Source organism: Streptomyces sp. 891-h, assembly GCF_022760275.1.
Lineage (GTDB): Bacteria > Actinomycetota > Actinomycetes > Streptomycetales > Streptomycetaceae > Streptomyces > Streptomyces spirodelae.
This window is the reverse complement of record NZ_CP050693.1, coordinates 3,204,641-3,262,311: the sequence shown is the minus strand read 5'-3', so window position 1 is coordinate 3,262,311 and position 57,671 is coordinate 3,204,641. Positions and strand designations below refer to the sequence as shown.

Annotated in this window: 49 protein-coding genes and 2 pseudogenes (2 of these 51 running past the window's edge); 29 read left to right on the top strand and 22 right to left on the bottom strand. The window is 71.8% G+C overall.

Features of this window, described 5'->3' with window-relative positions; all coding sequences use genetic code 11:
- The 7 genes from HC362_RS14110 to HC362_RS14080 all read right to left on the bottom strand — a co-directional run.
- On the bottom strand, positions 1-47 hold the beginning of the coding sequence (locus tag HC362_RS14110) for a hypothetical protein (protein ID WP_243084260.1). It extends 1,429 nt beyond the left edge of the window; only the first 47 of its 1,476 coding nucleotides appear in the window; it begins with the start codon at positions 45-47; its stop codon lies off the left edge, out of view.
- On the bottom strand, positions 47-1,444 hold the full coding sequence (locus tag HC362_RS14105) for an AAA family ATPase (protein WP_243084259.1): 1,398 nt from the start codon (positions 1,442-1,444) through the stop codon (positions 47-49). Before HC362_RS14105 ends, HC362_RS14110 begins: the two co-directional genes overlap by 1 nt.
- Complete coding sequence (locus HC362_RS14100; RefSeq protein ID WP_243084258.1) at positions 1,441-1,932, bottom strand: hypothetical protein; 492 nt, start codon at positions 1,930-1,932, stop codon at positions 1,441-1,443. Before HC362_RS14100 ends, HC362_RS14105 begins: the two co-directional genes overlap by 4 nt.
- A gap of 92 nt (positions 1,933-2,024) precedes the next feature.
- The gene (gene pglW / locus HC362_RS14095) at positions 2,025-6,485 is read right to left on the bottom strand and encodes a BREX system serine/threonine kinase PglW (protein WP_243084257.1); all 4,461 of its coding nucleotides are present in this window, start codon (positions 6,483-6,485) and stop codon (positions 2,025-2,027) included.
- A gap of 511 nt (positions 6,486-6,996) precedes the next feature.
- A complete protein-coding gene (locus HC362_RS14090) occupies positions 6,997-8,367 on the bottom strand; it encodes an SPFH domain-containing protein (protein ID WP_243084256.1) in 1,371 nt (456 codons plus the stop codon).
- Positions 8,364-10,118, bottom strand: a complete 1,755-nt coding sequence (locus tag HC362_RS14085) for an SPFH domain-containing protein (protein ID WP_243084255.1) — start codon at positions 10,116-10,118, stop codon at positions 8,364-8,366. Before HC362_RS14085 ends, HC362_RS14090 begins: the two co-directional genes overlap by 4 nt.
- 297 nt (positions 10,119-10,415) lie before the next feature.
- Positions 10,416-10,907 carry an FBP domain-containing protein gene (locus tag HC362_RS14080; protein WP_243084254.1) on the bottom strand — a complete coding sequence of 164 codons (492 nt, stop codon included), beginning with the start codon at positions 10,905-10,907 and terminating at the stop codon, positions 10,416-10,418.
- A 70-nt stretch (positions 10,908-10,977) separates the two neighbouring features.
- Here HC362_RS14080 and HC362_RS14075 point away from each other — a divergent pair, with 70 nt between their 5' ends.
- From HC362_RS14075 to HC362_RS14045, 7 genes are all read left to right on the top strand, one after another.
- A complete protein-coding gene (locus HC362_RS14075; protein ID WP_243084253.1) occupies positions 10,978-11,547 on the top strand; it encodes a TetR/AcrR family transcriptional regulator in 570 nt (189 codons plus the stop codon).
- Positions 11,548-11,781: 234 nt separating this feature from the next.
- Complete coding sequence (locus HC362_RS14070; RefSeq protein ID WP_243084252.1) at positions 11,782-12,963, top strand: GDSL-type esterase/lipase family protein; 1,182 nt, start codon at positions 11,782-11,784, stop codon at positions 12,961-12,963.
- A 133-nt stretch (positions 12,964-13,096) separates the two neighbouring features.
- Positions 13,097-13,801: a DUF1326 domain-containing protein gene (locus HC362_RS14065; protein ID WP_243084251.1), complete on the top strand. Its 705-nt coding sequence runs from the start codon at positions 13,097-13,099 to the stop codon at positions 13,799-13,801.
- On the top strand, positions 13,798-14,628 hold the full coding sequence (locus HC362_RS14060) for a DUF2182 domain-containing protein (protein ID WP_243084250.1): 831 nt from the start codon (positions 13,798-13,800) through the stop codon (positions 14,626-14,628). Before HC362_RS14065 ends, HC362_RS14060 begins: the two co-directional genes overlap by 4 nt.
- 401 nt (positions 14,629-15,029) lie before the next feature.
- Entirely contained in the window at positions 15,030-16,766 is a 1,737-nt protein-coding gene (locus HC362_RS14055; RefSeq protein WP_243084249.1) for a tannase/feruloyl esterase family alpha/beta hydrolase, read from the top strand.
- 78 nt (positions 16,767-16,844) lie between these two features.
- A complete protein-coding gene (locus HC362_RS14050; protein WP_243084248.1) occupies positions 16,845-18,230 on the top strand; it encodes a hypothetical protein in 1,386 nt (461 codons plus the stop codon).
- A gap of 432 nt (positions 18,231-18,662) precedes the next feature.
- Entirely contained in the window at positions 18,663-19,010 is a 348-nt protein-coding gene (locus HC362_RS14045) for an ANTAR domain-containing protein (RefSeq protein ID WP_243084247.1), read from the top strand.
- Positions 19,011-19,060: 50 nt separating this feature from the next.
- Here HC362_RS14045 and HC362_RS14040 read toward each other — a convergent pair whose 3' ends face one another.
- Positions 19,061-19,657 (bottom strand): hypothetical protein, encoded by a 597-nt coding sequence (locus HC362_RS14040; RefSeq protein ID WP_243084246.1) that lies wholly within the window; start codon positions 19,655-19,657, stop codon positions 19,061-19,063.
- Between the two features lie 444 nt (positions 19,658-20,101).
- Here HC362_RS14040 and HC362_RS14035 point away from each other — a divergent pair, with 444 nt between their 5' ends.
- Positions 20,102-21,007: a SigB/SigF/SigG family RNA polymerase sigma factor gene (locus HC362_RS14035; RefSeq protein ID WP_243084245.1), complete on the top strand. Its 906-nt coding sequence runs from the start codon at positions 20,102-20,104 to the stop codon at positions 21,005-21,007.
- 72 nt (positions 21,008-21,079) lie between these two features.
- Here HC362_RS14035 and HC362_RS14030 read toward each other — a convergent pair whose 3' ends face one another.
- Both HC362_RS14030 and HC362_RS14025 read right to left on the bottom strand, forming a co-directional pair.
- The gene (locus HC362_RS14030; protein WP_243084244.1) at positions 21,080-21,730 is read right to left on the bottom strand and encodes a phosphoribosyltransferase family protein; all 651 of its coding nucleotides are present in this window, start codon (positions 21,728-21,730) and stop codon (positions 21,080-21,082) included.
- Positions 21,731-21,817: 87 nt separating this feature from the next.
- Positions 21,818-22,486, bottom strand: coding sequence for an alpha/beta family hydrolase (locus HC362_RS14025; RefSeq protein WP_243084243.1), 669 nt, complete (start codon positions 22,484-22,486; stop codon positions 21,818-21,820).
- Positions 22,487-22,817: 331 nt separating this feature from the next.
- Here HC362_RS14025 and HC362_RS14020 point away from each other — a divergent pair, with 331 nt between their 5' ends.
- The 4 genes from HC362_RS14020 (at position 22,818) to HC362_RS14005 (ending at position 28,266) form a co-directional block, all read left to right on the top strand.
- Complete coding sequence (locus HC362_RS14020) at positions 22,818-24,362, top strand: citrate:proton symporter (protein WP_243084242.1); 1,545 nt, start codon at positions 22,818-22,820, stop codon at positions 24,360-24,362.
- Positions 24,363-24,490: 128 nt separating this feature from the next.
- Positions 24,491-26,203: a sensor histidine kinase gene (locus tag HC362_RS14015; RefSeq protein ID WP_243084241.1), complete on the top strand. Its 1,713-nt coding sequence runs from the start codon at positions 24,491-24,493 to the stop codon at positions 26,201-26,203.
- Positions 26,204-26,208: 5 nt separating this feature from the next.
- Positions 26,209-26,904, top strand: a complete 696-nt coding sequence (locus HC362_RS14010) for a response regulator (RefSeq protein ID WP_243088576.1) — start codon at positions 26,209-26,211, stop codon at positions 26,902-26,904.
- 402 nt (positions 26,905-27,306) lie between these two features.
- Entirely contained in the window at positions 27,307-28,266 is a 960-nt protein-coding gene (locus tag HC362_RS14005) for an IS481 family transposase (RefSeq protein ID WP_243084240.1), read from the top strand.
- Between the two features lie 449 nt (positions 28,267-28,715).
- On the opposite strand, the gene HC362_RS14000 is transcribed toward HC362_RS14005, so the two are convergent.
- Positions 28,716-30,149: an ANTAR domain-containing protein gene (locus tag HC362_RS14000; RefSeq protein WP_243084239.1), complete on the bottom strand. Its 1,434-nt coding sequence runs from the start codon at positions 30,147-30,149 to the stop codon at positions 28,716-28,718.
- A gap of 167 nt (positions 30,150-30,316) precedes the next feature.
- Here HC362_RS14000 and HC362_RS13995 point away from each other — a divergent pair, with 167 nt between their 5' ends.
- The 3 genes from HC362_RS13995 (at position 30,317) to HC362_RS13985 (ending at position 33,550) form a co-directional block, all read left to right on the top strand.
- Positions 30,317-31,291, top strand: coding sequence for a LysR family transcriptional regulator (locus tag HC362_RS13995; protein WP_243084238.1), 975 nt, complete (start codon positions 30,317-30,319; stop codon positions 31,289-31,291).
- Positions 31,292-31,404: 113 nt separating this feature from the next.
- Positions 31,405-32,805: a carbohydrate-binding protein gene (locus HC362_RS13990; protein ID WP_243084237.1), complete on the top strand. Its 1,401-nt coding sequence runs from the start codon at positions 31,405-31,407 to the stop codon at positions 32,803-32,805.
- Between the two features lie 256 nt (positions 32,806-33,061).
- Positions 33,062-33,550: a MarR family transcriptional regulator gene (locus HC362_RS13985; protein WP_243088575.1), complete on the top strand. Its 489-nt coding sequence runs from the start codon at positions 33,062-33,064 to the stop codon at positions 33,548-33,550.
- A gap of 78 nt (positions 33,551-33,628) precedes the next feature.
- Here HC362_RS13985 and HC362_RS13980 read toward each other — a convergent pair whose 3' ends face one another.
- On the bottom strand, positions 33,629-33,853 hold the full coding sequence (locus HC362_RS13980; protein ID WP_243084236.1) for a DUF2277 domain-containing protein: 225 nt from the start codon (positions 33,851-33,853) through the stop codon (positions 33,629-33,631).
- Between the two features lie 115 nt (positions 33,854-33,968).
- Here HC362_RS13980 and HC362_RS13975 point away from each other — a divergent pair, with 115 nt between their 5' ends.
- A complete protein-coding gene (locus HC362_RS13975) occupies positions 33,969-34,439 on the top strand; it encodes a cyclic nucleotide-binding domain-containing protein (protein WP_243084235.1) in 471 nt (156 codons plus the stop codon).
- A 37-nt stretch (positions 34,440-34,476) separates the two neighbouring features.
- On the opposite strand, the gene HC362_RS13970 is transcribed toward HC362_RS13975, so the two are convergent.
- Complete coding sequence (locus HC362_RS13970; protein WP_243084234.1) at positions 34,477-35,646, bottom strand: rod shape-determining protein; 1,170 nt, start codon at positions 35,644-35,646, stop codon at positions 34,477-34,479.
- 139 nt (positions 35,647-35,785) lie between these two features.
- The gene (locus HC362_RS13965) at positions 35,786-37,747 is read right to left on the bottom strand and encodes an ABC transporter ATP-binding protein (protein ID WP_243084233.1); all 1,962 of its coding nucleotides are present in this window, start codon (positions 37,745-37,747) and stop codon (positions 35,786-35,788) included.
- A 203-nt stretch (positions 37,748-37,950) separates the two neighbouring features.
- Between HC362_RS13965 and HC362_RS13960 the strand changes: the two genes are divergently transcribed.
- Positions 37,951-38,190 carry a DUF397 domain-containing protein gene (locus HC362_RS13960; protein ID WP_243084232.1) on the top strand — a complete coding sequence of 80 codons (240 nt, stop codon included), beginning with the start codon at positions 37,951-37,953 and terminating at the stop codon, positions 38,188-38,190.
- Here HC362_RS13960 and HC362_RS13955 read toward each other — a convergent pair.
- Positions 38,153-38,335, bottom strand: a pseudogene (locus HC362_RS13955) (ATP-binding protein); the annotation flags it as partial. The gene HC362_RS13960 and the pseudogene HC362_RS13955 sit on opposite strands and share 38 nt — an antisense overlap.
- A 276-nt stretch (positions 38,336-38,611) precedes the next feature.
- Positions 38,612-39,040: pseudogene (locus tag HC362_RS13950) on the bottom strand (ATP-binding protein); the annotation flags it as partial.
- A 345-nt stretch (positions 39,041-39,385) separates the two neighbouring features.
- On the opposite strand from HC362_RS13950, the gene HC362_RS13945 reads away from it, so the two are divergent.
- The 6 genes from HC362_RS13945 (at position 39,386) to HC362_RS13920 (ending at position 46,048) form a co-directional block, all read left to right on the top strand.
- Positions 39,386-40,225, top strand: a complete 840-nt coding sequence (locus HC362_RS13945) for a helix-turn-helix transcriptional regulator (RefSeq protein WP_243088573.1) — start codon at positions 39,386-39,388, stop codon at positions 40,223-40,225.
- Positions 40,226-40,281: 56 nt separating this feature from the next.
- Positions 40,282-41,739, top strand: coding sequence for an aldehyde dehydrogenase family protein (locus HC362_RS13940; protein ID WP_243084231.1), 1,458 nt, complete (start codon positions 40,282-40,284; stop codon positions 41,737-41,739).
- A 258-nt stretch (positions 41,740-41,997) separates the two neighbouring features.
- Positions 41,998-42,606 (top strand): DinB family protein, encoded by a 609-nt coding sequence (locus tag HC362_RS13935; protein WP_243084230.1) that lies wholly within the window; start codon positions 41,998-42,000, stop codon positions 42,604-42,606.
- Between the two features lie 91 nt (positions 42,607-42,697).
- Entirely contained in the window at positions 42,698-43,303 is a 606-nt protein-coding gene (locus HC362_RS13930) for a PadR family transcriptional regulator (protein WP_243084229.1), read from the top strand.
- A gap of 119 nt (positions 43,304-43,422) precedes the next feature.
- Positions 43,423-44,190 (top strand): MerR family transcriptional regulator, encoded by a 768-nt coding sequence (locus tag HC362_RS13925; RefSeq protein WP_243084228.1) that lies wholly within the window; start codon positions 43,423-43,425, stop codon positions 44,188-44,190.
- Positions 44,191-44,395: 205 nt separating this feature from the next.
- On the top strand, positions 44,396-46,048 hold the full coding sequence (locus HC362_RS13920) for a threonine/serine exporter family protein (protein WP_243088572.1): 1,653 nt from the start codon (positions 44,396-44,398) through the stop codon (positions 46,046-46,048).
- A gap of 70 nt (positions 46,049-46,118) precedes the next feature.
- Here HC362_RS13920 and HC362_RS13915 read toward each other — a convergent pair whose 3' ends face one another.
- A complete protein-coding gene (locus HC362_RS13915; protein WP_099883295.1) occupies positions 46,119-46,610 on the bottom strand; it encodes an inorganic diphosphatase in 492 nt (163 codons plus the stop codon).
- A gap of 162 nt (positions 46,611-46,772) precedes the next feature.
- Between HC362_RS13915 and dacB the strand changes: the two genes are divergently transcribed.
- The 6 genes from dacB (at position 46,773) to folE (ending at position 54,858) form a co-directional block, all read left to right on the top strand.
- Positions 46,773-48,440 carry a D-alanyl-D-alanine carboxypeptidase/D-alanyl-D-alanine-endopeptidase gene (gene dacB, locus HC362_RS13910; protein WP_243084227.1) on the top strand — a complete coding sequence of 556 codons (1,668 nt, stop codon included), beginning with the start codon at positions 46,773-46,775 and terminating at the stop codon, positions 48,438-48,440.
- Between the two features lie 173 nt (positions 48,441-48,613).
- A complete protein-coding gene (locus HC362_RS13905) occupies positions 48,614-49,756 on the top strand; it encodes a zinc-dependent metalloprotease (protein ID WP_243084226.1) in 1,143 nt (380 codons plus the stop codon).
- Positions 49,757-49,952: 196 nt separating this feature from the next.
- A complete protein-coding gene (gene tilS, locus HC362_RS13900) occupies positions 49,953-51,239 on the top strand; it encodes a tRNA lysidine(34) synthetase TilS (RefSeq protein WP_243084225.1) in 1,287 nt (428 codons plus the stop codon).
- Between the two features lie 110 nt (positions 51,240-51,349).
- Positions 51,350-51,889, top strand: a complete 540-nt coding sequence (gene hpt / locus HC362_RS13895) for a hypoxanthine phosphoribosyltransferase (RefSeq protein ID WP_243088570.1) — start codon at positions 51,350-51,352, stop codon at positions 51,887-51,889.
- A 184-nt stretch (positions 51,890-52,073) separates the two neighbouring features.
- Positions 52,074-54,095, top strand: coding sequence for an ATP-dependent zinc metalloprotease FtsH (gene ftsH, locus HC362_RS13890; RefSeq protein ID WP_209268350.1), 2,022 nt, complete (start codon positions 52,074-52,076; stop codon positions 54,093-54,095).
- Positions 54,096-54,255: 160 nt separating this feature from the next.
- Positions 54,256-54,858 (top strand): GTP cyclohydrolase I FolE, encoded by a 603-nt coding sequence (folE, locus tag HC362_RS13885; protein ID WP_243084224.1) that lies wholly within the window; start codon positions 54,256-54,258, stop codon positions 54,856-54,858.
- A gap of 77 nt (positions 54,859-54,935) precedes the next feature.
- On the opposite strand, the gene HC362_RS13880 is transcribed toward folE, so the two are convergent.
- From HC362_RS13880 to folP, 5 genes are all read right to left on the bottom strand, one after another.
- Positions 54,936-55,424, bottom strand: a complete 489-nt coding sequence (locus HC362_RS13880; protein ID WP_243084223.1) for a DUF3180 domain-containing protein — start codon at positions 55,422-55,424, stop codon at positions 54,936-54,938.
- A 54-nt stretch (positions 55,425-55,478) separates the two neighbouring features.
- A complete protein-coding gene (folK, locus tag HC362_RS13875; RefSeq protein ID WP_243084222.1) occupies positions 55,479-56,075 on the bottom strand; it encodes a 2-amino-4-hydroxy-6-hydroxymethyldihydropteridine diphosphokinase in 597 nt (198 codons plus the stop codon).
- Positions 56,072-56,431 carry a dihydroneopterin aldolase gene (gene folB, locus HC362_RS13870; protein ID WP_243084221.1) on the bottom strand — a complete coding sequence of 120 codons (360 nt, stop codon included), beginning with the start codon at positions 56,429-56,431 and terminating at the stop codon, positions 56,072-56,074. Before folB ends, folK begins: the two co-directional genes overlap by 4 nt.
- A 188-nt stretch (positions 56,432-56,619) precedes the next feature.
- Positions 56,620-57,156, bottom strand: a complete 537-nt coding sequence (locus HC362_RS13865) for a nuclear transport factor 2 family protein (protein WP_243084220.1) — start codon at positions 57,154-57,156, stop codon at positions 56,620-56,622.
- A protein-coding gene (gene folP, locus HC362_RS13860) for a dihydropteroate synthase (protein WP_243088569.1) crosses the window boundary here: on the bottom strand, positions 57,153-57,671 show its 3' portion. 447 nt of this gene lie beyond the right edge of the window; 519 of the gene's 966 nt are visible here — the last part of the coding sequence; its start codon lies off the right edge, out of view; the stop codon is at positions 57,153-57,155. Before folP ends, HC362_RS13865 begins: the two co-directional genes overlap by 4 nt.

Below are 57,671 nucleotides of genomic sequence, written 5' to 3'. Positions count from 1 at the left end.
GACAGCAGGTCCCGGTACTCCTCCGCGGAGAGGGAGACCTCGGTCATCACGTTCCTTCCTGGTCCGCGCGGTCGCCCATGGCTTCCTCGATCAGTGAGGTGACGGTGGGCAGGAAATCACGGTACGCGGCCTGGACGAAGGCGCGGTCCCACCAGTCCGGGGTGTTCAGCGAGTCCATGCCCACCAGCCCTTGGTCGAACAGGATGGGGATGGGCGTGTGCGGGGCCCAGTCGTCGTGCAGGGACGGGGCGAACGGCTCCTCGGGGGAAGGTCCTGCTCCCGGTGCCACCTCGTCGTACAGCACCGAGAAGTGCTCGAACGCATGGGCGCGGAACGTCTCCAGGTAACCCCGCATCGGGTAGTGGACCGAGTCCGGCACCATCGACGCCACCATGTGCAGCTTCTCCCGGATGAGGGGCGCCTGGCCCAAGGACTGCCACGCGGCGAACAGGTCCCCGTAGCCCGCCCAGGTCTGGGTGTTGTCGGCACCGAAGAGCAGTGCCGAATCGCACAGTTGGGAGATCGTGACGGCGGCGATGTCGTGGATGCCGGCGCGACTGTCCAACAGCACGACATCGGGGCGGCGATCGGTGTCGCTGTCGCGTTCCATGGCGTCCTCGCAGGCGCGGACGGCCTGCTCAAGGCGGGTCGCGAAGTCGGTCCCGGGGAGGTCGGAGTAGACGCGGTTCAGCTTGTCGACGTAGGCGTAGGGCACGTCGGTCTCGGTCCGGCCCCGGGCGGGGGCCACCCACAGCTCCCCCCACAGCCCGTCATAGGGGGCGCGGGGTTCGTAAGGAGTGCGGGTCACCAGCTCCAAGCCCTCGGCGTTGTCCACGGCGGCCTCGACGAGGTGGTCCACGATCCCGTGCCGGGGAAGGTTCCGGCCCGCCAGCAGGGGGCCCGCACCGGGCGACTCCAGGTCCAGGTCGACGACCAGGACGGCGTGGCCCCGGTCGGCCAGATACCGGGCGAGCACGGCTGTCGCCGTCGAACGGCCGACGCCGCCCTTGAAGCCGTACAGCGCGGTGCGGTGGGCTCGGGAGCGGGATGCGAGGGAGCCGGCGTCCGGCGTGGTCACCTTCGCCCAGTCCTCGCCGACCACCGTGTTGTCGAGCAAGCGGACCGAGCCTGCGGGGGAGGGCCCGGCGGGGTCGGTCACGGCGCGCGGTGAGTTGAACACCGCGTCGGCGGAGAACATCTGTGAGGCGAGCATCACCGGTTGGTCCGAGTGGTACCGGCCCAGGCGACCGGCGAACTCCGCCTCCCAGGAAGCCCGCAGACGGGCCGCCCCCTCCTTGCCGGTGTCGTCCACGACGAGGGTGAAGCGGCCCAGCACATCCCGGACGAGCACGACGTCGAAGCCCTGACCGGCCACGGAGCGGGCGGACTCGAACGCGTACTCCCGTGCTTCGCTGAAGCGGACGGGGGAGGGCGAGCGCATCATGGGAGCTTTCTGTTGAGCTGGGCCTGCTCGTGCAGGGTGAGTATGTTCTGGGCGGCGGTCCGGCGTCTGGTCACCACGTCCGCCTGAGCGTAACCGCCGTCGTAGTAGCGGAACTTCACGTGCCACCTCCTGAAGACCCGCAGGTCGCCGTCGAGCGCCGCGTGGAGGGAGGCACCTGCACGGCCGTGCGCCAACAATGCGACCTCCTTGACCAGTTCGTTGACGTGACCGAACTCGATCAACTGTCTGTGGTGATCCGGGTCCGGATTCTCGACCCACGGCTTCGAGGACGGTGCGTCCTCGCCGGGCTTGGGGTCCATGGTCACGTCGGTGAACCGCAGCAGCAGGCTCTTCGTCGCACACTCCGCCGCGAACCCGTAGAGGTGGTCCGCAGCAGGGAGGCGTCCGTCGTCGCGGAGGTAGTCGGCGTCCTGAAAATGCCGCCCGGCGGCCGAGGCGAAGTGGTCTTCCTGCTTGAGTTCCGGCACCCGGCGATCGTAGGCCGACTCGCGGACGAAGAGGTGGGGAATTCGGACAGAACCCGCTTACTCGCCAGGGGACTTGGCTGCCAGGGGACTTGTCAGCTCGCAGCCTGGGTCCGGGCCGGTTCCCGTTCCTCGCCCTCCGGGCCGCGTGCTCGCACCCCCTGGCCCTTCAGCTCCTTGAGGAACAGGCCGCCCAGCACCACCCACTCGCTGGCACGGTCGATGATGTCCACCGTGCGGCCGTCCAGCGACGGGGAGACGTGCGGATCCTCCATCGGGGCGAGCAGCCACAGGCCGTGCGGGTGGCCCGCCGGGCGGCGGGCCGCCTCCTGGAGCGTGACCAGGGCCTCGCGGGCGCCGGATGTCCAGTAGCGAGCGGCGAGTGCGGTCTCGTGGGCGAGCAGCACCGTGCGCGGGCCCGCGCTTTCGGCCAGGGCTGTCGCGCGTGCGACGACCCGCTCGGAGGCCACCCGTGCGTACGACGCCAGTCCCGCGCCGATCGTGCCGGAAGCCGTCAGGGTGGCGTCCGCCGTCAGCAGCGCCTGCCAGGGCGCCCCGTGCTCTGCGGCCAACTCCCGCAGGACGGAGAGGAACAGCTCGTCGAAGGAGACCGGCACGACATCGAACCGCTCTGCGAGTCGCTCGGCCACGTACGGCAGTTCGAGTCCCTTGACGGTGATCGCCAGGAAGCCGCCACGCCGGCGGGCTGTCTCCAGGCGGGTGGACATCACCCGGCGCGGGTCCCGGCCCAGCGCGAGGTCGCTCTGCGCTGCCGCGATCAGGGAGCCGGTGCTGGTCAGGTTCGACGCCGACGGTTCGACGTGGGTGCCGGATCCGGATGCCTTGGCGGCGCGTGGGAGGAACTTCTTGCGCTGCTGGTCGTACTCCAGGGGGAAGTCGGCCTGCTTCAGCGCCTCGTCCAGCTCCACGTAGGTGACATCCGCCAGTGCGGACAGGCCGGGGAAGCGTGCGCGGATACGGGCCACCAGGTCCGCGGTGCTGATCCCGGACTCCGCGCGCACCCCGGCCGGGGCCTGCGAGATGCGCAGGGCGCGGTCCAGAGCGAGGCCGAGCGGAAACAGCTCCAGGCGCGGGGAGACGGCGACGCCGGGTGCCATGGCAGCGGCGAGGTCGACGAGCCGGGTGTCGGCCAGCGACTCGGGCGCGGGCACCGCGCGCAGTTCGCGCAGTACCGTCGCCCTGCCCGGCAGCGGCTCGCGGGCCGCCAGTTGTTCCGCCGCCGCCCCGAGGGCCGCCGCGTAGTCGGCCAGTTCGGCGGGCGTCGGGTCGTCGGAGCCGGGCTGGTCCTCCAGGGCCAGTACGACCCGGCCGCCGCGGCGCAGGACGTCGAGCCGGGCAGGGGGTTCGCCGTCGTCGGCGTTCCCGTCCCGCTTGCGGGCTTCGGTGTCGGCCGCCGCCCGCACCACGGCGAGCGCCTGGGCCAGGGCGGCGGCGGGATCGTCGTCACCGGCACCGTGCCGTGCGCGCAGCTCTCCGGCCAGCTCCTCGGCGGTCATGACCCTGCCCTGCTCGGACAGTATGGCCACCAGTTCGTTACGGACGCGCGTCAGCCACGGCAGGGCCGCCCACTGCTCGACCGCGGCCAGTTGGTGCTGCGAGACGGTGGGCTGGCTGATGCCGAGAGCCTGTGCGATGGCGGGCTGCGCCGGCCACGGTTCGAGCGGCGTGCAGCCGGGGAGTTGCAGCGTGGCGCGTACGACGTCGGGACGCGGCCTGGTACGGCGCCTGCCGTCGGCCGGAGTCAGGCGCGCGGCCAGCGTCTCCACCGACTCCAGCTTCTCTTCGGGCGCCTCGTCCGGAATCGTCACCGGCTTGCGGACGGCAGGGCGCTTGCGCAGGGCCTGCGTCCACTGGCGGTGGCGCCGGTTGAGTTCCTTGCGGATCACATTGCCGGCGCCGCGTGCCCGGGAGATCGTGTGCGGGGGGATGTCCAGCAGGGCCTCGACGGTCGAGGCGCCGAGACCGGCGGCCACGGACACAGCGCGCGGCGAGAGTCCCGCTGCGTCCAGCGACGTGTCCAGCGCCGCCGCGGCGGCGGCCTGCTCGCGGGCGTCCTCGATGTCCTCGGCGGTCATGCCGAGGGTGGCGGGTGTGGTGGCCGGACGTGTCGAGTCGGCCTTGCGGAAGATCCGGCGCCACGCCTCCTGCATGTCCCGGAGGCTGTCGTAGCGCTGCTCGACATCGCGGTGCAGCGCCCGTTCGAAGAACTCGGTCAGACCGTCGCTCAGCGCCGCGTCGAACAACTCGCTTGCGACGTACAGCTTCGCATCCAGGACCGTGCGTGGATCGGCCTGGCCGTTGCCCCACACCGGTCGCTCGCCCGAGGCCATCTCGTGGAGGGTGACCGCGGCGGCGTACCACTCGGCGTGGTCGTCGTAGCGTTCGCGCCGGCCGTCGCCCAGGAACGGGTCGAGGTAGGCGCGGGTACCCGCCTGAAGTTCCCGGTCCGGGGCGTCGGTCAGCGAGAAATCGAACAGCATCAGTTGCCAGGAACCGTCGCTGCGCTTGAACAGTCCCAGGTTGTCCGGCTTGATGTCACGATGGCGCACGCCACGGGCGGCCAGGCAGTCGAGGGCGTCGAAGAGGTCGTTGCCGAACCGCTCCAACTGCCCGTAGCCCAGCGCGCCCTCGTTGCGCAGCCGGGACCCGAGGCTGACCGGGTCCCGGTCCGTGGGCGGGCGGAAGCCGCCCGCGTACTCGAGCTCCAGCACGGTCCGGCCGCCGAGTTCGCGCGGTTCGGCCAGCAGCTTCACGATGTGCCCGCCGCCCACCTCCTTCAGCGCCCGGGCCTCCTCGTACAGGCGGGCGTCCTTGTCGTGGTCGAGCGCGACCTTGAAGACGCGGAGGGAGTCCGTGTCGTCGCCGGTCTCGTCCGAGTTGCGGCGCACCAGGAGCGCTCGGGCGGTCGCGCCGGTGCCCAGCACGCGGGCGACTGTCCAGGTGCCGTCCAGCGGCTGGCCGGGCTGGACGGTGAGGGGGTCGGGGACCGCCACACCGGCCGCCTCGGGGGTGGTGGCGTCGGCCTCCGCCTCGTCGAGGAGGCGCAGGAACTCTTCCGCGGACGGAAGCCGGTCCTGGACATCCGCAGCCGTGGCGTGGAAGACGAGACTGTCCAGGGCGGTCGAGACACCGTCGGCCACCGCGTACGGGTGCAGCCCGCCCTCGGAGGCCAGCCGGTCCACGAGGGCGCTGCGCCGGTCGGCCGGGGGGCGCCCGGTGAGCAGCAGGTAGGCGAGGCTGCCGAGCCCGAAGACGTCGAGGTCGACCGGGTCCGCGTGTTCCTGGTCCGTCTCGGGGGCGAGATACACCTGGGCGACATCGGCGATCAGATCGGCGTCGAGGGGTGTGTCCCCGAGAGTGCGGTGCAGGGTGGTCTCGAAGTCGCGTGCGGCTGTCTGCCAGTCGGCGATCCTCAGGACGGGGTCGCTCCCGTCCTCGCGTGCCGAGACGTAGACCGAGCGCGCGGACAGCGCTCGGTGGTAGAGGGAGCGGTCGTGGGCGTAGCGCACCGCTTCGGCGAGCTGGCGTACCAGGTCGAGGCGGGTCTCGGGCGTCAGCCGACCGCCGTAGGCGTCGAGAAAGGCGTCGAGCCGCAGATCGGAAGCGCGGTGGCGGAAGAGGATCGCGGGACCGCCCACGTGCTCGCGGATCTGCACGGCCTGCACGATGCCCCGGTGGTTGATGCCCTGCAGCACCTGATACTCGCGGCGGGCCGCCCGGTCCACCGCTTGGCGCTGATCGGGGGAGGGGGCTTCGCCGGCCAGGTAGATCCGTACCCGGCCGCTCTCCTTGGCCAGGCCGTCCTCCCGCTCGGCCAGCCGGTCCTCCCAGCCGGGGCCCGCGTCCAGGGCACGCGGCTCCAGGCGCCAGCCGTCCCCGAACCGCAGGTGAGCCGTGGAGTGGCTGATACCGATGCGCTTCATCAGCTCCTCGAGGAGCTGGCTGTCCTGCGGGGTGACGCGGTGGCTCTCACGCTCGGGCGGCAGGTTCAGCAGTCCGTCCCAGATGCCGGGCAGCCCGCTGTTGCTGTCGTTGCGCCCGAACACCGAGGTCCGCTGGAACTCGTCGAGCGCGCTCACAAGATCCGGGTCGTGCAGAAAGACCGCGGGCTTGATGAAAGGCACCCGCCGGGGGTTGACGCCCATGCCGCGGGCGGCCCGCTCAAGCTGGCCCTTGAGCTCCTTGGCCTTGAGGTTGGTCAGATGGAGGGGGTTCTTGAGGGTGCGGACCCGGTCGGCGTGGAACTGCCAGGTGTCGCCGTGGTTCACCACCCGGCCGGGGTGGCCCTTCAGCTCCAGCAGATACAGCCCGCCAGGCACGGCGATCAGCAGGTCGCACTCGCTGACACGGCCGGAGGCACCCGTGAACTGGAACGTCGCCCACGCCCGGTACGGCTCGGCGTCCGGCAACAACCGCCGTACGTGATCAAGACCCTCCTGCTCCCACTTGTAACCGGAGCGTCGCGGCTGGAACCAGCGCGTGCGGCGAGGGGGAGGGCCGGGCTTCGGCGCGGATGGCCGCGCGGCAGATGTCACCGGGACCTCCTGGAGCTGATCGGCGTGGTAAGGGCAGGAGCAGGGCTGGTACTCAGCGGCACCCACAGAGTGAGGAGGACAGGCACCCTGTCTCCTGGCGGATCTGCTCGCATGTGACTGCCGGGATCGCTCTGGCTCTGTGGAGGCATCTTAGTCGGTAGCCGTAGTCCAACGCTGCTGTCCACAGATGTGCCCGAGCTCATAGATGGTGCCGGCTGCTCCCACCTCTGGCGCCCCGGTGCCTGCTCCGGCCAGGGACCGGGCACGAGCGCGGTGAGGGGCTGTCGGGGCTTGCCCCGGCAGGGACACCCCGCAGCGACCGGCTTGACCACGAGGCCGTCCCGGACCCCGCGGTTCGTGGTGTGGACGGTATGGGCGCTTGGGGCAGAGCGAGGCTGTGGCGGGCCAGTGATGTGGACCTGTCGCCCGTTCGCGCACCGTTGCGTACAAGGTGGAGGACCCGGCATCCGGCCTTGCCCCCAGCCTTCGCGGCTGGGGGCAGGGCCGGGTGTCAGGAGCGTCGGTTGTCGGTGGTTTGTTCCAGGGCGGCCTGCAGGGAGGCGGCGGGGTCCGTGTCGGAGGTACGGGGGCGGGGGGTCTGGCCGTTGCGGGTGGGGGGTAGGGAGGCCGTGCCGGGGAGGAGTTGGGCGGCCAGCAGGGTGGAGAGGGCCGAGGTGTCGGTGCCCGTGTTGGCGTCGGTCCGCAGGACGACGGGGCGGGGGGCACGGCCGGCGAGGGACGCGCCCACCTCCAGGCGGCGCCGGGCCAGTTCGTACTGGAGGACGGCGCGGTTGTCGCGGTAGGCCTGGGCCAGCCGGCGCTGGGCGCGGGCCTCGTTCTCGGCGGCGATCAGTCCGCTGCGGCCGCGGGTCTCTATCTCGAACCGGACCTTCTGGGCCTGGGTCTCCTGCTCCTCCAGCAGTTGGGCGACCTGTTCGCGGGCCTTGTTGAGGGCCGCCTTGACCTCGACGAGACGCGCGTCCCGCACCTTCTTCGCCCGCTCGATGTCCATCTGGAGGCTGTCGATACGGCGCTTGCGGGTCAGGCCCCACTCCTGCTCGTAGGCCGTGTACTCCTTGGCGACGCGCTCCCGGGTGGCCAGGTGCTGCTGGTACTGGGCCGGCAGCTGGACGTCGGGGATGTTGGCGCCGGTGATGCGTACGCCGTAGCGGGAGAGCTGGCGGTTGAGCAGGTCCTGCATGTCGGCGACGTCGGAGCCGCGCAGGTCGTAGGCGCGCTCGGTGCGCACCCGGCGGCCGCGCTGGCGGATGGCGTCCTGGACGGCGCTGGAGAGGACGAGGTCGAAGTTGCCCGCGCCGATGGTGCGGACGAACAGCACCGCGTCGGTGATGCGGAACTTCATGAAGAAGTCGATGGCCCGCAGCGGCACGTTCTCCTGCGTCGGGCAGGCGACGACAGGGGCCGAGTAGGGGATCTCGGTGGCGGTGTCCACCACGAAGTCGACGCGGGACCAGGGGTGCCACAGGTAGTGCCGGCCCGGGTCCAGGGTGCCCGCGATGGCGCCGTAGCGGGTGAGGATGCCGGTGGTGCCCTGCTCGATCTCGACGATCGAGGAGCGCCACCACCACAGCGCGCCCGCGACGAGGAAGAGCAGGCCGAGGACGTAGCTGGTGCCGGCGAAGGCGCTCCAGGCCGCGCCGGTGGCCCCGCCGTCGTCCCGGACCGTCGCCATGACGCCCGCGGTCACCGCCAGCAGCCCCAGCCAGAACGGGACCAGCCACCAGACGCGGCGGCGGTGCCGCGGGATGATCACCGGCACGAGGGTGCCGGCCTCACCGCCGCGCAGCAGATGGGGGATGTCGCTCCACTGGGCGACCTCCTCCGTGATGACGGACCTGTGGTTCGTGCGTGCGCTGCTCACTGACCGGCCTCCCCGTCGACCTGGTTGTTGTGCGTGTGGCGGCCGGGCTCCGTGTGGGGGCCGGGTTCGTCGTGCCCGGGCGCGGGCTGTTCGGCCGGGGCCGGTGCGCCTGTTGAGGTGGGTGCGTCTGCTGAGGCGGGTGTGCCGGCCGGGACGGTCGGTTGTTCCGCTTCACGCAGCGCGCTGATCTCCGCCTCCCGCTCCGCGATCCTGGCCGAGACCTCGGCGAGCCGCTCCCGTACCGCTGCCACGTCCTGCGCGGAGAACAGCTCGGTGTCGCGTTCGCCCACCAGTTCCCTGGCCAGGGCGAGGAAGTCGACACCGGCGGCGGCGCTGTTGCCGGCGCCGTCCCCGCCGCCGACCCGGACCAGGCGCGGCAGATGGTCGGCGACCTGCTCCAGGGTGTCGAGCACCTGCTGCTCGTAGCGGTACTCCAGGATCTCGGGCGCTTCGGCCGCGGTCACCGCGCGGATGTCCAGCGCCTGCGCCTCCAGCAGCGCCGCGTTGGCCTTCGCCTCCGACTCGGCCTGGACGTAGCGCTGGCGGGCCAGGGCCTCGGCGCGGTTGGTCTCGCGTTCGACGGCGGTGTCCATCTGCGCCTGGTACTGGGCGATGTCGGCCTGGATGGCGGACAACTCCTCCTGCCGGGTCGCCAGTTCCTTGCTCAGGTCGCCCTCGTCCTGCTCCTTGCGCAGCTGGAGCGCGTACTCGTGCGTGTACGCCTCCTTGGCGACGCGCACCATCTCGGGTGCGGCCAGGTCCATCCGGTAGCCGCGGTCGGACGGCTCGGCGTGCGTGATGTTGGCGTTCGTCAGTTCGACCGCGGGACGGAACTGCTGGTTGAGCTGTTCCAGCAGCCGCCCGGTGTCCTCGCCCACCATGTCGTAGATGCCCGCGGCCTCCTGCTCGTAGATGAGGCTGCGGATCGTCTCGCTGACCGCGTTGCCCAGCTTCTCCTCGAAGCCGCGCACCGCGCCGAGCGTGTAGACGAACTCCACCGGGTCGCTGATCCGGAACTGGATGAACAGGTCGATGGACGCCTTCACCCCGCCCCGGGTGGGCGCCTCCCGTACGGGCGCGTTGAAGGGGTACTCGCGCGTGGTGTTGAGAATGTACGAGACCCGCTTCCACGGGTTGAGCAGGATCACCCTTCCCGGGCCCACCACCTGTTCGAGCTTGCCGAACCGGGTGATCAGCGCCTGGCAGCCGTCGGGGACCATCACCATCCCCTGCCGCCACCACACGAACACCACCGCGCCGATCGCCAGCACCCAGTAGTGGATTCCGAACAGCGGGTTGGTCAGCGCGCTGCCGCCGGTGAACGACGACAGGGCCGAGGTGATGGCCAGCCCGATCGCTCCGACCACCAGCAGCATCGACACCGGCAGCATGCTCAGGAACGAACGGCCACGCGGCAGCACCATCGGGCAGATGGTGTGCACCTGCTGCAGCCCTTCGCGACTCTGACCGCTGTGGTTGAGCTCCTCGCCCGCCTCGTCCAGCGGTACGGACTTCTGCTCCATGACCGTCTCGATGGAGCCGCCCTGTTCGCGTGCGGCCGGGAAGTCGGACGGGTCCATGCCGTCCTCGCGCTGCTGCTCACCGGTCTCGCGTCCGTCTCCCGCTCCCCCGGCGCGCTGCCGCACTTCCTCCTCCGCCGCCTCGCGTATGTCGCTGCCGGAAGCGACGGCGCGGGCGGCTCTGCGCACACTCTCTCGAGCACTTCCCGCGCGCCGCGGACCCTGTGCCATGGGTTCCCCCTTCGTCGACCGGATCGTGGATGACCGCGTCCGGGTCTTGCCGTACGCGGGCGATCCCCGCCCGCGATGTCGTGCCGTACTGGCGTATCGCCGTATCGCCGTATCGCCGTACTGGCGTACCGCCGCACCGGCGGACTGCCGTACTGCGGGCGATCCCTGCCCGCGATGGTGCAGACCGTATACGTGGGGGACACGGCAGCAACCGCCCCGGTTCCCTGCCGGGCCCCGGCAAGGTTCCGGCCCCGGCCCCGGCCCTCGTGCGTGCGGACTGCGCGGTGGCTTGGAAACCTATGCGGTCACCTTGGCGAGGAAGGCGGCGAGGTTGTCCGTGGTGCGCCGGATCTTCTCCTCGGTGGTGAGGGACTCCTGGTACCGGGCGAAGAGGCCGGTGTCCTTCTTGCCGCGTACGTAGAGCGAGCAGGAGAGGTCGTCGCACAGGTAGGTGCCCACCGAGTTGCCCTGCTGGCCGGCCTTTCCGGCCTTCGGGGCGACCATCAGGGTCACGCCGTTGGTGTGGTCGGTCAGGCATATCGAGCACATGCTGCGCCGGGTCTGCCAGGGGGCGGGCGCGGGGCAGCGCAGGGCGAGGGCCTGGGGCCGGCCGGCCAGCTCGGTGACGAGGTAGGCCCGGTCGGGGGCCTGGGGGTCCCGCCAGCCGAGGAAGTCGAGGTCGTCCCAGGGGCGGTCGGCCAGGTCGCGGGGCACGGCCAGGCGCTTGGCCTCGCCCTTTGTGCAGTTCAGGAAGGCGGAGCGGATTTCTCGCTCGGTCAGAGGTCGCATGAGCCCGAGGCTAAGTTGCCTAAAAGCCTTAGGCAACTGCATAATCTTTTAGGTAAGAAGGGAGGGCGATATGGTCCGTGCCGGACTGAGTACCGAACGGCTGACCAGAGCGGGAGCCGAGCTCGCCGACGAGGTCGGCTTCGACCAGGTGACCGTCTCGGCGCTCGCCCGGCGGTTCGACGTCAAGGTCGCGAGCCTGTACTCGCACCTGAAGAACTCGCAGGACCTCAAGACGAAGATCGCGCTGCTGGCCCTGGAAGAGCTCGCCGACCGGGCCTCCGAGGCGCTGGCCGGGCGGGCCGGCAAGGAGGCGCTGACCGCCTTCGCGAACGTCTATCGCGACTACGCGCGGGAGCATCCCGGCCGCTACGCCGCCGCCCAGACCAGGCTCGACCCGCAGACCGCGAGCCTCAGCGCGGGCGTACGGCACGCGCAGCTGACCCGGGCACTGCTGCGCGGCTACGACCTGCCGGAGAACCAGCAGACACATGCGGTCCGGCTGCTGGGGAGCGTCTTCCACGGGTACGTCAGCCTCGAGATGGGCGGCGGGTTCAGCCACAGTGCCCCCGATACGCAGGAGACCTGGTCGCGGGTGCTGGACGCGCTCGACGCCCTGTTGCGCAACTGGCCCGATTCCTGAGACTGCGGCAAGAGCGGACGCGTGCACCTGCTGTCCGCGGCGCGGGACGCGTGACGTGTTGACGCGTGACGCACGGCGCATTGACGCACGGCGCATTGACGCGCGACACAGGACGCCTTGACGCATCACGCACGCGCCCGACGCCCGATGCCCGATGCCCGATGCCCGATGCCCGATGCCCGATGCCCGACGCACGGCCCCCGAACGCCGACAACGACAGGTTGGTGATGTTGTATGTCCCCCGAGGAGCAGTTGCTCACTACGCCCGTCACCGTCGACCTGCTGCGCGGCGCCCTCGACCTGGAGCGCACCGAGCGCGGGCTGCTGCCGCACCGGCTGCCCGCGTGGGCCCGCGCGCAGTGCCCGGACGGGCAGCTCGCCATGGCCGAGTCCCAGCCCTCCGGCGTACGGCTGGTCTTCCGTACCCGCGCCACCGTCGTCGAGCTGGAGACGCTGCCCACCAAGCGGGTCTACGCGGGTGTGCCGCACCGCCCCGAAGGGGTCTACGACCTGTTCGTCGACGGCCGCCTGGTGGACCAGGCCGGGGTGCCCGGCGGGGACACCGTGACCATCGACATGGCCACCGGCGCCGCCCGGATCGAACCGGGCCCGACCGGCACCCTCCGTTTCACCGGACTGCCCGGCCGGGAGAAGGACGTCGAGATCTGGCTGCCGCACAACGAGCGGACCGAGCTGGTCGCGCTGCGCACCGACGCGCCCGTCGAGCCCGTACCGGACCGGGGCCGCAAGGTGTGGCTGCACCACGGCAGCTCGATCAGCCACGGCTCCGACGCGGCGAGCCCCAGCACCACCTGGCCCGCGCTGGCCGCCGGGCTCGGCGGGGTGGAGCTGATCAATCTGGGGCTGGGCGGCAGCGCGCTGCTGGATCCGTTCACGGCCCGCGCGATGCGGGACACACCGGCGGATCTGATCAGCGTGAAGATCGGCATCAACCTGGTGAACGCCGATCTGATGCGGCTGCGTGCCTTCGGGCCGGCCGTCCACGGGTTCCTCGACACGCTGCGCGAGGGGCACCCCACCGCGCCACTGCTGGTCGTCTCGCCCATCCTGTGCCCGATCCACGAGGACACGCCCGGCCCGTGCATGCCCGATATGAGCACCCTGAGCAGCGGGCGACTGAGTTTCCAGGCCGCGGGGGATCCGGCGGAGCGTGCGTACGGGAAGCTGACGCTCGGCGTCGTACGCGAGGAGCTGTCCGGCATCGTGCGGCAGCGGGCTGCCGATGACCCGAACCTGTACTACCTCGACGGCCGCGACCTGTACGGCGAGGCCGACACCGCCGAGCTGCCGCTCCCCGACCGGCTCCATCCGGACGCCGCCACCCACCGCCGCATCGGCGAACGCTTCGCCGAGCGGGCGTTCGGCACCGGCGGCCCGTTCGCCGCCGAGCGCTGACCCGACGGACCCGACTGACCGGGCTGACTCGACCGGGCTGAGTCGACCGGGCTGACCCGACCGGGCTGACAGGGCGGGGCAGGCGGGAGCAGACTGGAAATGTCTGAAATGCACGTCATGGGAAGTGGTCGCGATGACGACCTCCAGCACACAGAGCGCGCCGGACACCCAGGGCGCGCAGAGCACGCAGAACATCCCGAAGTGGCACCTCAAGGGCGAGTGGTTCGACGCCTGCAAGTGCGCGGTGCCGTGCCCCTGCTCCTTCGCCCAGCCGCCGACCTACGGTGACTGCAACGGCATCCTGCTGTGGCAGATCCGCGAGGGCTCCTACGGGGACACCCGGCTGGACGGCCTCAACGTCGCCATGCTCGGCTCCTTCACCGGCAACCCCTGGGCGGGCGGAGCCAAGGACGCGTACGCCGCCTTCTTCATCGACGACCGCGCGGACGACACGCAGCGCGCGGCCCTCCAGACGATCTTCGGCGGCGAGGCGGGCGGCTGGCCCGAGCAGTTCGGCGCCATGCTGAACCCCGAGATGAGGGGGCTGGAGAGCGCCCCGATCGAGGTCTCCATCGATGACGACCTCGGCACCTGGCGGATGCGCATCCCCGAGAAGGCGGAAGCCGTCGTCGAGGCGCTGACCGGGCCCACGACCCAGGAGGGCGAACGGGTGCAGGTCCACCACCTGCCCGGTTCCGAGACGGGACCCGGCCAGGGGCCCGCGACCTGGGGCAAGGCCACCACCGACCGGGCCGACGCCTACGGCTTCGAATGGGACCGCTCCGGCTACTCCAGCAAGCTGATCCCGTTCGACTGGTACGGCCCGGACGGCGCATGACCACCGCAGGTGTGCGTCCGCGCTCGGGCAGGGGCGTGCGCCCCGGCCCGGACGCACCGCGGGGCATCCCGGCGCCCCGCACCTGGACGCGGCTCGAACTCCTGCTCGCCGGGCTGCTCCTCGCCCTCGCGGGGACGGCCTGGCTGGTGACCGGCGCGCTGGCCATGCCCGACATGAGCTCCGGCATCCTCACGGGCATGCGGCCGATGGGGGGCGGCGCGGTGATCCCGCCGGCGGCCTTCGGGTTCTTCCTGCTCACCTGGGTGGTGATGATGGCGGCGATGATGCTGCCCGCCATCACCCCGTTCATGGTGGGCATGCGTCGGCTGCTCGGGGCCCGCGCCACAACCGGCACCCTCGCCGCGCTGACCGCCGGCTATCTCGCCGTATGGGGCGTGGCCGGCCTCCTCGGTTACGCGGTCGTACGTGCCTTCGAGGCCACCGCCATGGGTGGAGGCCCGCTGGCCGTACAAGTGGGCGCCGTGGTGCTCCTGGTCGCCGGCGCCTACCAGTTCACCCCGCTCAAACGCTGGTGCCTGGTGCGCTGCCGCTCCCCGCTGGCCCTGGTGATGCGGTACGCCGAACCCACTGCGGGCAGCCGCTTCGGCGCCTTCTCGGTCGGCGTACGGCACGGCGGCTACTGCCTCGGGTGCTGCTGGGCGCTGATGGCGGTACTGCTGGCCGCCGGCGTGATGAGCCTGGCCTGGATGGCGGCTGTCGCGGCGGTCATCACCATCGAGAAAACAGCCCCCCGCCCCACCCTCACGGGCCGCCTCTTCGGAACCGCCCTCCTGGCCCTGGGCGCCACCCTCCTGGCTCTACCCTGACCGGCCAGGGCCCCGCCAGGGGCGCGGGGAACTGCGCGAGCCACCACGACGTGCCCGCAGTCGGGCAGGTCTGCGATGCACCTACGGCGGGGCTGCCGTGGGCCCGGCACCGCCGGTTTCGTCTCGCGCGGTCTGGGGCGGGGGAGGGGGCGCCCCGTCAGGGGCGCGGGGAACTGCGCGAGCAACCACAACGCGTCCGCAGCCGGCCAAATCCGGGACGCACCCACGGCGGGCTGCCGCGGGCACCCACCACCGGTCCCACCCGCACGGGCTGCGCCGCCCCCCGGGGCGGAGCCCACAGCGGTGGGGCGCGCCGTGTGGCGCGGCCACATGGCCGCGACCGGGACCACCCCCTAGCGTGCCAGCACTCGAAGCTGTCAAGGGGGCGGGAGGGCGGGCAGGTGCGAAGACGAACAGCGACGGTCGCCATGGTGGCGGCCACACTGGTGGCCGTCACCATGACACCCACGGCACCCGGCGCCACCGCCGACGGCACAAGCAGCACAAGCAGCAAAAGCGGCACAAGCGGCACAAGCGGCGCAGCCGCCTGCACCGACCTCCGCGGCCTGGACATCCCACGCGCCCGGATCGGCCTGCCGACCCGCGGCGGCACGGTCACCTCCGCGCAACCCGTACCCCCCTCCGGCGAGGGGGCCGCCGCACTCGTCCCGTACTGCCGCGTCGACGCCGAGATCCACCCCGTGGACCGCGCCGCGCCCGCGATCAGGCTGCGCCTCGCGCTGCCGGACCGCGAGCACTGGAACCACCGGGCGATGATGCTGGGCGGAGGCGGCTACAACGGCTCGATTCCCGACGTCACGGGAAACGTGCCGTTCGCCCCCGCGGGCAAGCGCACACCGCTCGGCCGGGGCTACGCCGTCTTCGCGAGCGACTCGGGGCACCAGACGCCGCCCGACCACAAGCCGACACCGTCCCTGGACGGCTCGTTCGGCACGAACGACGAGGCCCTGCGCAATTTCGCCGGGGACGCGCTGAAGAAGACCCGGGATGCGGCGCTCTTCGTACTCGGCGAGCACTACGCCGGGCAGCAGCCGCGGCGCAGTTTCTTCGCGGGTGGTTCGACCGGCGGGCGCGAGGCGCTGGCGGTCGCCCAGCGCTGGCCGCGCGATTTCGACGGGGTGCTGGCCGTCTACCCGGCGTGGAACGCGGCGAGCCTCGACCTGTTCTTCGGGTACGCGGCCCGGCTGCTCTCCCGCCCGGGCGCGTTCCCCGGCCCCGCGCAGCAGCGGCTGCTGCACCGCGCGGTGCTGGACGCCTGTGACGGCGACGACGGGCTGCGGGACGGAGTGGTGTCCGACGAGGCGGGCTGCCGCTTCGACCCGCGTACGCTGCGCTGCCCCGAGGACACGGTCAGCGGCACTGACCAAGCGGACAGCCGCACCGGCGCCCCGCCCTGCCTGTCCGGCCGGCAGATCCGCACCGTGGAAGCGCTGTCGTCCCCGCTGCGCTGGAAGTACCCGCTGGGGAGCGGGGAGCGCGGTTACCCCGGGTTCCCGTTCCTGTCCGGTGCGGACATGACGACCCCGCTGCTGGGCATGGGCAGCACGGCCCCCGCGAATCCGATGCCCCTCGACAGTGGCTACGGCGTCCAGTTCTGGGAGCAGTGGGTGCGCTATTTCGTCACCCGGGACCCCGGGTTCGACTCCCTCTCCCTCGATCCCCGGCACCCGGGGCGCTGGCGGCACCGGGTGAGCGAGCTGGCGGCCCTGCAGGACGTCAACGACCCGGATCTGCGGCCGTTCGCGCGGGCCGGGGGCAAGTTGCTGCTGCTGCACGGAACGGCGGACGAGTTGGTCAGTCACCGTTCGACCGTCGAGTACTTCCAGCGGGTGCGGAAGGTGATGGGCAAGCGGGCAACGGAGCGGTTCGCCCGGTTCTATCTCGTGCCCGGAGCCAACCACGCCAACGTCGCGCCGGCCTTCGCGGCCGGCTGGGACTCGGTGGGCGCACTGGAGAAGTGGACGGAGCACGGAAGGGCACCGCACCGGCCGGTCGTCACGGACACCGGTCCGGGTGCCGACGGCCGGACCCGGCCGCTGTGCGCGTATCCGGAATGGCCCCGGTACGACGGTTCGGGCGACCCCGACGAGGCACGCAACTTCACCTGCCACCGGTAGTGGCTCCCCCAGCAACCAGGGCAGCGCCCACTCGGGCAACCGCGCGGCAAATGTCCGGTTTGAGCTACCGTAAATCGTATGAAGACCGTACGACGGGTCTTCCGTCTGACCTCGGTGCTCGCAACGGTGGTGGCCGCACTGCTGCTGGTGGTGGCCGCTGCCGCAGGCCCCCGTGCCGCGGACGGCGGCGGTGTCGACGAGGCCGCCGCCGCGCTGCGGGACGGCCCCGTCTACGTCGATCCGCGCGCCCGGGACACGCTGCCCCCCTCCGCCGCCGACACGCTCGAGGACCGGATCAAACGCGCCGACAAGCCGGTCCTCGTCGCCGTGCTGCCTGCGGACGGCGGGTTCGACCGGCAGACGCTGCTGCAGGACCTGCGGACCGAGACAGGCATCACCGGCGTCTACGCCGTGGCTCTCGGCGACCGCTTCGACGCGGGCGCCGACCACCAGGTGATGCCGCGGGACGCGGTGCGCAACACCGTCGACGCGGTGGAGCGTGCCCACTCCGGTGATCCGAGGGCGATGGTCACCGACTTCGCCGAACAGGCGATCGCACAGGCGGACGGCGACGCTCCGGCGGCCTGGGACGGCGGTGGAGCGTCGCAGGACGGCGGCCGTACCGGCGGCGGCACCGGAGCCATCGTCACGCTCGGCATCCTGGTGCTGCTGGCCGCGTGCTGTGCCTTCCTGGTGAGCTGGGGCGGGCGCAGGCGGCAGGCGCGGCTGGACCGGGAAGGACTGGAGAGGCTGCGCCCGGTCGTGGACGAGGACATCACCGCGTTCGGCGAGGAGCTGGGCCGGATCGGTTTCGACCCGTCGTCCGCGGCGCCCGGAATGGCCCGCGAGGACGCCGACGCGGCGCGCGAGGACTACGCGCGGGCCCTGGACGCGTACGAGGACGCCAAGGCCACGATGGCGTCGGCGCGCCGCCCGCAGGAGGTACGGAAGGTGAGCGAGTCCCTGGCCGAGGGCCGCTTCGCGCTCACCACCCTGGAGGCGCGGCTGCGCGGGGACCCGCTGCCCGAACGCCGTCCGCCCTGCTTCTTCGACCCCCGGCACGGGCCGTCGGTCGAGGACGTGGCGTGGACGCCGCCCGGCGGCACGGAACGGATGGTTCCGGCGTGCGCCGCCGACGCGACCCGGCTGGCCGACGGCGAGGAACCGCTGGCCCGCCAGGTGGGCACCCCGCAGGGAGCCCGCCCCTACTGGGAGGCAGGACCGGTCTACGCCCCCTGGGCCGCCGGGTATTTCGGCGGGGCCCTGCTGCCCGGCATGCTGATGGGCACCATGCTGGGCAGCGCGCTGGGAGGCCCGTACGCGTACGGCGCCGAAGGCTACGGCGATCCGTCGGGCGGGGACTTCTCCGGCGGCGACTTCTCCGACGGGGACTTCGGCGGCGGTTTCGGCGGCGGTGACGGCGGTGGCTTCGGCGGCGGGGACTTCGGCGGTGGAGGATTCTGACGGACGCCGAGCGGATCGGGTCGCTGCTTTCGGGGCGGTCGCTGCTTTTGGGGGAGTTTGGAGCTGCCGGCCGAATTCGACGAGTGTTCACCCCCCTGGGTTCACTCCGCCGTCGAGCGGACGGACAGTGGTTTTACCAGCCGCTTTCGTGGATACGTGCACAGTGCGCGGGAGTGAGCTCGCCCTGCGAAGGCGCCGGTGGGTTGGGGACACAGCCCCCGGTGCCGTTTTTGCGCGGTATCGCGCGGAACGGGCGGGGTTGCTGGTTTGGGGGCAGTGGGTTCAGTCTCGGAAGTGTCCGGAGTGCGCGAGCTTCTGCAGGCAGCGGCTCCTCGCACTGAAGGACCGTCCGAGCGCTGGGAGACGTTGATGAGTGCCGCAACCGGCTTTGTGCGTACCTCTGTGGCAGCGGAGTGTTCGCAGCGCAGAGCCGTGTCGCCGGATGATGCCGCTCCGGCGAAGGACGAGGGCACGGCCGACCCGGAACGGGAGCTGCTGGCCGCGCGCGTCGAGGAACTGAGCGCCGAGGTGGGGCAGTTGCGGCAGGCTCTGGAGACCCGCCCGGCCATCGACCAGGCCCGGGGCATGGTGATGGCCCTCGCGCCGTGCGACGCGGAGACGGCTTGGCAGGTTCTGGTACGGGTCTCCCAGCACTCCAACATGAAGCTGCGGAACGTGGCGGCCGCTCTCGTCGCCGGTGCCGAGGGGACCCCGGTCCCCAAGCCGGTGCGCAAGCATCTGGCCGCCGCCCTCCACAGCGTGCGCACCGCGCGCGGCTGACCGCGCCGCGCCGCCCGGCGGTTCGCCGGGGCCGCCCGCGGCTGGGATCGTTACTCGGCCGCGTACTCGGGCGGCCGCTGAGCTGTCTCGGGACCGCCTTGGTGCTGTCCCGGCTGGTGCTGACCGTGCTGGTGCTGACCGTGCTGGTGCTGAGTCTGGTGGGACTGACTGCTTTCGGCCTGTCCGCCGTGCGGCTGCCCGTGCTGCGGCTGCCCGTGCTGCTGCGGTCCGCCTTGGGGCTGTCCGCCCTGAGCCTGCCCCTGCTGCTGGCCTCCCTGCGCGTGCCCTCCCTGCGCGTGCCCGCTCTGGGGCTGTCCGGGCTGGTGGGGCCTGAACGGTCGTCCGGGCCGGCCGGGGCCACCGGGCTGCCCGGGACCGCCGGGCTGCCGTGGGTTCCGGCCGGACAGGGCCGCGGGTGCCTGCGGCCGGTGCTGCTGCCCCTCGGGGCCCGGCGCGGGCGCGGGAGGCTCGGAGGACTCCGGTCTGCCGGTACTGGGGTGCCGGTGGTGCACGGGGGAGAAGTCCACCGCCTGCTCCGCCTCCTGCTGGAGCTCCTCGGCGGCCTGGCGTACGTCGCCGGGCACGTCGCCGTGCTCCTCGATCAGGCTGTCGTAGATGGGCGGCCCGGTGCCGTTGTCGATCGGCATGACGAAGATCTCCTGGTGAGGGTTCGGACATACAACCGGCCACCCGCATGGTGCCTGCGGGCGGCCAGACGCCGACCTTACGCCTTCGTCCGGGACCGCCCCCGGGTGGGGCTGCCGCCTCCCTGTACCCAGGAAGCGGCCGTCCGCAACTCAACAGTTGTGCGGAGGACTGTTTGCCGAGGCGGCCGAGCGGTTACGCGGTTCCGTACGCGTGGCGACGTCGCCTCGCGGAGGCACCGGCAGGTTGGAGGAACAGCCGCCGGTGCCGCCCTACCTGATCGAGGGGTTTACCGATTCCCGGGACGGTTACACAAGAGACCACGTGCTTGGGAGGACAGGCACATCCGCGGGAGGCGACCGCAGAAGGTCACCCCGGGTGTGTCACCCGAGCCGCTTCTCCCGCGGTGGTCCACGTGTCAGCGACACCGGGAGGAGCCCGATCCCATGTGCCCCGTACGGTACCGGCCGCAGCGAACCCGCCACAGTCACGACGACGCTCCTGACACCGCGGAGGACTTCGCACGGCTGGCCGCGTTGCCGGAGGGTCCCGAGCGGGACGAGCTGTGCGGCCGCCTCGTCGAGGCGTGGCTGCCGATGGCTCACCGGCTGGCCGCCAAGTACCGCAACCGCGGCGAGTCGCTGGAGGATCTGGAGCAGGTCGCCGCGCTCGGTCTGGTCAAGGCCGTCGACCGCTACGACCCGGCGATGGGCGCCCCGTTCGTGCCGTTCGCCGTACCGACGATCACGGGCGAGATCCGCCGTCACTTCCGCGACCACACCTGGGACGTGCATGTGCCGCGCCGGGTGCAGGAGCTGCGCAACAAGGTGCGGGCCGCGGTGCGGGACCTGAGCACCACGGTCGATGACCGCGCCCCCTCCGTCGAGCGGATCGCCGAGCACTCCGGAATGTCCGAGGAGGACGTGGCCGCCGGGCTGGAGGCCCTCGGCAGCTTCCGTTCGCTGTCGCTGGACGCCTCCTTGGGGGCCGATTCCGGCGACGGCTTCTCGTTGGCCGACACCTTCGGCGAGCCGGAGCCCGAGTACGAAACGGTGGTGGCCCGCGAGGCGGTCAAACCGTGCCTGCGCGACTTGCCCGAGCGTCAGCGGCGCGTGCTCTACCTGCGCTTCTTCCGCGACATGTCGCAGTCGCGCATCGGCCAGGAGCTGGGCATCTCCCAGATGCATGTCTCCCGGCTGCTGTCCAAGAGCTTCGAGCGGGTGCGCCGGCAGGTCGAGCACGACCGCCGGGCCGTCCGCCACCCTGCCGGTGCCGAGCGGCAGGCCCACCACGCGGCCGGGCGCCCCGTGCGGAGGCGCCCGGCCGTTCCCGGCGGGGCGGCAGCCGCCTGACGGCATCCTCGGTGGCTCGTCGGCGGCCCGCCAGTGGGTCGTCGGCGGGCTGCCAGGGCCGTCAGTGGGCCGTCAGTGGGCCGTCGTCATATGGAGGGCTTCGGTCACCTCTTCATCGCTGATCTGGGGGAAGTCCTCGTACCAGAGGCCGACGGCCTCGAAGACGGCGGGCTGGTGCAGACAGACCACCGTGTCCGCCTCGTGGCCGAGCGAGGTGACGGCCTGCGGTGAGCCCACCGGGACAGCCAGCACGAGGCGGGCGGGCTGCTGGCGGCGGATGTACCGCAGGGCGGCCCGCGCCGTCACGCCGGTGGCCAGCCCGTCGTCGACGACGATGACGGTGCGGCCCGCGACGCGCGGCTCCGGGCGGTTGCCACGGTAGAGGTCCTGGCGGCGGTGCATCTCGGCCCGCTCGCGCGCCACCGTCGAGGCGAGCCGGTCCTCGGTGAGGCCGAGCATCTCCAGCGCGGTCGCGTCGTAGACGGGCGGGTCCTCACCGGCGATGGCTCCCACGCCGTACTCCGGCCGCCCCGGCAGCCCGATCTTGCGCGCGACGAGCACGTCCAGCGGGGCGTGCAGAGCGCGCGCCACCTCGGCGGCGACGGGGACGCCGCCGCGCGGCAGCGCCAGGACCAGGGGGTCGGGCAGGTCTTCCGTACGCTGCATCTCACGCAGGGCCGCGGCCAGATCGCGGCCTGCCTGGATGCGGTCTGCGAAACGCATCGGGGCTCCCTTCTGCGGTGCTCGTGTCGCGCCCTGCTTCTGCGGTGCTCGTGTCGCGCACCCTTCCGCGGTGCGTGGGCCGCGTCCTCACTCGCCGTCCGTGGTGGGTGGGAGCGCGAACCATCCGGCAGCCTCCCGCGCGGCCTCCTCCAAGGTGCCCGGCTCCTCGAACAGGTGGGTGGCGCCGGGGACGACATGGATGCGGTGCGGGGCGCGCAGCCTCTCCGCTGCGGCCTCGTTCAGCCGCAGCACCTGCTGGTCGTTGCCGCCGACGATCAGCAGCACCGGGGCCAGCACCTCCGGCAGCGCTTCGCCGGCCAGGTCGGGCCGCCCGCCCCGGGAGACCACCGCGTAGACGGTGCCGGGCCGCTCGGCCGCGGCCGTCAGCGCCGCCGCCGCGCCGGTGGACGCTCCGAAGATGCCGACCGGCAGTCCGGCTGTCCGCCCGTGCCGCGTCAGCTCGTCGACGGCCGCCACCAGGCGACGGCCCAGCAGCGGGATGTCGAACCGGTGCTCGGCCGTCGCCGCGTCGATCTGCTCCTCTTCCTCGGTCAGCAGATCGAGCAGCAGCGTGGCCAGCCCCTCCTCGCGCAGCACCGTCGCGACCGCGCGGTTGCGGGGGCTGAACCGCGAGCTGCCGCTGCCGTGGGCGAACAGCACGGCTCCGGTCACCCGGTCAGGCACCTGAAGATCGCCGGTCAGCACCGCCCCGTCGCCGGTCCGGATGTGGACGGTTTCCATGGTTGCCGTGGCCATGCGTCATCACTTCCCTCGCACCTCGGGCTGTCCCCCGGGTGCCCATGGCCGCGCACGTCCAACCAGCGGCAGGGCCCCCGTCCGGGTGGCGCTCCCGGTGGCGCCCGGCCGGGCACCCCTACCTTGAGCTGGGGTTTCGCTCATATTGCTCGCGGATGACGCTCTTGTGACCGGTGTGCCGCGCTGCTTACGGTCGGGCGACCGCAGGGCACCGGGGCCCCGTCCGCAGGGCCGCCGCGTGCCGTGTCACCGGGCACCTGGACCCTGCCGCGACGGCGGGGGTCCGGGCGGGTCCCCCGTCGCGTCGCGGCGGGCGAGAGATTGGGTTTCCATGCTGACGATCCTCGGCTTTGTCATGATCGCTACCTTCCTGGTGCTGATCATGACCAAGAAGATGTCCCCCATAGCGGCGCTGGTGCTCATCCCCGCGCTGTTCTGCGTCCTGGTCGGAGAGGGCGCCCACCTGGGGAAGTACGTACTCGACGGCGTCGGCGACCTCGCGCCCACAGCCGCCATGCTGATGTTCGCCATCATCTACTTCGGCATCATGATCGATGTCGGCCTCTTCGACCCGGTGGTGCGGGGCATCCTGCGCTTCTGCCGGGCCGACCCCCTGCGGATCGTCGTCGGGACGGCCGTGCTCGCCGCGATCGTCTCGCTGGACGGCGACGGCTCGACGACCTTCATGATCACCGTCTCCGCGATGCTGCCCCTGTACCGGCGACTGGGGATGAGCGTCGTCGTACTCACGGGTGTCGCCGCCACGGCCAACGGTGTGATGAACACCCTCCCCTGGGGCGGCCCCACCGCGCGGGCTGCCACCGCGCTGCACCTGGACGCGGGCGACATCTTCGTCCCGATGATCCCCGCACTGGCCGTCGGGCTGCTCTGCGTCTTCGTCCTGTCCTACGCGCTCGGCCTCCGGGAGCGGCGCCGCCTGGGCACGCTGACCTTCACCGGGGCGACCGAGCGGAAGCAGGGGACGGGGTCGGAGTCGGAGCCGGAGTCGGAGCCGGAGAGCGAGACCGTGCTGGTGGGCGCGGGCTCCGGGGCCGACGCCGGGGAACGGCGAGGACGGCTCTCGCTCCGCAAGGGCGGGGGCGCCGGTGGCGGAGGCGGCGGCCGGGCCGCGACGGCAGACGGCGACGGCCGGACCCCGGACGACCCGACCCCGGACGACCCGACCCCGGACGGCCAGGGCGCTGCGGAGCCGGCGTCGGGCCACGGCGCGGAGTCGGCGGTCCTGGACCCGAACCGGTCCACCCTCCGGCCGAAGCTGTACTGGTTCAACGCAGCGCTCACCGTCACCCTCCTGGTCCTGCTGATCACCCAGTTGCTCCCCATCCCCGTGCTGTTCCTGCTGGGCGCCGCCCTCGCGCTGACGGTGAACTTCCGGGACATGGCCGAGCAGAAGGCCCGGATCGCCGCGCACTCCGAGAACGTGCTCAACGTGGCGGGCATGGTCTTCGCCGCCGCAGTCTTCACCGGCGTACTGACCGGCACCGGCATGGTGGACGAGATGGCCCGCACCGTGGTGGGCGCGATCCCCGACGCGCTCGGGCCGCACATGGCGCTGGTGACCGGAATCCTCAGCATCCCGTTCACCTATCTGATGTCGAACGACGGCTTCTACTTCGGCATCGTCCCGATCCTCTCCGAGGCGGGGGCCGCGCACGGGGTCGGTTCGCTGGAGATCGCCCGTGCCTCGCTCATCGGCCAGCCGCTGCACATGTCGAGCCCGCTCGTCCCGGCCGTCTACGTCCTGGTCGGGATGGCGAAGGTGGAGTTCGGGGAGCACACCAAGTTCACGATCAAGTGGGCCGTGCTGACCTCGCTGGTGATCCTGGGCGCCGGACTGCTGTTCGGCATCCTGTAGCCGGGCATTCCCGGACGGCTGACGCCGGCGGTCCTCTACTCTTCCTGGCAGGAGCTGACCGGAACGGGAGATTCCAGACAGCGCCCCGCCCGGCGCGGGGCGACAACGGCCGAGAGGAGGCGTGGCCCGTGCGCGTAGGTAGGCCCCGCCGCGTCTCCTCCCATGTGCTGGCGGCCCAGCTCGCCCTCGTCGTCGGAGTGACGGCGCTGGTCAGCGGCCTGTTCCTGGCGCCGCTCAGCGACCAGCTCGACCGGCAGGCCATGCGCCGCGCCCTCGCGATCGCCCAGACCACCGCGGCCCGTCCCGGCCTGGCGTCCGAGCTGACCTCGGCCGCACACCGCGCCCAGCGGCCCACCGCTCGCGGGCCGCTGCAGCGGGAGGCGGAGCGTATCCGGCACGCCACCGGCGCCGAGTACGTGGTGATCATGGACGAGCGCGGTGTCCGCTGGGCCCACCCCTCGCCCTCGGCCCTCGGCCACCACGTCTCCACCGACCCCGGCCAGGTGCTGGCGGGCCACGACGTCACCCAGATCGACGTAGGCACCCTCGGCCGCACCGCACGCGGCAAGGCGCCGCTGCGCGACTCCGACGGGCGGATCATCGGCGCGGTCTCCGTCGGTATCGACTACGCCAACGTCCGCGAGGGCCTGCTGGCCCTCGTCCCCCGATTGCTGACCTACGCGGGCGGCGCACTCGCCGTCGGCGCGCTGGCCGCTTACCTGCTGGCCCGGCGACTGCGCCGCCGCACCCACGCCCTCGCCTTCTCCGACATCTCCGCGCTGCTCGCCGAGCGCGAGGCGATGCTGCACGGGCTCGCGGAGGGCGTCGTCGCGCTGGACGCGGACGGCAGGGTACGGCTCGTCAACGACGAGGCCCAGCGGCTTCTGGGCCTCGGACCCGAAGCGCTGGGCCGCCCGGTCACCGAGGCACTCGGCCCCGGCCGTACGGCGGACGTGCTCGCGGGGCGGGTGACGGGCCGCGACCTGGTCACCGTCCGCGGCGCCCGGGTGCTGGTCGCCAACCGGATGCCCACCGCGGACGGCGGCGCCGTCGCCACCCTGCGCGACCGGACCGAACTCGAACGCCTCGGCCGCGAGCTGGAGGGCACCCGCGGCCTGCTGGACGCGCTGCGCGCGCAGGACCACGAGCACGCCAACCGGCTGCACACCCTCCTCGGCCTGCTGGAACTGGGCCTGTACGAGGAGGCCGCACAGTTCGTCACCGGCGCGTTGGGCGTACGCCGCGCCACCGCTGAAGAGGTCACCGAACGGGTGCACGACCCGCTGGTGTCGGCGCTGCTGGTCGGCAAGGCGGCCGTGGCCGCCGAGCGCGGTGTCGCGCTGCGCCTGGCGCCCGACTCCTTCCTCCCGGACCGGCTGGTCGACCCGAGCGGCCTGGTCACGGTCGTCGGCAACCTGGTCGACAACGCGTTGGACGCGGCGGCGGGGAGTGCGGGGGCGGCGGTGGAGGTCGCCCTGCGAGGTGAGGACGACCGTTCGGTCGTCCTCACCGTTCGGGACACCGGGCCTGGCGTGCCGCCCGAGCACCGGGAATTGGTGTTCGAGGAGGGCTGGTCGACGAAGGCCGTGCGGGTTGCCTTCGGCGATGAGGATCGTGAGCCGGGTGAGGGGGCTCGTGATCCGGTTGAGTTGGGTGAGGGCGGTGGGGCTCATCGGGGTCTCGGGCTCGCCCTTGTGCGGCGGTTCGCGGAGCGCGCGGGTGGTGAGGCCCGGGTCGGTGAGTCGGCGGAGGGCGGTGCCGAGTTCCGTGTGGTGCTTCCGGAGGCGTTGGAGGCGGACGCGACGGGTGTGAATGAGATGGCGGAGGTGAGGGGCGGGTGACGGAGGTGATCGAGGTGCTTGTTGTGGACGACGATCCCAACGTGGCCCGGATCAACGCCGCGTACGTCTCGAAGATCCCCGGCTTCCACGTCGCCGGGACCGCCCACAGCGCCGCAGAAGCCCTGCTCTTTCTGCGGCAGCACGCGGTCGATCTGGTGCTGCTCGACCACTATCTGCCGGACGAATCGGGGCTGGCCCTCCTACGCCGCCTGCGCAGCAGCGGTATGGAGACGGAGGCCATCATGGTGACCGCGGCGCGCGACACCGCCACGGTCCGCGCGGCTCAGCGCCACGGTGCCCTCCAGTACATCGTGAAGCCGTTCACCTTTGCCCATCTGCGCGGCAAGCTCGACGGGTACGCCGCGCTGCGCCGCGAGTTGGCGACGGCGCCGCGGACCGGTGCCACGCAGGAGACGGTTGACCGGCTGTTCGGCGCGGCTGCGCGGGGCGGCGGTGGTGAGACCTTGCCCAAGGGGCACTCGGTGCTGACCGCTGATCTGGTGAGAGGGGTTCTGCAGGGGACTGCGGGTGCTGCGCGGGCGTTTTCGGCGCAGGAGGTTGCCGATCGGGCCGGGCTCAGTCGGCAGACGGCTCAGCGGTACCTCAAGCTCTTGGAGAGTGCTGGGTTGGTGCGGCACCGGTTGAAGCATGGTGAGACGGGGCGTCCTGTGCACCTGTACCACTGGGCCGGCCCACCCTGATCCCCTCTCTTTGGGCTGCCCCCGCCGGTTGTGGACGCACGCCCTGTTTGCGTCCCGGCTCGCCGCCGAGTGGTCGTGTCGGGGGGCGAGCCCCTCACGGGGTGGCCCGCCGCGTTGTGGACGCACGCCCCGTTTGTTGCTTCGGCTCGCCGCCGAGTGGTCGTGTCGGGGGGCGAGCCCCTCACGGGGTGGCCCCCGGTTGTGGACGCACGCCCCGTTTGTTGCTTCGGCTTGCGCCGACAGGTCGTGTCGGGGGGCTCCGCCCCCCAACGGCCCCCCGCTAGATGTGTTGTTCGGGGAGGTTGGTGACAGGTGACACGCTGTGGGTGGTCCTTGAACGGGGTGAGGGCCTTCTGGCTCGGTGTGGATTGCGACATCTACCGCCGAGTGCAGGAGGCCCTCGTGATCCACCGTAATGCCCCGCTGACCCCGACCGGGCGTCTGCGTCTGGCTCGCTGTGTCGTGGAGGAGGGCTGGCCGCTGCGCCAGGCTGCCGAACGTTTCCAGGTCAGTCACACCACCGCTGCCCGGTGGGCTTCCCGCTACCGGCAGCGGGGAGAGGCCGGCTTGTACGACCGCTCCAGCCGTCCGCGTCACTGCCCTGGACAGACCCCGCCCGCCACAGAAGCGCAGGTGGTGCGCATGCGCCGCGAGCACCGTATCGGGCCCCTGCGCCTGGCCGCCCGCACCGGGCCGGCCGCCTCCACCTGCCACCGCATCCTGGCCCGCTGCGGCATGCCTCCCCTGGCCGCCCTGGACCGGGCCACCGGCGAGCCCGTCCGCCGCTACGAACGCTCCCGCCCCGGCGAACTCGTCCATATCGATGTCAAGAAACTCGGCCGTATCCCCGACGGCGGCGGCCACAAGGTCCACGGCCGGGCCGACAGCCCGAACAAGGACCGCCGCCACGGAAAGGGATACGCCTGCCTCCACACCGCCCTGGACGACCACTCCCGCCTCGCCTACACCGAGAACCTGCCCGATGAGAAGGCCCCCACCTGCGCCGCCTTCCTCCGACGGGCCACCGCCTGGTTCGCACGCCACGGCATCACCATCGAACGGGTCCTGACCGACAACGCCTGGGCCTACACCCAGAAAACCTGGAAGACCACCTGCCACGACCTGGGCATCCGCCCCCGCTACACCCGCCCCTGGCGCCCCCAGACCAACGGCAAAGTCGAACGCTTCCACCGCACCCTGCTCGAAGAATGGGCCTACCAGCGGCCCTACACCTCAGAAACCGAACGACAAGCAACGTTTCCCGGCTGGCTCGACTGGTACAACCACCACCGACCCCACACCGGCATCAAAGGCCAAACCCCCGCCAGCCGCGTCACCAACCTCCCCGAACAACACAGCTAGGTGGGCTTCGCCCCCCTAGAACCCCCCTGCCGCATGGGACCACCCCATTGCCTTTCAAGGCCACCCTCAGTGGTGCGGGTCCTTGGACCGGCCGGTGACGACCCTGCGGGAGTCACCGGCACAAGCCAAGGGCCTGGGGCATGAGCCGGGATGAGTGAATGTCTACCGGATTGTGCTGTTGCGGAAGGGGGCTCCTAGGGGGGCGAAGCCCCCGTAGCGGGGGGTGGTTGGGGGGCGGAGCCCCCCAGCGCCCGTCCGGCGAGGACCCGGGGGTTTGGGGGCGGAGCCCCCATGAACGGGAGGGGGCCACAGGGCTCGGCCTTCAACCGATGGAAGCGGTGCCCACCCACCCGCGGAGCCCCCATGAACGACAGACGGTCAGAGGGCTGAGCCCTCAACCCCGCCCACCCGAAAAAGGCTGGCCCCTCAGCCAATGGTGGCGGCGTCAATCATGGGTGCCGCCAGGTGCTGCCGGTGAAGTGGAGGTCCTCAAGGGCGTCGAGGACAACAGTGCGCTGGTACCACTCCAGCCACCGCCCGGCCTGCACCCCCATCTCATCGAGCGCACGGGCCTGCGCGGCAGACAACGCGCGGACGGGCCGCTCATGGTGGGTGGAGACGACACCCTCCACCTGCCCGGAGGGCACGATCAGCGGCGTGCTGTGGCACCCCCGGCTGCCGGCGGCCAGCACCGCGTCGCGGGACGCCTCGTCGAAGAGCTCGTCGGTGGCAACGTCCGTGACGGTGACGCGCGTGACCTGCTGGGAGGCCTGCGCGCAGGCGGTCCCGTCCTTGCCGACGCGGTCGAAGAACTCCAGGAAGTCGTCGTCGAGACCGTGGTGTTTCTCGATGCGCAGGTCACCGGTGACCGGGTCGACGAGCTGGACGTTGCCCATGCCGGTCTCGGCGACCTCCATGCTGTGGCGCAGCACGGCGGAGAGGACTTCCGCGGTGTTGGCGGTGGCGGCGCGGAGCTGGGGGGCGAAGGCCAGCGGGGGAGCGCTCAGCCGCTCGCGCTGGGGGAACCATTCGTGGTCGTAGGAGCGCGGCGGCGGAACGGTGATGACGGCACTGGCGAGGGTGCGCAGTCTGACGTTGAACCGCTGCGAGCTGGCCTCCAGGAGGGCGAACGCGGCGCGGTCGTCGGGCAGTCGGTAGCGCTCTTCCAGGATGCCCTGGGCGCGGGAGATCAGCGGGTGGGTGCGGACCTTGGCCCGCAGATTGCGTACCTCTTCGCGGAGCCGGACCACCTCGGCGGGCGGCGCCGAAGAGGCGGAGGACGCCGAGGAGGCGGAAGCAGCGGAAGCAGCGGAGGACGCGGCAGAGGCGGGGGCCGCGGGGGAGAGCGCCGGGGCCTGCGGCCGAGGGGCGGTGGTGACAGCCAACTGCGCCGAGCCGGTTCCACCGGTCTGTGTTCCACCGGTCTGTGTGCCACCGGTCTGTGTTCCACCGGTCTGTGTGCCACCGGTCTGTTCGGGGCGCCGCGGGGAGGGAACGGCGACGCCGAGTCCGGGTTCGGGTTCGGGCGCGCTGCACAGGGTGGTCGCCTCGGCGACGGACCCTACGACGGTCAGCGCGCCGTCGGCAGCCAGTACGTCGGCGAGCCGGGGGTCGGTGGTGGCCGGCAGCAGCGTGGTGCCGTCCTCCTGGAGGGCGCGCGCTGTGGCGACCAGCGCGCGGACCGCGGCTGCCGAGACGTGCGGGACCAGCGCGAGGTCGACGACCACCGCGGTGCAGCCGGGGGCGGGCTGCGCCGCCGTGCGGAGCGCGGCGTGGTCGGCGTCGGTCATGCCGCCCTCCGCGCGTACCACCCACAGGCCGTCCCCGCCCGGCAGCCGCACCACCTCCGCGCGTGCGGAACCAAGACCGCCCGTAGTGCTCATTCCGCGTCCCTCTTTCTTCCCCGGAATATTTGCAGCATGACAAAGGTACTCACCGGTGGGGTCGGACGGCAGTTCGGTCCAGGTGGGACGAGCGGGGAGAGCCCGGTGTTTCAGCGGGCGGTGTCCGGTGTCTTGTCGGCGGTCGGCGGGCGCCCCACCGTACTGGTATGGACCTGGAACTCCGACACCTCAAGGTCGTCGCGGCCATCGCCGAGGCGGGGAGTCTGACGCGGGCCGCGACCGGGCTGGGGCTGGCGCAGCCCGCACTGAGCGCGCAGCTCAAGAGGATGGAACGGGCGCTCGGGGGTGAGCTGTTCATCCGGGGCCCGCACGGGGTGCGCCCCACCGAGCTGGGGGAGCTGGTGCTGGAGCGGGCGCGGGTGCTGGTGCCCGCGGTGACGGAGCTACAGGAGGAGGCGCGCCGGTTCAGCCGGAAGCGGGCGGCGGGCGGGGCGGATCAGCCCGCCCGGTACCGGCTCGGGGGCACGCACGGGCCGCTGCTGGGCGGCCTGGTCGACCGGCTGGCCTCGGCCTGTCCGGGCGCCGCCGTGACGACGTACACGTCCTGGTCGACCCGCGAGCTGACCGGGCTGCTGGCCGAGGGCCGGATCGACTATGTGCTGGCCGGGGTGTGCGGCCAGAGCCGGCCGCCGTCCGTCGGGAGCGGCGGTGCCGCGGTGGTCTGGCGCCAGGTGGCCGTCGACCCGGTGTTCGTCATGCTGCCCGAGGACCATGCGCTGGCCTCCTGCGAGGAGGTGCCGCTCGGGGAGTTGGCGGGGGCGCGCTGGACCAACGTTCCGGGGGACGGCTGCTTCGCGGACTGCTTCGCCGCCGCGTGCGCGCGGGTCGGCTTCACGCCGGAGGCCGTGTACGAGACGGACACCGCTTCCTGTGTGCATCTGGTGCAGGTGGGACGCGCGGTGGGGCTGTGCCGTGCGACGTTTCCGCCGACGCCGGGCCTGGTGACGCGTCCGCTGCTCGGCTCCCCGCTGCTGTGGCGGCATCTGCTGGGCTGGCACCGCGACGCGGCCGCCGCCGGGGCGGCGCGGACCGTCCTGGCACACGCCCGTGCCGTGCACGCCGGCGCCGCCGGGCTGAGCCCCAGCTACTCCCGCTGGCTGCGGAAGCCCCAGGCGCCATAACACCGTGGCAGGGGGGAAGTTGAAGGGTCCTCACCAGGGTGGCGCCGGTCTACGGTTTCGCCAGTCCGCTCCCCGACCCTGCCGGGGAGCGAGCCCCCACAGAGGAGAACTCCATGGCGAGACCCACGAGTTCCGTTCCCCTCCGTCGCCGCCCCACCGGATCCGCCGCCGCGCGGCGACCCGCCACCGCGCGGCGACCCGCCACCGCGGCGGCGGCCGCCGTACTGGCCGTCGCCGGTCTCGTGCTGGCCGGACTGAGCGATCCCGCGCCCGCCGCTGCCGCCTCCCCGCGGACCGCCGGGAGCGACCCGGCGCTGCTGAGGGCGATGAGCCGCGATCTCCACCTCAGTACCGCTCAGGCCAGGACGCGGCTGGCCAACGAGGCCGAGGCGGCGGCCACGACGGCGGCACTGCGTACGGCGCTCGGCGACAGCTTCGCCGGGGCCAGGGTCAGCGGCCGTACGGCCGGCCGGCTGACGGTCGCGACCACCCGCGCCGACCAGGCGGCGCGTATCACCGAGGCGGGCGCCACCGCTCGCGTCGTCGACCGCGACCTCGGCGACCTCGACCGGGTGCACAAGGCGCTCGACCGCGCGGCCGCACGCTCCGCGCCGCACGGCGTGCCGGTCTGGTACGTCGACATCGCACGCAACGACGTCGTCGTGGAGGCGCACAGCACCGCCGCCGCGTACGCGCTGCTGAAGCGGGCGGGCGTCGGCCGGGACGCCGTCACCGTACGCCGCACCACGGCCGAGCCGCGCCCGCTGGCCGATCTGCGGGGCGGCGACGCGTACTACATGAACGGCAGCGGCCGCTGCTCCATCGGCTTCTCCGTCACCCGGGGCGGCCAGGGCGGCTTCGTGACGGCGGGCCACTGCGGCACTCCGGGCACCACCACCTCCGGGTACGACCAGCGGGCCCAGGGCACCTTCCAGGGCTCGACGTTCCCGGGCCGCGACCACGCCTGGGTGGCGACGAACTCGAACTGGACGCCCCGCCCGCTGGTCAACGGCTACGGCAGGGGCGATGTGACGGTCGCCGGGTCGACCGAGGCGCCGGTGGGCTCCTCGGTGTGCCGCTCCGGTTCGACGACCGGCTGGCACTGCGGCACCATCCAGCAGCGCAACACCAGCGTCACCTACCCGCAGGGCACCGTCTCGGGTGTGGTGCGGACCAACGTGTGCGCGGAGCCCGGCGACTCGGGCGGCTCCTTCATCTCCGGGAACCAGGCCCAGGGCATGACCTCGGGCGGCTCCGGCAACTGCACCTCGGGCGGCACGACGTTCTTCTACCCCGTCAACCCCGCGCTGCAGGCGTACGGCCTCACGCTGGTCACCAGCGGGGACGGGGGACCGCAGGAGCCGCCGGACGAGGGCACCTGGGCCGTGGGCACCCGATACCAGGTGGGCGACCGTGTCACCTACAACGGTGCGGCCTACCGCTGCATCCAGGCGCACACCGCGCAGCCCGGCTGGAACCCGCAGGACGCGCCGTCCCTGTGGAGCCGGGTGTGAGCTGACCCGCCCCTCCCGGAGAGCCCGCCGGACGCCACGTGCGCCCGGCGGGACCCCGCTCCCGTACCGCCCCGCCCCCCGGCTGCAGAATTGGGCGGTGTACGGGAGAGACGAGCTCGGGCGAGAGGGGCAGCGCGTGCCGGCGGAAGACGCACCCGGCGAAAGAGCGGACGGAGCAGACAGAGCGGACGGAGCAGACAGAGTCGAGGGAGCAGGCAGAGCGGACGGGGCCGAGGGGGATGTCGTCGCGCGGGTCCTGGGCCAGTGGCGGCAGGTGCTGCCCGACCTCGACACCGAGCCGATCGGGGTCATCGGCCGCCTCACCAGGTGCGCTGCCCTGCTGCGGCAGGCCTCCGACGCGCCGCTGGCCCGCGAGGGGTTCTCGCGCCCGGAGTTCGACATCCTCAGCGCGCTGCGCCGCGAGGACCGGGAGCTGACCCCTGGCCGGCTGGCGCGGGAGACCTATGCCTCGGCGACGGCCGTCACCAAGCGGGTGCGGACGCTGGAGGAGCGGGGCCTGATCGAGCGGCGCCCGGACGCGCGGGACCGCCGGGTCGCCCATCTGTCGCTGACGGCCGGCGGCCGCGAGCTGGTGGACCGGATCATGCCGGAGCAGGTGGCCTACGAGCGGTCGCTGCTGGTGGGCCTGGGCGAGGAGGAGCGCGACGGGCTCGCCAGGATGCTCGGCGAGCTGCTGCGGCTGCTGGAGAGCCGTCAGGAGGCGAGCGCGGGCGCCCGCCGCTGACCGCCGACGTCGAACGACTGCGCCGTCGGCCGTCTCAGCCGTTCCCACGAGGCGTCTCAGCCGTTCCCGCGAGCAATCTCAGCCGTTCCCACCGGGCGATCCCTTGATCACCAGGCTCTCCAGGAGCTCCCCGGTCGCCGCGGTGATCCGCTCGACGGCCAGGTCGAAGGCCGCCTGGTTGTGCGCGGCCGGGGCGCGGAACCCCGAGACCTTGCGGACGTACTGGAGCGCGGCGGCCCGCACGTCCTGCTCGGTGACGGCCTCGGCGTAGGGCGGACGGAGCGTCCGGATGTTTCTGCACATACCGCCGACGGTACGGCGTGTCGTGCAGAACTCGCCTGTCCGAGTGAGGAGAGGTACCTTGAAAAAGCCGTGACGTGGCAATACGTCGCTCCGTTCCCGGAAGGGAGGGCGGGCCATGCAGACCACGACGGGGCTGCTCGGCGAACTCACACCCGAGCAGCGAGAGCGGGTGCGCTCACTCGGCTACGAAGTGCGCTTCGACGCCGGGGAACGGATCTTCGAGGAGGGCGCGAAGGCCGACCGCTTCTGGATACTGCATACCGGCTCGGCGACGCTGGCCATGCACATCCCCGGCCATCGTGACGTGGCCATCGACCACGTCCGCCACGGGGAGCTGCTCGGCTGGTCCTGGATGTTCCAGCCGTATGTGTGGTCGCTCGCCGCTCAGGCGGACAGCCCGGTGCGCGCTCTGGAGTTCGACGCGCTCTCGGTGCGGGTCCTGTGCGAGGAGGACAAGGCGCTGGGCCTGGCCATGACCAGGACCGTCGCCGCGGTCATGGGGGACAGACTCCAGCGCTGCCGCGCCAAGCTGGTGGATCTGTTCGGCCCCTACGCACCCCACGACCGCGCAGCCGGCCCCATCTGAACGAGGCACTCAGCGGGCCGCTGCACCTCGCGGGCCGCTAACCGGCCTCCTGCTCCGGCACGGGGACGGCCGCCTCGGCGGCCGTGACAGCGCTCGGTCCTCCGATGACCTCCCGGCCGCCCGACAGGGGGTCGGTCCGCGTGGGGTCGGGCTCCCATGGCGCGGCGCCCTCGTCGGCCACTCCGGCGCCGTGCGTCATCATCGCGGCGAGCCCGTTGATGGCGCACAGGTCCGGCTCCCGCGCCACATGGACGGCCATCCCGGTGTGCTCACGCAGCTGCTCGGCGAGGCCGGGCAGCAGCGCCGTGCCGCCCGCCAGCACCATCCCGCGCTCGGCGAGGTCGGCCACCAGGTCGGGCGGGCAGCGGTGCAGCACGGCACGGATGGTGTCCAGCAGCCCCGTGAGGGGGGTCTGGACGGCCCCGCGCAGCTCCTCCGGGTCGACGGCCACGGTGCGGGCGAGTCCCGAGACCACGTCGCGTCCCTGGACCTCGATCGTGTTGCCGCTGCCCCCGCCCCGACGGTCGCCGACGCCGCCGCTGCCGAGCAGGGCGAGGTGGAGCGGGCGGACGTCCTGGCTGGGCAGCAGCAGCTCGTGCCGGTTGCGCAGGTACTGCACGACGGAGTGGTGGACGGTCTCCCCGCCCAGATTGACGGTGCCTCCCGCCACGACGGCGCCCAGTGAGACGACTGCGATCTGGGTGGTCGTCGTACCGCACACCAGCACCATGGCACCCTCGGCGCGTACCACCGGCAGTCCGCAGCCGATCGCTGCGGCGATCGGGGCCTCCACCAGCTCGACGTGGCGCGCTCCCACGCCGGTGAGCGTCTCGACGGCGGCACGGCGCATCAGCGGGTCGGCGTCGTGCGGGACGACGGCCAGGGCGCGCTGCATCGTGCGGCGCCGCTTGAGGCCGCGCAGCCGCTCGCTGATGAGTGTGCGCACCATCCGCCGGGCCATCTCGATGTCCACCACGTGGCCGTTGGAGACGGGCCGGATCACCTGGATGTGCTGCGGAGTGCGCCCGGCCATCCGCTCCGCCGCCTGGCCGACCGCGATCAGGGCGCCTGAGTGGGTGTTCACGGCGACGGCGGACGGCTGGTCGACGACGAGCCCGGCCCCTTTCGCGTAGACGCGGGTCCTGGCAGCCCCCAGGTCGACGGCGACGGAACAGCGGGTCAGGGCCTCAAGGCTGGAGCAGCTCATGGGCTCGTGTCCTTCCGGGAGCGGCGGCGCGGACCAGGGGACCGGTCCCCGGAAGCTGCCGGGGGAGCGGTCCACAGCTCAGCCTGTGCCCGTGTCGGGTACGGCGCGCGCCGAGCGCGTCCGGGAGGGTGATCTCCGCTCAGGCGACGGTCCCGATCCGCGCGCCCTGCGGCGTCCCGGCGGTGTCGCCCTGCGGCATCCCGGGCGTGCCGTCCTGCGGCGTCCCGGCCGTGTCGCCGGCCGACTCGCTGAACTGTGTCCTGTACAGCTGTTCGTACCGCCCGCCCGCTGCCAGCAGCTCCTCGTGGGTTCCCCGCTCCACGATCCGGCCCTCTTCCAGGACCAGGATCTGGTCGGCGGCCCGTACGGTGGACAGCCGGTGGGCGATCACCAGCGAGGTGCGGCCCTGGAGCGCCTCGCCGAGCGCCTCCTGCACGGCCGCCTCCGAGGTGGAGTCCAGGTGTGCCGTCGCCTCGTCGAGCAGGACGACACGGGGTTTGGCCAGCAGCAGCCGGGCGATGGTCAGCCGCTGCCGCTCGCCCCCGGAGAGCCGGTAGCCGCGCTCGCCGACAAGGGTGTCCAGGCCGTCGGGGAGCGAGGCGACGAGCCCGTCGAGACGGGCCCTGCGCAGCGCGGACCACAGCTCCTCGTCGGTGGCCTCGGGGCCGGCGAGCAGCAGATTGGCGCGGATGGTGTCGTGGAAGAGGTGGCCGTCCTGCGTGACCAGCCCGAGGGTCTGCCGCATCGAGGCCGCGCTCAGCTCGCGTACGTCCTTCCCGGCGAGCCGGACGGCGCCGCTGTCCACGTCGTACAGGCGCGGGACCAGCGAGGCCAGCGTGGATTTGCCCGCTCCCGAGGAGCCCACGAGGGCGATCATCTCTCCTGGTTCGGCGCGGAAGGAGATGCCGTGCAGCACCTCTTCACCGCCCCGGGTGTCGAGCGTGGCGACCTCTTCGAGGGAGGCGAGCGAGACCTTGTCGGGTGAGGGGTAGCCGAAGTGGACGTCGTCGAACTCGACGGAGACGGGTCCGGCCGGCACCTCTTGGGCGTCCGGCTTGTCCTCGATCAGCGGCTTGAGGTCGAGCACCTCGAAGACCCGCTGGAAGCTGACCAGCGCGCTCATCACCTCGACCCGGGCGCTGGCCAGTGCGGTCAGCGGCGCGTAGAGCCGGGTGAGCAGCAGCGCGAGGGAGACGACGGCGCCGGGGTCGAGGTTGCCGCGCAGCGCGTAGTAGCCGCCGAGCCCGTAGACGAGGGCGAGTGCGAGGGCTGCCATCAGGGTCAGCGCGGTGAAGAAGACCTCCTGCACCATGGCGGTGCGCACCCCGATGTCCCGCACCCGGTCGGCGCGGGCCGCGAAGGCGGCCGACTCCTCGTCCGGGCGCCCGAACAGTTTGACGAGAGTCGCGCCGGGTGCGGAGAAGCGCTCGGTCATCTGGGTGCTCATCTGCGCGTTGTGCTCGGCCCGCTCCCGCTCCAGCCGGGCGAGCCGGGCGCCCATCCGCCGCGCCGGCAGTACGAACAGCGGCAGCAGCACCAGGGTGAGCAGGGTGATCCGCCAGGAGAGGTTGAACATCACCACGAGGGTCAGCAGCAGCGTGACGATGTTGCTGAACACCTGCGAAAGAGTGGAGGAGAAGGCGCGCTGGGCGCCGATGACGTCGTTGTTGAGACGGCTGACCAGAGCGCCCGTACGGGTGCGGGTGAAGAAGGCCACCGGCATCCGCTGCACATGGTCGTAGACGGCGGTACGCAGATCGAGGATGAGGCCCTCCCCGATGCGCGCGGACAGCCAGCGGGTCAGAATGCCGACCCCGGCCTCCGCCAGGGCGATGGCCGCGATCAGCCCGGCCAGCACCAGCACGGTGCCGGTGGAGGACTTCTGGTCGATCGCGTTCATCACCTGCCCGGCGAGCAGCGGTGTGGCCACGGTGAGCACCGCGAGCACGCTGCTGAGCAGCATGAACGCGATCAGCTTGCGGTGGTGGCGGCGGGCGAAGCGGATGATGCGGCCGACCATGGCCGGCGAGAAGGGGTGCTGGTCCTGGTGGGCGTGGCGTGCGTTGTACAGCGCGTGCCAGGCGGTCATCTCCATGCTCATAACGGGAAGCTAGAACTTGAAGAGAACTTCAAGTCAAGGGGCCTGACCGGTAGTGATGGTCTCGCGACATGCGGTCGTGCACGTGCATCGGCACATGCATCCGTACGTGAACGAAGTTATGATCCCGGGAAGTTGGCAGTTGACGGCTGCACGACCCTGTCCACTGCGGCGAGCCGCACATCCGACCATTTCAGGAGATCCAAGTGCCCGACGCGTTCAACGGCATGGCCGCCAGGGACCTGGAGGGGGTCGTATGGCGGAAGAGCCGGTTCAGCAACTCGCAAGGGGCGTGTGTGGAGTTCGCCAGGCTGCCCAATGGTGACATCGCCATGCGCAACTCGCGCTTCCCCGACGGGCCCGCGCTGATCTATACGCCCGCCGAGGTGCGGGCCCTGATCCTCGGCGTCAAGGACGGCGAGTTCGACGACCTGGCAGCTCACTGACGACCGCCCCCTCGCGGGGCTCGCCACCGGTGCGGAACAGCGCCCAGACGATCTTCCCGGAGAGCGGACCTGAGAGCGGGTGCCACCCCCAGGTGTCGCTGAAGGAATCGACCAGGCACAGACCGCGTCCCGACTCCGCCGTGAAGCCGGGCGCCCCGAACTCCCCGAAGTCCTCGAAGTTCTCGAGTTCCTCGGAGTCCCAGGCGCCCAACGCGTCGAACGCGTCAACGGCTCTCACGGCGCCCCCGTGTCCCCCGTTTCCCCCGTGACCCCCGTTTCCCCCGTGTCCGAGGGACCCCTCGCGGCCGAGAGATCCCCCGCGCCCAAGGGGGTCCCCGGCGGGCGGGGCACCCCCTCGATCCATGGAGCCCCCGTACTCCATGGAGTCCTGACAGGTCGCGCGGCCCCCGTGACCGCCGAACCTTCCGTGCTGTGCACCGAATCCCCCGTGAGCCTCCCGATGCGCGGCGGCACGTCGTACGGCCGTGACATCGGGCGGCTGGTCGCTGGGGTCGCGTACGGCACAGACCAGCCGGGCCGACCAGCGCATCAGATGCAGCCGGACCGGTGGGTCGCCCTCGTCCCCCGACGCCGCCCCGTGATCGGCGCCGGGGGTGAGGCCGTGCCGCATGGCGTTGGTCACCAGTTCGGAGACCACCAGCGCCACGTCGTCGAACTCTTCGGTCAGGCCCCAGCGCTGGAGCGTCCTGCGGGTGAAGTTCCGGGCGCTGGAGACGGCTTCGTAGCGGGGCGGCAGCGCGCAGGAGGCGGAGCCGGAGACCGAGAGGGCATCCGGCGTGGGGAGCCCTCCCCATAAGGGCTCCAGCACCGTCGATCCTTCGGTCCCCAACAAGGGCCACTCCTGGCGTCAGCGGCAGTTGATGATCCTGCGCGGATCCTGTCGGCCGTGCTACCCCGCCTGGTGCGGGCGCCACAGCGCAACCCGCGCAGCCAACTTCCGTGCCAGCGGGTCCACTTGTGCCATCCCCATGGTTCCCAATGCCCACAGCAGATGCAAGGGCAGATGCACGTGCACGAGAGACTTTCGATCGTGTGTAATCGGGCGGGCACGCAACGGAGCGCGGGGATGGCACACTTCCCTTCAAGCAGGGGTGGAGGGCTGATCGGAATGACAACAGAATCGGCACAGGGTGGTACCGGAGGGGCGAAAGGGGTGAACAGCTCCAGCGGCTCGATGGTCCGGCGCATCCTGCTCGGATCCCAGCTCAGAAGGTTGCGCGAGGCCCGCGGCGTCACCCGCGAGGCCGCCGGCTACTCGATCCGGGCCTCCGAGTCCAAGATCAGCAGAATGGAGCTGGGCCGGGTCAGCTTCAAGGCGCGGGACGTGGAGGATCTGCTCACGCTCTACGGCGTCACCGACGACGCCGAGCGCGAACCACTCCTCGATCTGGCCCGGGACTCCAGCGTCGCCGGCTGGTGGCACAACTACAGCGATGTGCTGCCCGGCTGGTTCCAGACGTACGTCGGGCTGGAGGGCGCCGCCTCACACATCAGTACGTACGAAGTCCAGTTCGTGCACGGTCTCCTGCAGACCGACGAGTACGCACACGCCGTCGTCTCCGCCGGGCACCGCACCCCGCTCGCCGAGGAAGAGGTCGAACGCCGCGTCGCGCTCCGCCTGGAGCGGCAGAAACTCCTCCTCGGCGAGAACGCCCCCGACCTGCTCTGCGTGCTCGACGAGGCCGCGCTGCGCCGCCCGTTCGGCAGCAAGGCCATCATGGCGGCGCAACTGGACCACCTCGCCGAAGTCTCCGAGCGGCCCAACGTCCACCTGCACATCGCACCCTTCGAGCTGGGCGGCCACCCCGCCGAGGCCGGCGCCTTCACCCTGCTGCGCTTCCCCGAGTCCGACCTGAGCGACATCGTCTACCTCGAACAGCTCACCAGTGCGCTGTACCTGGACAAGCGGGACGAGGTGGCACAGTACGACCAGGCGCTGCGGCGGCTGGTGGAGCTCAGCCTCTCCCCGGAACACAGCCGGGATCACCTGCGCCAAATCCGCCAACTCCTGTGACCCGCCGGTACGATGACCAAGCAGCAGCATCTCCTTCAACCCCCAGAAGGAATGGCATGTCCTACTTCACGGATCTGGCACTCCAGTGCATAGACGGCGAGTGGCGTCCCGGCACCGGCTCCTGGGACATCATCGACTTCAACCCGTACAACGGGGAGAAGCTCGCCTCCATCACCGTCGCCACACGCGACGAGGTGGACGAGGCGTACCGCGCGGCCGAGCGTGCCCAGCGTGAGTGGGCTGCCACCAACCCCTACACGCGCAGACGCGTCTTCGAGCGGGCGATCCGGGTCATCGAGGAGAGCGAGCCGCGGATCACCGAGGCCATCATCGCCGAGCTGGGCGGCACCCGGCACAAGGCGGCCTTCGAGATCCACATGGTCAAGGAGTTCTTCCGGGAAGCCCTTCAGCTCTCGCTCAACCCGCTCGGCGAGATCCTGCCGTCCTCGGTCCCCGGCAAGGAGAACCGCGTCTACCGGGACCCGGTCGGGGTCGTGGGGATCATCTCCCCGTTCAACTACCCCTTCCTGCTGGCGGTCAAGTCGGCCGCGCCCGCGCTCGCGCTGGGCAACGCCGTCCTCCTCAAGCCGCACCAGTCGACACCGGTGTGCGGGGGCACCCTGGTCGCCAAGGTGCTGGAGGACGCCGGACTGCCGCCGGGCCTGGTGAACGTCGTCATCACCGACAGCGCGGAGATCGGCGACACGCTCATCGAACACCCGGTGCCCAAGGTCATCTCCTTCACCGGCTCCGACCGCGTGGGCCGCCATGTGGCCACCGTCGCGGGGCGCAACTTCAAGCGCGTCATCCTCCAGCTCGGCTCCAACAGCGGGCTGGTCGTGCTGGACGACGCCGATGTCGACTACGCCGTGGACGCCGCGGTCTACAGCCGCTTCGTCAACCAGGGCCAGCTGTGCATGGCGGCCAACCGGATCATCGTGGACCGGCGCCTGGAGCCGGAGTTCACCGAGAAGTTCGTGGAGCGCGTCAGCAGGCTGGTGGTGGGCGACCCGGAGAACCCCGAGACCCATATCGGCCCGCTCATCAACTCCCGCCAGGCGGAACGGGTGACCGCCATCGTCGAGCAGGCCCTCGCCGAGGGCGCCACGGCCCTGCTGCACGGCGAGGTGGACGGCAACCTGGTCTCGCCGAGCGTGCTGACCGGGCTGCCGGAGAACTCCCCCCTGCGGCACGAGGAGATCTTCGGACCCGTCGCGCTGATCATCCCGGTGGACGGCGAGGAGGAGGCCGTACGCGTCGCCAACGACACCCCCTACGGGCTCGCCGGCGCCGTGCACAGTGCCGACATCGAGCGGGGGATCGCGGTTGCCCGCAGGATCGACGCGGGGATGGTCCACGTCAACGACTCCACCGTCGCCGACGAACCGATCGTCCCCTACGGCGGCGAAAAACTCTCCGGACTCGGCCGCCTGAACGGCCCCCAGGTGGTCGAAGCCTTCACCACCACCCGCTGGGTCTCCATCCAACGCGAACGCAGCGAGTTTCCTTTCTGAAAACAAGCTGCGCTTGGGCAGTCTGCGCCCTGGGGGTACCTCCCGGCCGGAGGCTGGGGGGAGCAGGGTGGGCAAGCGCAGCACCCACCACCGGGCCGCACCCGGCGGGCGCCCACGCTGCGGTGCGGGGTGCGGCCGGTGGGCACAAGCTGAGTGGTCTGTTTCTTGAGGACAGAACCTGGCCGCAAGGGGTCATAGCTTGGGGTCATCAGCCGGGGGCACGGGCCTCCGGAGCGATCTGAGAGGTGGCGAGCCCCAATGCCGGTAGTCGTCAAGGCGGAACAGCGCGGTGACGAGCGCGGAGCGCTCCTCGCCTACCTGGAGGCCCAGCGAGGCGGCATCCGCCGCGCCCTCCACGGCCTCACCGAGGAGCAGGCCCGCAGCACCCCCGCGGCCAGCGCCCTCTCCCTGGCCGGCCTGCTCAAGCACGTCACCGTGGTCGAGGAGCACTGGCTGCGTACCTTCCGCGGTATCGAGACCAGCGAGGCCGAGCAGAAGGAGGCGTACGAGAACGGCTTCACGCCCGCCGCCGAGGAGACCGTCGAGGCGCTGCTCGCCCGCAGCGAGCGGGTCGCCGCCGAGGTCGAGACGGCTGTGGGCGAGTTGCCCTCGCTCGACGACACGTTCGTCGTCCCGCCCGCGCCCTGGGACGAGGGCGGCGAGTTCTCCTGGCGCTGGGGCCTGCTGCACCTGATCGAGGAGTTCGCACGGCACGCCGGGCACGCCGACATCATCCGCGAGACGATCGACGGCAAGGGCGCCTTCGATCTGGTCTTCGAGACCGGCGCGATGCCCGAGCCGGACTGGTCCGCGTTCGGCGGCGCCGACCAGAGCGGCGCCGACCAGAGCGGCGCCGACCAGGACTGACCCCACGTAGCTGCTCCCCCTGCCCCGGACCCGCATAGGGTGTGGCTTGACAAAGCAACGGCGGTATGACCGGGCAGGGGAGCAGGAAGCGATGTCGGCGATCCGGCTGCTGGTGCTGGGGGACGTGCGCCTGCGCGGGCGGGCGCACGGCTACCAGGTCCGCAACGACCTGGAGTTCTGGGGCGCCCACCAGTGGTCGACGGCCAAGCCGGGGTCGATCTACCACGCGCTCAAGCAGCTGGCCAAGCAGGGCCTGCTGCTGCCGCACGAGACGGCCCCGAGCACGGCGGGCGGCCCGCCCCGCACCGAGTACGAGATCACCGAGGCGGGCGAGGCGGAGTTCTTCCGGCTGCTGCGGTACGCGCTGACCGCCACCCGGGAGAAGCAGGAGCTGCTGACCTCCGCCGTCGGCTTCCTCGTCGACCTGCCCCGCGCGGAGGCCGTGGCGCTGTTGGAGGAGCGGGTCGCCGCACTGGAGTCCTGGCGCGACGAGGTGACCCGGAACTGGGCACCGGACGGTGGCGTTCCGCAGGAGTGGGGCCACATCGGCGAGATCATGAAGCTGTGGGTGCACACCGCCGACAGCGACGCGGCCTGGGCCCGCGAGCTGATCTCCCGGCTGAAGGGCGGCGCCTTTGTGATGGCCGGTGAGGGAGAGCGCGATCTGAGCGTACTGACGGACCGCCCACCGCTGTGAGGGCGGGCCGTCGGTGACACGCCGGCGCGAAAATGCGGCTTGCACCTCACGCGACGTGAGGCAGCACCGTGGATGCCCGTAAGCGACCGCAACAAGCGATGGCAGACAAGGAGGCGGCAGTGAGCCACTCCGTCGGGCAGGTCGCCGGTATCGCCCGGATCACGGTGCGCACGCTGCACCACTACGACGAGATCGGGCTGCTGGTGCCCTCCGCCCGTACGACGGCCGGGCACCGGCGGTACACGGACGCCGACCTGGACCGGCTGCAGCAGATCCTCTTCTACCGGGAGCTGGGCTTCCCGCTGGAGGAGATCGCCGTCCTGCTGGACGACCCCGCAGCCGACCCGGTGAGCCATCTGCGCCGGCAGCACCACCTGCTGACGGCGCGGATCGACCGGCTGACGGAGATGGCCGCCGCCGTGGAACGCGCCATGGAGGCACGCAGAATGGGCATCAACCTCACCCCTGAGGAGAAGTTCGAGGTGTTCGGGGACTTCGACCCGGACGAGTACGCGGAGGAGGCCGAGCGCCGCTGGGGCGACTCCGAGCAGTACCGCGAGGCGCAGCGCCGCGCTGCCACCTACAGCAAGGAGGACTGGAAAGCACTCAAGCGCGAGATGGACGAGATCCATGGCGCCGTAGCCGACCGGCTGGCGGCGGGCGACCCGCCCGACGCGCCCGCGGTCACCGCCCTCGCCGAGCGGCACCGGTTGTTCATCTCCCGCTTCAGCTACGAGTGCGACCATCAGATGCACCGCAGGCTCGGCGAGATGTACATCCAGGACGAGCGCTTCACCGCCACCTATGAGGCGATCAGGCCGGGACTGGCCCAGTACATGCGGGACGCGATCGTGGCGAACGCCGCACGGGCCGCCGACGCCGGCTGAAGCGCCCACCGACCGCTCCTTCTCCGGCGGCCACCCCCTTTCGACGGCCCCCTGTACAGGTCCTGTACAGGGGGCCTTTGGGGGGAGGTTTTCCGCGCATGCTCCACTGTGAGGTAGCACGCTTCCGTTCCGTGGAACGGTCCTCGTCGGACACGGCGTTGCTCGTGTGACACTGCTGGAGAGCGAGGGAAGGAGCGAACAGAGCGTGGTGGGGCAGCCCAAGGGAAACGGCGACGCCGCGGAGCAGGGTGGTGAGCCGGAGGACACCAAGCCGGTGTCCGACGAGTCGCACAGCGCCTTCACGGCGCCCCTGGGCGTGCCGCTTCCGCCCGTCCCCGAGGAGGAGCATCCGACCTCCGAGTTCACCATTCCGGAGGGGCTCGTCACACAGCCGCCGCCCGAGCCGGGCAGCGCGTTCACCCCGCCCGAGGGCATCCCCGTCGTCGGCCCGCTGGCCAAGCCGGGTTCGCCCTGGCAGGACCGGATGCGCTCGCTGGTACGGATGCCGCTGGCCGAGCGCCCCGTGCCGGAGCGGGCCGCGCGCGGCGACGAGGGTGCGGAGAGCGGCCCGGCCGTGCCGCGCGTCCTCGACCTGACGCTGCGTATCGGCGAGCTGCTGCTGGCGGGCGGCGAGGGGGCCGAGGACGTGGAAGCCGCCATGTTCGGCGTCGCCCACGCCTACGGGCTCGACCGCACCGAGCCCGAGGTCACCTTCACCCTGCTGTCCATCACCCACCAGCCGTCGCTGGTCGACGACCCGGTGACGCTCAGCAGGACCGTACGCAGGCGCGGCACCGACTACACCCGGCTGTCGGCCGTCTTCGCGCTCGTCGCCGACATCACCCAGGGCGAGGTGTCCCTGGAGGAGGCGTACCGGCGGCTCGCGGAGATGCGCCGTAACCGGCACCCCTACACCAAGTGGGCCCTCACCGTGGCCAGCGGCGCGCTGTCCGGTGCCGCCTCGCTGCTGGTGGGCGGCGACGGGCTGGTGTTCGTCCTCGCCGCGCTCGGCGCGATGCTCGGTGACCGGCTCGCCTGGCTGTGCGCGGGACGCGGGCTGCCGGAGTTCTACCAGTTCGCCTCCGCGGCCATGCCGCCCGCCGCGATAGGTGTCGGCGTCGCGCTGCTCTCCCAGCACACGGACACCCGTATCCAGGCGTCGGCCGTCATCACCGGTGGACTCTTCGCGCTGATCCCGGGGCGGGCACTGGTCGCTGCGGTGCACGACGGGCTCACCGGCTTCTACATCACCGCGGCCGCGCGCCTGCTGGAGGTCATCTACCTGATCGTCGGCATCGTCTGCGGCGTGCTGATGGTGCTGTACGTGGGCGACCGGCTGAACGCCCGGCTGACGCCCGACATCGTCAGCCACGTCGACCGCCCCGTCACCCAGCTGCTGGCCGGCATGCTGCTGGCGCTGGCCTTCTGCGTGCTGCTCCAGCAGGAACGTCACACCGTGCTGCCGGCCACCCTCAACGGGGGCGTGGCCTGGCTGATCTTCGGGGCGCTGACCAAGGCGAATCTGACACCTGTACCCGCCACCGTGGTGGCCGCCGGGCTGGTCGGCCTCTTCGGCCAGTTGCTCTCCCGCTACCAGTTCGCCTCGTCGCTGCCCTACATCACGGCGGCGATCGGGCCGCTGCTGCCGGGTAGCAACACCTACTTCGGGCTGCTGAACATCGCCCAGGGCGATGTGAACAAGGGCTTCGAGCACCTGGCCACGGCGGGGGCGCTGGCGCTGGCCATCGCGATAGGGGTCAACCTCGGCGGCGAACTGGCCCGCCTGTTCATCAAGACCCCCGGCCAGGAGACCCCGCTGCCGGGCCGCCGCGCCGCCAAGCGCACCCGCGGCTTCTAGCCGATCGGCTCAAGGCCGGCAGAGCAGACGGAGGGGCCGAGATCCCGGCCCCTCCGGGGAGTGGACGGCCTCAGTGACCGCCCTCGGCCGCCAGCCGCTTGATGGAGGCCTCGACCTCGGCCTCGGCCTCGGCGCGGCCCACCCAGTTGGCGCCCTCGACCGACTTGCCGGGCTCCAGGTCCTTGTAGACCTCGAAGAAGTGCTGGATCTCCAGCCGGTCGAACTCGCTGACGTGGTGGATGTCGCGCAGGTGCTCCATCCGCGGGTCCGAGGACGGCACGCACAGCAGCTTGTCGTCGCCGCCGGCCTCGTCCGTCATCCGGAACATGCCGATGGCGCGGCACTTGATGATGCACCCGGGGAAGGTGGGCTCCTCCAGCAGCACGAGCGCGTCGAGCGGGTCGCCGTCCTCGCCCAGGGTGCCGTCGACGAAGCCGTAGTCCGCCGGGTACACGGTCGAGGTGAACAGGTGCCGGTCGAGCCGGATGCGGCCCGTCTCGTGGTCCACCTCGTACTTGTTCCGCGAGCCCTTCGGGATCTCGATGGTGACGTCGAACTCCAAGGGAGGCTCCTCCGTATAGATCATGATGAGATCAGTCTCATCAGCACTCGTGTGCCCTGGGGGCCGTCCCCCAGAAGAACTCCAGTCTGGTGATTAAGTGTCCCCCACGCACATGTGTGCTCGCGAAAGGGGCTGGTCGAGGTGCATGACGCCGGAGCGAAGGTGCGTGACACCGCGAAGCGGGCATACCGTTCGGCAGCCCGAGTGGCCCGCACCGCGGCAGCCCACACCCGCACCGCGCCGGCCCTCACCCGGAAGGCAGCGGCACACACCCGTACGGCGGCCGTACGTGTGACCGACCGCGCCCGCGAGGCGGCACGAGCGGCCCGGCGTCGTTGGCGGGCAGCCGCTCCGCAGCAGCGGCAGACGGCCCGGCTCACCGCCGCCTCCGCCGCACTCGGACTCGTGGTCGCACTGGTGACGGTGGCAGCTGCCGGACCGTGGGACTCGGGTCAGCGTACGGCCGAGCGCGTCCGGGCAGCCCGCCCGGAAGGCGGAAGTGGCGGGGACCACACCCCACCCGGCACCGACAGCCACCCCATGGCCCCCCAGGTACTGGCGGCGGCCGGGCCGCTGCCGAAGCGGGCAGCGGGCGAGGGCGGCCCGCGCACCGACGCGCGCGGCCGCGGCGGCACCCGCCCGGACCAGGTGCCGCCGCCCACCGCCTCGGCACTCGCCGACACCCTCGAACCGCTGATCGAGGACGGCTCGCTGGGCGCCGTACGGCACGCCTCGGTGGTGGACGCCGTCACCGGGCGGCAGCTCTTCTCCCGGGACGCCGAGGCCGTCTCGGCGCCCGCCTCCACGGTGAAGCTGGCCACCGCCGTCGCCGCACTGACCGCCCGCGGCGACACCTACCGGATCGCCACCCGCGCCGTCGGCAAGGGCGACCGCGTCACCCTCGTCGGCGGCGGCGACCCCACCCTCACCGAACGGGACCTGGCCACCATGGCCGAGCGGACGGCCCGCGCCCTCGACGAGCGCGACGTCCACAAGGTCGGTCTCGGCTACGACACCTCCCGCTACTCCGGCACCGACCGGCACGTCATCGGCCCCAACGAGAACCTCGCCCGGGTCACCCCGCTGATGGTCGAGGAGGGCCGTACGGACAACAGCCACCACGGGCCCGCACCCCGCGCCGCCGACCCCGCGCTGGAGGCGGCCAAGATCTTCGCCCGCGAACTCGCCGACGCGGGCGTCACGGTCGAGGGCACCCCCGAGGAGCGCCGAGCGCCCAAGGGGGCGGCCGAACTCGCCGTCCACCGCTCGGCCCCGCTCGGCGCGCTGGTCGAACGCATGCTCACCCACAGCGACAACGACCTCGCCGAAGCCCTCGCCCGGCAGACAGCCCTCGCCCAGGGGGAGCCCGCGAGCTTCCGCCGCGCGGACCGCGCCGTCCGCCACACCCTGAAGAAGCTCGGCCTGCCGCTGAAGGGCGCCCGCTTCGCCGACGGCAGCGGGCTGGACCGCGCCGACCGGGTCTCGCCCGCGCTGCTCACCCGGCTGCTCACTCTGGCGGCCGATCCGGACCGGCCGGAACTGCGCCCGGTGCTGACCGGGCTGCCCGTCGCCGGGTTCACCGGAACCCTCGGCGACCGCTACGGCGGCGAGCGCGGCGAGCCGGGCGCGGGTCTCGTACGGGCCAAGACCGGCACCCTCACCGGGGTGAACACGCTGGCCGGCACGGTGGTGGACGCCGACGGGCGGATGCTGGCCTTCGCCTTCATGACGACGGGGGCCTCCGGCCGGGATGCCGCCCAGCAATCGCTGGACCGGCTCGCTTCGGCGCTGGCCAACTGCGGCTGCCGCGATTCGCCTTCGGCGGGATGACGCCGCCTCTGCTGATGAGGGGGTGCCCCTTGCTCGCCGCTGCAGTCTGCGGGTTGTTCGTGGCCGGTCGCGCCGTTCCCCGCGCCCCTGACGGGGCACGTCCCTCCCGCTGTGGTGGGCCACCCATGAGAGCGTGCCTCCCGCGGCGCGCCCGCTGCACGTACGGTGAAAGAATGACGAGCCTCGGTGGTGTGCAGATGGTCGACTGGAATCTCGCGGTCGCGACCGCGACCCGCCTCGGGCGGCCGGGGCCGGAAGTCAGCAAGGAGGAAGCCCGCGGCATCGTCGCTGAGCTGCGCCGGCACGCCAAGGTGTCGGAGGAGCACGTACGCGACTTCACCCGGCTGACCCCCGCCAACCCCGAGGTGGCGGACACCCCCGTCCTGGTGGTGGACCGGCCCGGCTGGGTCAAGGCCAACGTGGCCGGCTTCCGCGAGCTGCTCTCGCCGCTGCTGAACAAGGTGGAGGAGCGCCGCGCCGGGATGCCCGGCGGGGCCGTGCTCGGCGCGGTCGGCGGCAAGGTCACCGGCGTCGAGGTCGGAATGCTGCTGTCGTTCCTGGCCTCGCGGGTGCTGGGCCAGTACGAGACGTTCGCGCCCCCCGGCCGGGACCTGCCGGGCGCCGAGGGCGGACGGCTGCTGCTGGTGGCGCCGAACATCGTGCACGTCGAGCGCGAGCTGGAGGTCGACCCGCACGACTTCCGGCTGTGGGTGTGCCTGCACGAGGAGACGCACCGTACCCAGTTCACGGCCGTGCCGTGGCTGCGCGACCACCTGCGGATGGAGATCCAGTCCTTCCTGGAGCAGACCGACGTCGACCCTTCCACGCTGCTGGAGCGGTTGCGCGAGGCCGTCCAGTCGCTGTCCGGCGGCAAGCCGGGCGAGGGCGGGAGCGGCGAGGAGCCGGCCGAGGAGGAGGAGCGGCCCAGCCTCGTGGAGCTGGTGCAGACCCCGGCGCAGCGGGAGGTGCTGGGCCGGCTGACGGCCGTGATGTCGCTGCTGGAGGGACACGCCGACTATGTGATGGACGGGGTGGGCCCCCAGGTCGTCCCGACGGTCACCGAGATCCGGGAGAAGTTCCAGAAGCGCCGCGCCACCGGCGCGGGCCGTCTCGACCTGGCGCTGCGCAAGCTGCTGGGCCTGGACGCGAAGCTGCGGCAGTACCGGGACGGGGAGCGGTTCGTGCGCACCGTGGTGGACGAGGTGGGCATGGAGGGTTTCAACCGTGTGTGGACATCCCCGAACACCCTTCCGACCAAGGCGGAGATCGCCAAGCCCGCGGAGTGGATCGCGAGGGTGCACCGCAAGGCCGATTGAGGCGACCGGAAGCCTCCCCAATCACCCGTCCGAGGGACCGTGCGGGGCTGGCACGCGTGCGATGCTCGGGGAACACCGTCCGTCTCTGTCACCATCAACACACGCAGCGTGACAGTAATCGGCTTCGACACCCCCGGATCCGCGGAAGCCCCCTCCCGCGATCGGCGAAGATCCCTGACGAGGAAGTGAATCGGACATGGGTCCCCACCCCGCGGTCGCCGCAATACGCCTGGCGGTCCGCCGCACACTCCACGACGTGCTCAGCGCGCACGACATCGGCGCACGCGACGCCGGCACCCCCGGCGTCGGTGCACAGGGCGCCGGCACCCCCGGCGTCGGCACCCCCGGAGTCGGCGCACAGGGCGCCGGTACACCCGGCGTGCGCGGCACACAGTTGACGGCGGCCCCGCAGCCCGCCGCCCCCCTTCCCACCGAGCCCCGGCCCCCGCTGGTCCTGGTGGCCTGCTCCGGCGGCGCCGACTCCATGGCGCTCGCCTCCGCGCTCGCCTTCGAAGCCCCCCGCCTCGGCGTGCGCGCCGGCGGTGTCACCGTCGACCACGGCCTGCAGCCCGGCTCGGCCGAGCGCGCCCAGGACGTCGCCGACCGGCTCGCCGGGCTCGGTCTCGACCCCGTCGAGTCCGTCGCCATCCAGGTGGGCCGGACCAACACCGGACCCGAGGCCGCGGCCCGCGAGGCCCGCTACGCGGCGCTGGACGCGATCGCCGACCGGCACGGCGCGGCCGCCGTGCTGCTCGGTCACACCCGCGACGACCAGGCGGAGACCGTGCTGCTCGGCCTCGCCCGCGGCTCCGGCACCCGCTCGCTCTCCGGCATGGCCGCGGTCTCCGGGCCCGGCGGCCGCTACCGCCGCCCCTTCCTGACCATCGACCGGCAGACCACCCGCAAGGCGTGCATGGTCCAGTCGCTCCCCGTCTGGGACGACCCGCACAACGCCGATCCCGCCTACACCCGCTCCCGGGTACGCCACGAGGCGCTGCCCGCACTGGAGAAGGCGCTCGGCAAGGGCGTCATCGAGGCGCTGGCCCGCACCGCACAGCTGTCCAGGGACGACGCGGACGCGCTCGACGCCTGGACGGACGACGCCGAACGCGCCGTCGTACGCACCCCCGGCAAGGCAGCGCCGGACGAGGCGCAGGTCCCCGACCAGGCGGACGGCTCCGCGCAGCCCGGCCGCACCGGCACCCGGCCGGACGGCGCACCCGGCGCCGCCGCGACCGTCGAACTGGACGTCGTACGGCTGTACGCGCTGCCGCCTGCGGTACGGCGGCGGGTGCTGCGCCGCGCCGCCATCGAGGCCGGCTCACCGGCCGGCTCGCTGTTCGCCCGGCACATCGAGGAGATGGACCGCCTCATCACCGCCTGGCGCGGCCAGCGGGCCCTCAACCTGCCCGGGCGTGTGGAGGTCGCACGGCAGGGTGGCAGACTGGTCATCCGGCACGGCTCACCGAACCCACCGAACTGACCGGCGCCCCGGCACCGACCGGGGCCGACCGGAGCGGCGAGGAGCGGGCAGACGGCGGGTCGGGCGACCGGACCGCGACGAGCGAGAGCAGCAGGGTGGACGAGAAAGACATGGGCACCGACCTGCAGTCGGTGCTGGTCAGCAAGGAAGAGATCGACGCGAAGCTGGCCGAGCTGGCCGCGAAGATCGACGCGGAGTACGCGGGCAAGGACCTGCTGCTGGTCGGGGTGCTCAAGGGCGCCGTCATGGTGATGGCGGACCTGGCACGGGCCCTGTCCACCCCGGCCACCATGGACTGGATGGCGGTGTCCTCCTACGGCGCCGGAACCCAGTCCTCCGGCGTGGTGCGCATCCTCAAGGACCTGGACACCGACATCAAGGGCAAGCACGTCCTGATCGTCGAGGACATCATCGACTCGGGCCTGACGCTGTCCTGGCTGCTGTCGAACCTCGGCTCCCGGGAGCCCGCCTCCCTCAACGTGTGCACCCTGCTGCGCAAGCCGGACGCCGCCAAGGTGGCGATCGACGTGAAGTGGGTCGGGTTCGACATCCCCAACGAGTTCGTCGTCGGCTACGGGCTCGACTACGCCGAGCGGTACCGCAACCTCCCGTTCGTCGGCACGCTCGCCCCGCACGTCTACGGCGGCTAGAAACCGGGGGCGTACGCGCGCGCGGGCCGGGAACACATGGCCGGTGCCCCTCGTTGCAGCTTCGAAGGGCGGTTGCAGTTGACCGTCCTCGGCGGCGCCGGGTGACAATGCTGGGGTACCGTCCGAAGGTCAGGCTTTTCAACTCACTGTGGCAGGAGGGACGGGGCCAACGCGCTCCGTATGGATGGACGTGAAGCGATACTTCCGCGGGCCGGTCATGTGGATCGTGCTGGCCGTCCTTGCCGTGGTCGTGTTGATGCAGGTCGTCGGCTCGTCCGGCGGCTTCAAGACGGTGGACACCGGCCAGGTCGTACAGGCGATCCGACAGGACAAGGTGAAGTCCGCAGAGCTCACCACGGGCGACGAGCAACTCGTCAAGCTCGAGCTCAAGGACGGCGCCAAGGTCGAGGACAGCGACAAGATCAAGGCGAGCTACATCGACAACCAGGGTGTCGATATCGCCAAGGAGCTCCAGAGCAAGTACGACCAGAAGGAGATCCCCAAGGGGTACACGGTCGCGCCGCAGAAGCAGAACCCGTTCGTCGGGATGCTGATCTCTCTGCTGCCGTTCGTGCTGATCATCGTCATCTTCCTGTTCCTGATGAACCAGATGCAGGGCGGCGGCTCCCGGGTGATGAACTTCGGGAAGTCCAAGGCCAAGCTCATCACCAAGGACACCCCGAAGACGACCTTCTCCGACGTGGCCGGCTCCGACGAGGCCGTGGAGGAACTGCAGGAGATCAAGGAGTTCCTCCAGGAACCCGCGAAGTTCCAGGCCGTCGGCGCCAAGATCCCCAAGGGCGTGCTGCTCTACGGCCCGCCAGGCACCGGTAAGACGCTGCTGGCCCGCGCCGTCGCCGGCGAGGCCGGGGTGCCCTTCTACTCGATCTCCGGCTCCGACTTCGTGGAGATGTTCGTCGGCGTCGGCGCCTCCCGGGTGCGCGACCTGTTCGAGCAGGCCAAGGCCAACGCCCCGGCCATCGTCTTCGTCGACGAGATCGACGCCGTCGGTCGGCACCGCGGCGCCGGCATGGGCGGCGGCCACGACGAACGCGAGCAGACGCTCAACCAGCTGCTGGTCGAGATGGACGGCTTCGACGTCAAGGGCGGCGTCATCCTGATCGCCGCCACCAACCGGCCCGACATCCTGGACCCGGCACTGCTGCGCCCCGGCCGCTTCGACCGGCAGATCGCCGTCGACCGCCCGGACATGCAGGGCCGCCTGGAGATCCTCCAGGTGCACCAGAAGGGCAAGCCGATGGCGCAGGACGTGGACCTGAGCGCGGTCGCCCGCCGCACTCCGGGCTTCACCGGCGCCGATCTGAGCAATGTGCTCAACGAGGCAGCGCTGCTGTCCGCGCGCAGCGACCAGAAGCTGATCGACAACAAGTCGCTGGACGAGGCGATCGACCGCGTCGTGGCCGGACCGCAGAAGCGGACCCGGATCATGAGCGACAAGGAGAAGAAGATCACCGCGTACCACGAGGGCGGACACGCCCTGGTCGCGGCGGCCTCACCGAACTCCGACCCGGTCCACAAGATCACCATCCTCTCCAGAGGCCGTGCGCTCGGCTACACCATGGTGCTGCCCGACGAGGACAAGTACTCCACCACGCGCAACGAGATGCTCGACCAGCTCGCCTACATGATGGGCGGCCGGGCGGCCGAGGAACTGGTCTTCCACGACCCGACCACGGGCGCAGCCAACGACATCGAGAAGGCGACGGCCACCGCACGTGCGATGGTCACCCAGTACGGCATGACCGAGCGGCTGGGCGCCATCAAGTTCGGCTCCGACCAGTCCGAGCCCTTCCTGGGCAAGGAGATGGCCCACCAGCGCGACTACTCCGAAGAGGTCGCCGGGCTGGTGGACGAGGAGGTCAAGAAGCTGATCGAGACGGCGCACAACGAAGCCTGGGAAATCCTGGTGGAGAACCGTGACGTCCTCGACAACCTCGTCCTGGCCCTGCTGGAGAAGGAGACGCTGAACAAGGAGGAGATCGCCGAGATCTTCCGCCCCGTCGTCAAGCGTCCCCCGCGCCCCGCCTGGACCGGCTCCTCGCGGCGCACCCCCTCCACCCGGCCACCGGTCTCGGCCCCGCCCGCGGCGCTGACCAACGGCAGCTCCAACACGAACCTGGGCAAGGAGATCGGCCCCCGCGACTCGGACGCCATCGTCGAGCCCGCGGACCCGGACAACGGATAACCGCAGGTCAGCGGGGTAGGCTCCCCGCTGCGGAATGTCAGCCGCGCCCCTCGGGTTACCTTCGAGGGGCGCGGCTTTCCGCTGTGTACGCGACAGCGCCGAGCCAGTCACACACCGTGCGCGGGCTCGACGGCTGTGCAAGTCAAGGAACGAGGACCAGATGACCGACCCGGTGACCCTGGACGGGGAGAGCCCGATAGGCACGTTCGACGAGAAGCGCGCCGAGAACGCCATCCGCGAGCTTCTGATCGCCGTAGGCGAGGACCCGGACCGCGAAGGCCTCCTGGAAACCCCGGCACGGGTGGCCCGCGCCTACCGGGAGATGTTCGCCGGGCTGCGGCAGGAGCCCGAGGATGTGCTGACCACCACCTTCGATCTCGGCCACGACGAGATGGTGCTGGTCAAGGACATCGAGGTGTACAGCACCTGTGAACATCATCTGGTCCCCTTCCACGGCGTGGCGCACGTCGGCTACATCCCTGCCGCCTCCGGCAAGATCACCGGGCTGTCGAAGCTCGCGCGGCTCGTGGACGTCTACGCCCGCCGCCCCCAGGTGCAGGAGCGGCTCACCACCCAGATCGCCGACTCGCTGATGCGGATACTGGAGCCGCGCGGCGTCATCGTCGTCGTCGAGTGCGAGCACATGTGCATGTCGATGCGCGGAATCCGCAAGCCCGGCGCGAAGACCGTCACCTCGGCGGTGCGGGGCCAGCTGCGGGACGGCGCCACCCGCTCCGAGGCGATGAGCCTGATCCTGCGCTGACCCCTTTGCGCCGCCCCCTCCCGCAGGGGCCTACTGCCGGCAAGGGGCAGCGTTCGCCTCGCGGGAGCCCGGCCGGGCTAGGTGGTGGGGGTCGGGGGTTGGTTCTCGTCGTCGTCCTCGGGAAGGCGGCAGATGCGTTCCAGGAGGACGGCTGCCGCTATCACGGCGATGCCCGCCACTACGGACAGGCCGGCGTAGAGGGCCTGGGAGGCGCGGGCCGGGACGTCGGCGCGTTCGGTGATCAGGAACAGGCCCGTGCCGCCGTAGACGCCGGAGACCAGGGCGGCGACCAGGGCGCTGGCCTGGCCGAAGAGGACGGCGCGGGCGGCCATCATCGGGTCGACGCCCTGGGCGTCCGGCTCGCGTTCGCGCTGGGCCTTCAGCCGGGCGCGCAGCGACAGTGCGGTGGCCAGCAGGATGGCGGCGATGGCGCCGAGCACGATGGGTGCGGCGAAGGGGACGCTCGGCAGCGTGCCCAGTGCGTCCCACAGCCGCGCTCCGCCCCACGCGAGTACCCCGGCGAGGACGAAGAGCGCCGCCAGGGTGCGGATACGGAGTTGGTTCATCGAGCTTCCACCTTGTGGGCGCCGGGGAAGAAGGGGCGTACGGGCTGCCAACGCTCAGGCGTGCAGTATCAGTTCCAGGTCGGGGCGGGCGGTGATGCCCTCGGTGCCGAGTTCGGCGAGCAGTTCCTCGACGCGGCCGTGGCCGGGTACCTCGGCGCCGGGGTCCACGTCGTGCCACGGCACGAGGACGAAGGCCCGCTCGTGTGCCCGGGGATGGGGCAGGGTGAGGTGGGGATCGTCGGAGAGGACGCCCTGGTAGGCGACGATGTCCACGTCGATGGGGCGCGGCCCCCAGCGCTCCTCGCGCACCCGCTCCAGCGCTTCCTCGATGGCGTGGCCGCGCTCCAGCAGGGAGCCGGGCGGCAGGGTGGTGCGTACCACGACGACCGCGTTGAAGTAGGAGGGCTGGCTGCCCTCCTCGACACCCCATGGCTCGGTCTCGTAGACGGGGGAGACGGCCTTGACCTTCAGCCCGGGGGTGTCCGCGAGTGCGTCGACGGCGCTCTGCAGCGACTCCAGCCGGTTGCCGAGGTTGCTGCCGATGGACAGGACGGCGGTCTTGGGGTTGTGCAGGGTCGTGTCCGCCGCGTCCACCTGCTGCACGACGGAGGCGGGCACCGGCTGTACGGTCGGGTCACTGTTCGGCGTCATGCGCGGCTCCGCTTGATAGTGATGGTCACGTCTTCGAAGGGGACGGCGATCGGCGCGTCCGGCTTGTGGACGACCACCTCGACCTCGCGCACGGCCTCGTGTCGCAGGCAGGTGTCGGCGATCCGCTGGGCGAGCGTCTCGATCAGGTCGACCGGCTCGCCCTCGACGACCGCGACGACCTCCTCCGCGACGACGCCGTAGTGGACCGTACGGGACAGGTCGTCGCCTTCGGCGGCCGGGCGCGTGTCGAGGCCCATGTCGAGGTCCACGACGAAGGTCTGTCCCTCCTCGCGTTCCCTCGCGAAGACTCCGTGATGCCCACGCGCTGCGAGGCCGCGCAGTGCGACGCGATCCACGCCATCACTCCCGTCGGTCGTACGGACACGGTGCCGCTGGTCGCGGCACCGGATCGAATCTACCCGCGTGCTCGGTGGCTCGCGGCGCCGCCTACCCCACAGCGCGCTGGGTCACTCGCGCATTCCCGGCTCCGTCCCGGATCGGGTGGTGTGGGCGCTGTGGGGGTTCCGACGAGGCCTGACGGGCGCTACAGCTCGATGTCGCCCTGGCCCAGGTCCCCTTCGCCCTCGCCGGGCCCTTCCCCGTCCTCGTCGTCCCGTTCGACGAGCACCGGGGAGCCGTGGTGCGACCACAGCTTCCACTCGCCGCTCTCGGTGCGGCGGAAGAGGTTGGTGGCCACCACCAGCCCGCCGACCAGCGGTCCGGCGGAGCCGTCCTCCTCGGCGGGGCCGCCGCTGAGGATGTTCTCGGTGCAGCTCACCAGCGCGGTGTCGCCCAGTACGGAGATCTCGACGTCGGTCAGGAAGAACTGGACGTACTCGGTGTTGGCCATGATCAGGGCGTAGGAGCGGAGGACTTCGCTCCGGCCGGTGAGCACCGGCCAGCCGGGGTGGACGACGCGGACGCCGTGCTCGCCCTCGCCGCCCTCGGGGTCGGCCGGATCGTCGGCGTCCTCGCCCAGCCACATCCGGGAGAGGGCTTCGATGTCGCCCCTCTCCACCGCGTCGTAGAGCGCTGTGTTGGCGGCCTCGACCGCCTCGATGTCCGTGCGGGCGCCGCTCACGTCGCTGCCTCTGTCCCTGTCTGGTCCGGGTGGTCCGGGCGATTGGTCTGGCCAGTGTGGTCCGGGTGGTCTGTTCGGTCTGCGCGGTCCGTCGGTTCCTGCCGGCGTCGCGGTTGCTGGGCTGCGGCCGCCGACTGCACCGCCCGGACGACGCGGACGGCGTCCGCGCTGGCCCGTACCTCGTGGACGCGCACGGCCCAGGCGCCCTCACCTGCCGCCAGGGTGGTCACGGCCGCCGTCGCGGCGTCGCGCTCGCGGGCCGGCGGCGGGTGTGCGCCCTTCTCGTCGGCCAGCACCCGGCCCAGGAACCGTTTGCGGGAGGCGGCGACCAGCATCGGGTGGTCCAGTTCGGCGCGCAGCCGGGACAGCGCGGCGACGAGGGCCAGATCGTGCTCGGCGCGCTTGGCGAAGCCCAGGCCCGGGTCGACCACGATGCGGGCCGGGTCGATGCCGCCCGCGATGGCGCGCTGCACCGACTCGGTGAGCTCGGCGAGGACTTCGCCGACGACGTCGGT

Coding starts and splice junctions, on each gene's coding strand:
- HC362_RS13975 (WP_243084235.1), top strand. CDS start 33,969: ATGCAGACCACGACGGGGCTGCTCGGCGAACTCACACCCGAGCAGCGA.
- HC362_RS14035 (WP_243084245.1), top strand. CDS start 20,102: ATGTGCCCCGTACGGTACCGGCCGCAGCGAACCCGCCACAGTCACGAC.
- HC362_RS14050 (WP_243084248.1), top strand. CDS start 16,845: ATGAAGACCGTACGACGGGTCTTCCGTCTGACCTCGGTGCTCGCAACG.
- HC362_RS14085 (WP_243084255.1), bottom strand. CDS start 10,118: ATGGCACAGGGTCCGCGGCGCGCGGGAAGTGCTCGAGAGAGTGTGCGC.
- HC362_RS13990 (WP_243084237.1), top strand. CDS start 31,405: ATGGCGAGACCCACGAGTTCCGTTCCCCTCCGTCGCCGCCCCACCGGA.
- HC362_RS14070 (WP_243084252.1), top strand. CDS start 11,782: ATGTCCCCCGAGGAGCAGTTGCTCACTACGCCCGTCACCGTCGACCTG.
- tilS (WP_243084225.1), top strand. CDS start 49,953: ATGGGTCCCCACCCCGCGGTCGCCGCAATACGCCTGGCGGTCCGCCGC.
- HC362_RS13940 (WP_243084231.1), top strand. CDS start 40,282: ATGTCCTACTTCACGGATCTGGCACTCCAGTGCATAGACGGCGAGTGG.
- hpt (WP_243088570.1), top strand. CDS start 51,350: ATGGGCACCGACCTGCAGTCGGTGCTGGTCAGCAAGGAAGAGATCGAC.
- HC362_RS13880 (WP_243084223.1), bottom strand. CDS start 55,424: ATGAACCAACTCCGTATCCGCACCCTGGCGGCGCTCTTCGTCCTCGCC.
- HC362_RS13945 (WP_243088573.1), top strand. CDS start 39,386: ATGGTCCGGCGCATCCTGCTCGGATCCCAGCTCAGAAGGTTGCGCGAG.
- folE (WP_243084224.1), top strand. CDS start 54,256: ATGACCGACCCGGTGACCCTGGACGGGGAGAGCCCGATAGGCACGTTC.
- HC362_RS14105 (WP_243084259.1), bottom strand. CDS start 1,444: ATGATGCGCTCGCCCTCCCCCGTCCGCTTCAGCGAAGCACGGGAGTAC.
- HC362_RS14080 (WP_243084254.1), bottom strand. CDS start 10,907: ATGCGACCTCTGACCGAGCGAGAAATCCGCTCCGCCTTCCTGAACTGC.
- HC362_RS13905 (WP_243084226.1), top strand. CDS start 48,614: ATGACGAGCCTCGGTGGTGTGCAGATGGTCGACTGGAATCTCGCGGTC.
- HC362_RS14065 (WP_243084251.1), top strand. CDS start 13,097: ATGACGACCTCCAGCACACAGAGCGCGCCGGACACCCAGGGCGCGCAG.
- HC362_RS14030 (WP_243084244.1), bottom strand. CDS start 21,730: ATGCGTTTCGCAGACCGCATCCAGGCAGGCCGCGATCTGGCCGCGGCC.
- HC362_RS14020 (WP_243084242.1), top strand. CDS start 22,818: ATGCTGACGATCCTCGGCTTTGTCATGATCGCTACCTTCCTGGTGCTG.
- HC362_RS13980 (WP_243084236.1), bottom strand. CDS start 33,853: ATGTGCAGAAACATCCGGACGCTCCGTCCGCCCTACGCCGAGGCCGTC.
- HC362_RS13970 (WP_243084234.1), bottom strand. CDS start 35,646: ATGAGCTGCTCCAGCCTTGAGGCCCTGACCCGCTGTTCCGTCGCCGTC.
- HC362_RS14060 (WP_243084250.1), top strand. CDS start 13,798: ATGACCACCGCAGGTGTGCGTCCGCGCTCGGGCAGGGGCGTGCGCCCC.
- HC362_RS14025 (WP_243084243.1), bottom strand. CDS start 22,486: ATGGCCACGGCAACCATGGAAACCGTCCACATCCGGACCGGCGACGGG.
- HC362_RS13930 (WP_243084229.1), top strand. CDS start 42,698: ATGTCGGCGATCCGGCTGCTGGTGCTGGGGGACGTGCGCCTGCGCGGG.
- HC362_RS14000 (WP_243084239.1), bottom strand. CDS start 30,149: ATGAGCACTACGGGCGGTCTTGGTTCCGCACGCGCGGAGGTGGTGCGG.
- folK (WP_243084222.1), bottom strand. CDS start 56,075: ATGACGCCGAACAGTGACCCGACCGTACAGCCGGTGCCCGCCTCCGTC.
- HC362_RS13995 (WP_243084238.1), top strand. CDS start 30,317: ATGGACCTGGAACTCCGACACCTCAAGGTCGTCGCGGCCATCGCCGAG.
- HC362_RS13965 (WP_243084233.1), bottom strand. CDS start 37,747: ATGAGCATGGAGATGACCGCCTGGCACGCGCTGTACAACGCACGCCAC.
- HC362_RS14075 (WP_243084253.1), top strand. CDS start 10,978: ATGGTCCGTGCCGGACTGAGTACCGAACGGCTGACCAGAGCGGGAGCC.
- HC362_RS14040 (WP_243084246.1), bottom strand. CDS start 19,657: ATGCCGATCGACAACGGCACCGGGCCGCCCATCTACGACAGCCTGATC.
- ftsH (WP_209268350.1), top strand. CDS start 52,074: ATGGACGTGAAGCGATACTTCCGCGGGCCGGTCATGTGGATCGTGCTG.
- HC362_RS13935 (WP_243084230.1), top strand. CDS start 41,998: ATGCCGGTAGTCGTCAAGGCGGAACAGCGCGGTGACGAGCGCGGAGCG.